55 protein-coding genes and 2 pseudogenes (2 of these 57 running past the window's edge) are annotated in these 55950 nt (G+C 58.6%); 29 read left to right on the forward strand and 28 right to left on the reverse strand.

The genetic code is table 11. The annotated features are described in order from the left end of the window. The 3 genes in view from AB3G88_RS23200 to AB3G88_RS23210 are tightly spaced (at most 15 nt apart) and all read left to right on the forward strand, a layout consistent with a single transcriptional unit that may run on beyond the window. Positions 1 to 1035, forward strand: the 3' portion of a protein-coding gene (locus AB3G88_RS23200; RefSeq protein WP_480451828.1) for an S-type pyocin domain-containing protein. The gene continues 129 nt to the left of window position 1, outside the view; 1035 of the gene's 1164 nt are visible here — the last part of the coding sequence; its start codon lies off the left edge, out of view; the stop codon is at positions 1033 to 1035. A gap of 15 nt (positions 1036 to 1050) precedes the next feature. Next, positions 1051 to 1338: a colicin E3-like toxin immunity protein gene (locus AB3G88_RS23205; protein WP_400530185.1), complete on the forward strand. Its 288-nt coding sequence runs from the start codon at positions 1051 to 1053 to the stop codon at positions 1336 to 1338. Then, positions 1335 to 1820, forward strand: a complete 486-nt coding sequence (locus AB3G88_RS23210) for a hypothetical protein (RefSeq protein ID WP_480451831.1) — start codon at positions 1335 to 1337, stop codon at positions 1818 to 1820. The genes AB3G88_RS23205 and AB3G88_RS23210 overlap by 4 nt, the downstream gene beginning before the upstream one ends. Positions 1821 to 1828: 8 nt before the next feature. Here the strand turns inward: AB3G88_RS23210 and AB3G88_RS23215 are convergent, their stop codons facing one another. The 3 genes from AB3G88_RS23215 to AB3G88_RS23225 all read right to left on the reverse strand — a co-directional run bounded on the left by AB3G88_RS23215 (position 1829) and on the right by AB3G88_RS23225 (position 3554). Further along, entirely contained in the window at positions 1829 to 2401 is a 573-nt protein-coding gene (locus AB3G88_RS23215; RefSeq protein WP_099587295.1) for a hypothetical protein, read from the reverse strand. Between the two features lie 200 nt (positions 2402 to 2601). Further along, positions 2602 to 2979 (reverse strand): c-type cytochrome, encoded by a 378-nt coding sequence (locus tag AB3G88_RS23220; RefSeq protein WP_099587294.1) that lies wholly within the window; start codon positions 2977 to 2979, stop codon positions 2602 to 2604. Positions 2980 to 3020: 41 nt separating this feature from the next. Then, on the reverse strand, positions 3021 to 3554 hold the full coding sequence (locus tag AB3G88_RS23225) for a demethoxyubiquinone hydroxylase family protein (RefSeq protein WP_480451834.1): 534 nt from the start codon (positions 3552 to 3554) through the stop codon (positions 3021 to 3023). Positions 3555 to 3726: 172 nt separating this feature from the next. On the opposite strand from AB3G88_RS23225, the gene AB3G88_RS23230 reads away from it, so the two are divergent. The 3 genes from AB3G88_RS23230 to AB3G88_RS23240 all read left to right on the forward strand — a co-directional run bounded on the left by AB3G88_RS23230 (position 3727) and on the right by AB3G88_RS23240 (position 7156). Further along, the gene (locus tag AB3G88_RS23230) at positions 3727 to 4107 is read left to right on the forward strand and encodes a response regulator (protein ID WP_099587293.1); all 381 of its coding nucleotides are present in this window, start codon (positions 3727 to 3729) and stop codon (positions 4105 to 4107) included. A gap of 194 nt (positions 4108 to 4301) precedes the next feature. Continuing rightward, positions 4302 to 4916: a biliverdin-producing heme oxygenase gene (locus tag AB3G88_RS23235; RefSeq protein WP_480451836.1), complete on the forward strand. Its 615-nt coding sequence runs from the start codon at positions 4302 to 4304 to the stop codon at positions 4914 to 4916. Then, entirely contained in the window at positions 4913 to 7156 is a 2244-nt protein-coding gene (locus tag AB3G88_RS23240) for an ATP-binding protein (RefSeq protein ID WP_480451838.1), read from the forward strand. Before AB3G88_RS23235 ends, AB3G88_RS23240 begins: the two co-directional genes overlap by 4 nt. Positions 7157 to 7183: 27 nt before the next feature. On the opposite strand, the pseudogene AB3G88_RS23245 reads toward AB3G88_RS23240, so the two are convergent. After that, positions 7184 to 7606 (reverse strand): annotated as a pseudogene (locus AB3G88_RS23245) (sensor histidine kinase); the annotation flags it as partial. Between the two features lie 191 nt (positions 7607 to 7797). Between AB3G88_RS23245 and AB3G88_RS23250 the strand changes: the two are divergent. The 4 genes from AB3G88_RS23250 (at position 7798) to AB3G88_RS23265 (ending at position 12058) form a co-directional block, all read left to right on the forward strand. Beyond that, positions 7798 to 8556 (forward strand): MlaA family lipoprotein, encoded by a 759-nt coding sequence (locus tag AB3G88_RS23250; RefSeq protein ID WP_480454474.1) that lies wholly within the window; start codon positions 7798 to 7800, stop codon positions 8554 to 8556. Between the two features lie 129 nt (positions 8557 to 8685). Beyond that, the gene (locus tag AB3G88_RS23255; RefSeq protein WP_480451840.1) at positions 8686 to 8889 is read left to right on the forward strand and encodes a hypothetical protein; all 204 of its coding nucleotides are present in this window, start codon (positions 8686 to 8688) and stop codon (positions 8887 to 8889) included. 120 nt (positions 8890 to 9009) lie between these two features. Continuing rightward, positions 9010 to 10908, forward strand: coding sequence for an alkaline phosphatase D family protein (locus tag AB3G88_RS23260; RefSeq protein ID WP_480451842.1), 1899 nt, complete (start codon positions 9010 to 9012; stop codon positions 10906 to 10908). Between the two features lie 136 nt (positions 10909 to 11044). Further along, on the forward strand, positions 11045 to 12058 hold the full coding sequence (locus AB3G88_RS23265; RefSeq protein WP_480451844.1) for a sensor domain-containing diguanylate cyclase: 1014 nt from the start codon (positions 11045 to 11047) through the stop codon (positions 12056 to 12058). 5 nt (positions 12059 to 12063) lie between these two features. Here the strand turns inward: AB3G88_RS23265 and AB3G88_RS23270 are convergent, their stop codons facing one another. Then, entirely contained in the window at positions 12064 to 13092 is a 1029-nt protein-coding gene (locus AB3G88_RS23270) for an amino acid ABC transporter substrate-binding protein (RefSeq protein WP_400530203.1), read from the reverse strand. 223 nt (positions 13093 to 13315) lie between these two features. On the opposite strand from AB3G88_RS23270, the gene AB3G88_RS23275 reads away from it, so the two are divergent. Next, positions 13316 to 14566, forward strand: coding sequence for a 2-aminoadipate transaminase (locus AB3G88_RS23275; protein ID WP_191948307.1), 1251 nt, complete (start codon positions 13316 to 13318; stop codon positions 14564 to 14566). A gap of 225 nt (positions 14567 to 14791) precedes the next feature. Next, on the forward strand, positions 14792 to 15508 hold the full coding sequence (locus AB3G88_RS23280) for a hypothetical protein (protein ID WP_099587284.1): 717 nt from the start codon (positions 14792 to 14794) through the stop codon (positions 15506 to 15508). Positions 15509 to 15565: 57 nt separating this feature from the next. On the opposite strand, the gene ptaA is transcribed toward AB3G88_RS23280, so the two are convergent. Together ptaA and AB3G88_RS23290 are read right to left on the reverse strand one after the other, a co-directional pair. After that, positions 15566 to 16648, reverse strand: coding sequence for a pyoverdine biosynthesis transaminase PtaA (gene ptaA / locus AB3G88_RS23285; RefSeq protein WP_400530209.1), 1083 nt, complete (start codon positions 16646 to 16648; stop codon positions 15566 to 15568). A 144-nt stretch (positions 16649 to 16792) separates the two neighbouring features. Continuing rightward, positions 16793 to 18148, reverse strand: coding sequence for a serine hydroxymethyltransferase (locus AB3G88_RS23290; RefSeq protein WP_480451847.1), 1356 nt, complete (start codon positions 18146 to 18148; stop codon positions 16793 to 16795). Between the two features lie 306 nt (positions 18149 to 18454). Between AB3G88_RS23290 and AB3G88_RS23295 the strand changes: the two genes are divergently transcribed. Together AB3G88_RS23295 and AB3G88_RS23300 are read left to right on the forward strand one after the other, a co-directional pair. Then, a complete protein-coding gene (locus AB3G88_RS23295; protein WP_099587280.1) occupies positions 18455 to 19057 on the forward strand; it encodes a helix-turn-helix transcriptional regulator in 603 nt (200 codons plus the stop codon). Further along, positions 19044 to 19922 (forward strand): queuosine precursor transporter, encoded by an 879-nt coding sequence (locus AB3G88_RS23300; protein ID WP_480451849.1) that lies wholly within the window; start codon positions 19044 to 19046, stop codon positions 19920 to 19922. The genes AB3G88_RS23295 and AB3G88_RS23300 overlap by 14 nt, the downstream gene beginning before the upstream one ends. Positions 19923 to 20010: 88 nt before the next feature. Here AB3G88_RS23300 and queC read toward each other — a convergent pair whose 3' ends face one another. From queC to hmpA, 8 genes are all read right to left on the reverse strand, one after another. Beyond that, positions 20011 to 20709, reverse strand: a complete 699-nt coding sequence (gene queC / locus AB3G88_RS23305) for a 7-cyano-7-deazaguanine synthase QueC (protein WP_480451851.1) — start codon at positions 20707 to 20709, stop codon at positions 20011 to 20013. A gap of 104 nt (positions 20710 to 20813) precedes the next feature. Beyond that, a complete protein-coding gene (gene cyoE / locus AB3G88_RS23310; protein ID WP_019817484.1) occupies positions 20814 to 21701 on the reverse strand; it encodes a heme o synthase in 888 nt (295 codons plus the stop codon). Between the two features lie 11 nt (positions 21702 to 21712). Next, positions 21713 to 22054, reverse strand: a complete 342-nt coding sequence (gene cyoD / locus AB3G88_RS23315; RefSeq protein ID WP_010206434.1) for a cytochrome o ubiquinol oxidase subunit IV — start codon at positions 22052 to 22054, stop codon at positions 21713 to 21715. Continuing rightward, positions 22054 to 22680 carry a cytochrome o ubiquinol oxidase subunit III gene (locus AB3G88_RS23320; RefSeq protein ID WP_017734786.1) on the reverse strand — a complete coding sequence of 209 codons (627 nt, stop codon included), beginning with the start codon at positions 22678 to 22680 and terminating at the stop codon, positions 22054 to 22056. Before AB3G88_RS23320 ends, cyoD begins: the two co-directional genes overlap by 1 nt. 3 nt (positions 22681 to 22683) lie before the next feature. Beyond that, positions 22684 to 24702, reverse strand: a complete 2019-nt coding sequence (gene cyoB / locus AB3G88_RS23325; protein WP_033896216.1) for a cytochrome o ubiquinol oxidase subunit I — start codon at positions 24700 to 24702, stop codon at positions 22684 to 22686. Between the two features lie 3 nt (positions 24703 to 24705). After that, positions 24706 to 25647, reverse strand: a complete 942-nt coding sequence (cyoA, locus tag AB3G88_RS23330; RefSeq protein WP_043205874.1) for a ubiquinol oxidase subunit II — start codon at positions 25645 to 25647, stop codon at positions 24706 to 24708. Between the two features lie 794 nt (positions 25648 to 26441). After that, positions 26442 to 26948: a disulfide bond formation protein B gene (locus AB3G88_RS23335; RefSeq protein ID WP_032885619.1), complete on the reverse strand. Its 507-nt coding sequence runs from the start codon at positions 26946 to 26948 to the stop codon at positions 26442 to 26444. A 165-nt stretch (positions 26949 to 27113) separates the two neighbouring features. Next, positions 27114 to 28295, reverse strand: coding sequence for an NO-inducible flavohemoprotein (gene hmpA, locus AB3G88_RS23340; protein WP_480451855.1), 1182 nt, complete (start codon positions 28293 to 28295; stop codon positions 27114 to 27116). 147 nt (positions 28296 to 28442) lie between these two features. On the opposite strand from hmpA, the gene norR reads away from it, so the two are divergent. After that, positions 28443 to 29987: a nitric oxide reductase transcriptional regulator NorR gene (norR, locus tag AB3G88_RS23345; protein ID WP_191948313.1), complete on the forward strand. Its 1545-nt coding sequence runs from the start codon at positions 28443 to 28445 to the stop codon at positions 29985 to 29987. Positions 29988 to 30050: 63 nt separating this feature from the next. Here norR and AB3G88_RS23350 read toward each other — a convergent pair whose 3' ends face one another. Continuing rightward, the gene (locus AB3G88_RS23350) at positions 30051 to 30953 is read right to left on the reverse strand and encodes a DMT family transporter (RefSeq protein WP_480451857.1); all 903 of its coding nucleotides are present in this window, start codon (positions 30951 to 30953) and stop codon (positions 30051 to 30053) included. A 138-nt stretch (positions 30954 to 31091) separates the two neighbouring features. Here AB3G88_RS23350 and AB3G88_RS23355 point away from each other — a divergent pair, with 138 nt between their 5' ends. After that, positions 31092 to 31964 (forward strand): AraC family transcriptional regulator, encoded by an 873-nt coding sequence (locus AB3G88_RS23355; protein WP_191960104.1) that lies wholly within the window; start codon positions 31092 to 31094, stop codon positions 31962 to 31964. Here the strand turns inward: AB3G88_RS23355 and AB3G88_RS23360 are convergent. From AB3G88_RS23360 to AB3G88_RS23390, 7 genes are all read right to left on the reverse strand, one after another. After that, complete coding sequence (locus AB3G88_RS23360) at positions 31961 to 34462, reverse strand: helix-turn-helix transcriptional regulator (protein WP_480451860.1); 2502 nt, start codon at positions 34460 to 34462, stop codon at positions 31961 to 31963. The two genes, AB3G88_RS23355 and AB3G88_RS23360, sit on opposite strands and share 4 nt — an antisense overlap. 222 nt (positions 34463 to 34684) lie before the next feature. Continuing rightward, positions 34685 to 36043, reverse strand: coding sequence for a DUF1329 domain-containing protein (locus AB3G88_RS23365; RefSeq protein ID WP_099587271.1), 1359 nt, complete (start codon positions 36041 to 36043; stop codon positions 34685 to 34687). Between the two features lie 26 nt (positions 36044 to 36069). Further along, positions 36070 to 37851 carry a DUF1302 domain-containing protein gene (locus AB3G88_RS23370; protein ID WP_099587270.1) on the reverse strand — a complete coding sequence of 594 codons (1782 nt, stop codon included), beginning with the start codon at positions 37849 to 37851 and terminating at the stop codon, positions 36070 to 36072. 483 nt (positions 37852 to 38334) lie between these two features. Then, positions 38335 to 39246, reverse strand: coding sequence for an SDR family oxidoreductase (locus AB3G88_RS23375; RefSeq protein WP_099587269.1), 912 nt, complete (start codon positions 39244 to 39246; stop codon positions 38335 to 38337). A 118-nt stretch (positions 39247 to 39364) separates the two neighbouring features. After that, on the reverse strand, positions 39365 to 40267 hold the full coding sequence (locus AB3G88_RS23380) for an alpha/beta fold hydrolase (RefSeq protein ID WP_099587268.1): 903 nt from the start codon (positions 40265 to 40267) through the stop codon (positions 39365 to 39367). Continuing rightward, positions 40267 to 41049: a class II aldolase/adducin family protein gene (locus AB3G88_RS23385; RefSeq protein WP_112196715.1), complete on the reverse strand. Its 783-nt coding sequence runs from the start codon at positions 41047 to 41049 to the stop codon at positions 40267 to 40269. The genes AB3G88_RS23380 and AB3G88_RS23385 overlap by 1 nt, the downstream gene beginning before the upstream one ends. A gap of 185 nt (positions 41050 to 41234) precedes the next feature. Then, on the reverse strand, positions 41235 to 41693 hold the full coding sequence (locus AB3G88_RS23390) for a flavodoxin (protein ID WP_480451863.1): 459 nt from the start codon (positions 41691 to 41693) through the stop codon (positions 41235 to 41237). Between the two features lie 128 nt (positions 41694 to 41821). On the opposite strand from AB3G88_RS23390, the gene AB3G88_RS23395 reads away from it, so the two are divergent. Next, on the forward strand, positions 41822 to 42289 hold the full coding sequence (locus AB3G88_RS23395) for a PAS domain-containing protein (protein ID WP_400529916.1): 468 nt from the start codon (positions 41822 to 41824) through the stop codon (positions 42287 to 42289). A gap of 60 nt (positions 42290 to 42349) precedes the next feature. Next, entirely contained in the window at positions 42350 to 42955 is a 606-nt protein-coding gene (locus tag AB3G88_RS23400; protein WP_099587264.1) for a hypothetical protein, read from the forward strand. 2 nt (positions 42956 to 42957) lie between these two features. On the opposite strand, the gene AB3G88_RS23405 is transcribed toward AB3G88_RS23400, so the two are convergent. Further along, on the reverse strand, positions 42958 to 43917 hold the full coding sequence (locus tag AB3G88_RS23405; RefSeq protein WP_480451865.1) for a MerR family transcriptional regulator: 960 nt from the start codon (positions 43915 to 43917) through the stop codon (positions 42958 to 42960). Between the two features lie 214 nt (positions 43918 to 44131). Between AB3G88_RS23405 and AB3G88_RS23410 the strand changes: the two genes are divergently transcribed. Genes AB3G88_RS23410 through AB3G88_RS23435 form a run of 6 tightly spaced genes read left to right on the forward strand, consistent with a single transcriptional unit; the run spans position 44132 to position 47062 of the window. Beyond that, the gene (locus tag AB3G88_RS23410) at positions 44132 to 44692 is read left to right on the forward strand and encodes a putative antibiotic biosynthesis monooxygenase (RefSeq protein WP_480451867.1); all 561 of its coding nucleotides are present in this window, start codon (positions 44132 to 44134) and stop codon (positions 44690 to 44692) included. A 57-nt stretch (positions 44693 to 44749) separates the two neighbouring features. Further along, positions 44750 to 45460: a dihydromonapterin reductase gene (gene folM, locus AB3G88_RS23415; protein ID WP_191948323.1), complete on the forward strand. Its 711-nt coding sequence runs from the start codon at positions 44750 to 44752 to the stop codon at positions 45458 to 45460. Between the two features lie 20 nt (positions 45461 to 45480). Then, positions 45481 to 46041: a GTP cyclohydrolase I FolE gene (gene folE / locus AB3G88_RS23420; protein ID WP_099587260.1), complete on the forward strand. Its 561-nt coding sequence runs from the start codon at positions 45481 to 45483 to the stop codon at positions 46039 to 46041. 2 nt (positions 46042 to 46043) lie between these two features. Then, complete coding sequence (folX, locus tag AB3G88_RS23425; protein WP_003194073.1) at positions 46044 to 46415, forward strand: dihydroneopterin triphosphate 2'-epimerase; 372 nt, start codon at positions 46044 to 46046, stop codon at positions 46413 to 46415. A gap of 16 nt (positions 46416 to 46431) precedes the next feature. Beyond that, positions 46432 to 46728: a DUF1244 domain-containing protein gene (locus AB3G88_RS23430; RefSeq protein WP_143522584.1), complete on the forward strand. Its 297-nt coding sequence runs from the start codon at positions 46432 to 46434 to the stop codon at positions 46726 to 46728. Next, a complete protein-coding gene (locus AB3G88_RS23435; RefSeq protein ID WP_178075430.1) occupies positions 46721 to 47062 on the forward strand; it encodes a HopJ type III effector protein in 342 nt (113 codons plus the stop codon). Before AB3G88_RS23430 ends, AB3G88_RS23435 begins: the two co-directional genes overlap by 8 nt. Positions 47063 to 47301: 239 nt before the next feature. Here the strand turns inward: AB3G88_RS23435 and trxB are convergent, their stop codons facing one another. Then, entirely contained in the window at positions 47302 to 48264 is a 963-nt protein-coding gene (trxB, locus tag AB3G88_RS23440) for a thioredoxin-disulfide reductase (protein ID WP_480451870.1), read from the reverse strand. 281 nt (positions 48265 to 48545) lie between these two features. On the opposite strand from trxB, the gene cysZ reads away from it, so the two are divergent. The 3 genes from cysZ to AB3G88_RS23455 all read left to right on the forward strand — a co-directional run bounded on the left by cysZ (position 48546) and on the right by AB3G88_RS23455 (position 52544). Then, positions 48546 to 49310, forward strand: a complete 765-nt coding sequence (gene cysZ, locus AB3G88_RS23445; RefSeq protein ID WP_480451872.1) for a sulfate transporter CysZ — start codon at positions 48546 to 48548, stop codon at positions 49308 to 49310. A 76-nt stretch (positions 49311 to 49386) separates the two neighbouring features. Continuing rightward, positions 49387 to 50778 (forward strand): site-specific integrase, encoded by a 1392-nt coding sequence (locus tag AB3G88_RS23450; RefSeq protein ID WP_158683648.1) that lies wholly within the window; start codon positions 49387 to 49389, stop codon positions 50776 to 50778. 260 nt (positions 50779 to 51038) lie between these two features. Next, positions 51039 to 52544, forward strand: coding sequence for a DEAD/DEAH box helicase (locus AB3G88_RS23455; protein WP_480451874.1), 1506 nt, complete (start codon positions 51039 to 51041; stop codon positions 52542 to 52544). A 521-nt stretch (positions 52545 to 53065) separates the two neighbouring features. On the opposite strand, the pseudogene AB3G88_RS23460 reads toward AB3G88_RS23455, so the two are convergent. Together AB3G88_RS23460 and AB3G88_RS23465 are read right to left on the reverse strand one after the other, a co-directional pair. Then, positions 53066 to 53356, reverse strand: a pseudogene (locus tag AB3G88_RS23460) (energy transducer TonB family protein); the annotation flags it as partial. Between the two features lie 919 nt (positions 53357 to 54275). Next, positions 54276 to 54500, reverse strand: a complete 225-nt coding sequence (locus tag AB3G88_RS23465) for a hypothetical protein (protein ID WP_158683650.1) — start codon at positions 54498 to 54500, stop codon at positions 54276 to 54278. 107 nt (positions 54501 to 54607) lie between these two features. Here AB3G88_RS23465 and AB3G88_RS23470 point away from each other — a divergent pair, with 107 nt between their 5' ends. Beyond that, positions 54608 to 54850, forward strand: a complete 243-nt coding sequence (locus AB3G88_RS23470; RefSeq protein ID WP_104994793.1) for a helix-turn-helix domain-containing protein — start codon at positions 54608 to 54610, stop codon at positions 54848 to 54850. A 378-nt stretch (positions 54851 to 55228) separates the two neighbouring features. On the opposite strand, the gene AB3G88_RS23475 is transcribed toward AB3G88_RS23470, so the two are convergent. Then, positions 55229 to 55636: a hypothetical protein gene (locus AB3G88_RS23475; protein WP_480451877.1), complete on the reverse strand. Its 408-nt coding sequence runs from the start codon at positions 55634 to 55636 to the stop codon at positions 55229 to 55231. A 273-nt stretch (positions 55637 to 55909) separates the two neighbouring features. Between AB3G88_RS23475 and AB3G88_RS23480 the strand changes: the two genes are divergently transcribed. Further along, positions 55910 to 55950 carry the 5' portion of a recombinase family protein gene (locus tag AB3G88_RS23480; RefSeq protein WP_104994796.1) on the forward strand. The gene runs 547 nt beyond the window's last position, so 41 of the gene's 588 nt are visible here — the first part of the coding sequence; its start codon is at positions 55910 to 55912; its stop codon lies off the right edge, out of view.

Consider the following 55950-nt stretch of genomic DNA (forward strand, 5'->3'; position numbering starts at 1 on the left):
GCACCCGCAAAAGCGCCTGGCTGTGTTTTCGTGAAGCCTTGCCAACTGCCCGACGGCCACACCCACTACTCAGATCCCACTGCCTACGTACCACTTGAGCTGATCACGGAGTACGGCCACTTCAGCCTGTTGGGCGGCCGTGAAGTTGACAGCCGGGGCGCTGTTGCCCTGCGCAAGAACAGCGGCAGCGCCTTGCCCGTTGGCTTGGGGCAGCTGGCGTTGCGTACGGCGGTGGTGGAGTCGGCCGCTGCCGCAATCGGTTCTGTGGCCGCGCCTCTGTTAGGCGGGTTGGTAGCGTTGGTGTGGCCCGGGGAGCTGGGCGATAGCGCGCTGTATAGCGAGGAGCAATTACGCTCGATGCAGCAGGCGCGCTCGCAGATGCGTTTGCATATCGAGCAGCGGGAAGACGGTACGCTCAAGGGCTATGGTTTTTACACCGGCGACAACCCCGCTTGGCAGATGATTGAAGTGGTGCAGTTCCAAACACGCAGCGATCAGTTCGTAGCAGATTTGGGTGAGGGTGTTGAGCTGATCTGGACGCCTGCCGTTGATCCAAGTGACACGCTGGGGATTCCGGCGTTGCAGGCTGCGCCGCAGGCGCCGGTGATCTGGATTTACCCGCCTACGGAGAAGGCGGCGCAGATTCTGGTGAACCCGATTTACCCGCCGCAGTATCGGGATTTTATTCTGGTGTTCCCCGTGGGGTCTGGGGCTCGCCCGCTGTATGTGGTGGTGAGTGAGCCGCAGAAAGGGCTGAAGAATCCGGATCATGATTACTTTCCAGCCCCCCGAACAGAAGACATAACGGGCTTTCCTGGCTTGATCCCCCAAAGGCCTGTCACACCAAGGAAAGGCGGGAGTGGCTTACGCGAGCGCTGGATAGATGCAAAAGGCCGGAAATTATTCGAATGGGATGCCAAGAAAGGCGAGCTGGAAGTTTATCGAAACAGTGACTTGGAACACCTCGGCGCATTTGACCCATATACGGCTGAACGCCGAGGACCTGCGAAACCAGAACGCCGAATTTACAGATGAACAGGAATTCAAATAATGGTTATGAAAATCCGATTGCGCTGGTACGAAAAGCATAGCAATGACTTGAAAGCGGATGAGTATTCAGCCGACGTCGATGATGCAGACAGTGTTTTTGAAGCGTTAGATCTAGCCGAAGAAACCGCGATATATGCCGACGTTTTCAATCTGCTGCCTAGCTGGATACCGATCATTCAGCCGCACTTTCAGCACGTGATTGAACCCTCCAATCTCGACTACCAAATCTCCTTCCGCTACCAAGGCGCCTGGCCACCACCTCCAAAACAACCCAAGGAAGCGTCATGAGAGCCACAGCGAAAAAGCCCCTCCTCTACCGCTCCGTCAACACCCGAACCCATGGCGTGCGCCACGGCAGTTGTGGCGCTTACCGGTACGAACGGAATACCAAGACCGAAAAAGACACGCTCGCCACCCGAGGTTCAATGCACAGCCATCAACGCCACGGTTTTGATTACACGCCGCTGTTCCGCTTCCTGTTGTCCAAGGTCGGTCAGCCATGGGACGCGGTTTTCAGCGAAGCCAACGCACGCCTGGATCGGCCGAATCCGGTGTTCTGGGTGGTTGCGCTACATGAAAGCGAGAAACAGGATTACGTGAGAACGGATGAAAACAGCTACTACAGCGGCCTATACGTCGACGACGCAGGTTTGCTGCAAAAGGTAGAACCACAACTGACACCCGAAAACATGAAACCTTATTGCGACTGCTGCACCCACACCTTCAACGGGGTGGTCGTCACGCAAGCGGTGGGCTATGCCCACCGCTGAATAACCGCTTAACCCGCCTTCGTCTCACCCCCCGCCCCACCAATCAACACCCGATTCGCTGGGTCCGTAATGTCAAACACCTGCTGCATGCACGCCGAACGACTCGGCGAGAACTGGAACTCCACCAGATACACCTTGGCCTTCTCCGGAACGAACGTGCTCACCGGCGGCACGCAGCTGTAAAAATCCCCATTGCCGATGCTGCCAGCGCTGCCGAATACGGTGAGTTTCTTACCCGGATCGGCCTGGGTTTCCAGCTGTGGAAAACGCCGGAACCCGGCGCTGGTTACTGTTTGGACAGTTTTGGCGATCCAGTTGAAGACTTGGCCTTCGCCGTTGTACACCACGGTGCCGAGGATTTCCGGGCGTTGGTCGGGGTCGCCTTCGCGGCTGATGGCGAATTTGACGGGGTTGTTGCCGCCCACGGCTTTCATGATGACTTTGGCGTGTTCGGCGTCGACGGTCACGGTTTTCTGGCGAAACTGGATGCCGTCTTTAAGCAGGGTCGGCGAGGAGTCGCGTTGGTTGGATTGGCAGGCGCACAGGGCAAGGGCGAGAGAGAGCAATGCGATTCGCTTCACGAGATGTCCTTATCGGTGTGAGGGGGTGTGATGACTGGACTAGGAATTGAAAGGAATGTTCCGCACTCTCCAAACCTTGAAGGCTGGCCACGATCTCTCTGGTGAGCGTTTTTTTGTGGAGAGCAGGCTTGCCGATGCCGACGTGATCGAGCATCGGTTGCGCGCGCTCCTGACTACGGCGCAACAATGTGCGCAAGTGATTATTTGGGCTGGAAGGTCTCAAGGTACGCCAGGATATTTTCAATCTTCTCCTGATCACTGATCCCCCAGAAGATCATCCGCGTACCACTCACCACCTTCTTCGGCGCCTCGATATAGGCGGCGAGTTTGTCCCGCGTCCAGACCACGCCGGAATTTTTCATCGCATCGGAATACTGATAGTCGGTGGTGGTGCCGGCAGGCCTGCCGATGATGCCATTGAGTTCCGGCCCAAACCCGCCGCGCGCGCCTTCGCCGACGCTGTGGCAACCGCCGCAGGTCTTGGTGAACAGCTTGCCGCCCGCCTCGGCATCGCCGGCCGCCAGGGCTGCATGGGTGTTGAAGATCAGGGCGAGGGTCATCACGGCACGGTACTTCATAGGGACTCCACATCGGCTGGTGCGACGATTATGCCTGTTTGTCAGGAGCGCATGCCCATCCAGATCACCGCTTCGGTCCATGCAGTGACCACGGGCGTCAGCATTTTGAACCAGGGATCATTCACATCGATCTGCGCCGCCGACTGGTCGTGATGGTGCTGTTCCTCATCCACAATCGAAGCAATGGCCGCCACCGCCAGCGGGTCGATGTTGCGCAGGGCGTGCAGCTGATGGGCCAGATGTCTAAGCACCACGCTTTCGACCGCCACGGTGGTGGTCATGATGGCTTTGCGACCACAGAGACCTGTGAGCAAACCCAACGCCAGCCCACCGAGCCCGCACAGCCAGTAGCCTCGGCAACGCGGATATCCTCGGCGCTGCAACTCGGCGTTGAACACGGCACGGTGGCGGCGCTCGTCGCCTAGGAACTCGGTGAGTTCCGCGACCAGGCTCGGGTTGAACAGCCGGGCTATAAACAGTTGGCCGCTGTAGATGCAAATCGCGCCATGCTCACCGGCGTGGTCGACTTTAAGCATGCGATTGCCGAGGTCATGGTCGATCAAGTGAGCGTTCACGGTTGATAGCCTTTTGCGTGGGTTACAAAGCACAGCCATCGTGCCGCACCTCCCGCCAAATACGCAAACTAGACACTCTGAATGACCACCCATCGTTTAGGACATATCCAATCGAACCTATCCCGCCGCGTTCGACTCCACCTTACTAACCCCTGATGGTGGAGTAAGGATCATGGCTCAGCCATCGATTTTAGTGCTGGAAGACGACGAGATCATTCGCTCGTTAATGGTGGATGTACTGGAGGAATTCGGGGCGCATGTCACCTCGTTTCCTTCGGCGGATGAAGGGATGATTTTTCTGGAGCGTGATGATGAACAGGTCGACCTGATTGTCAGTGATGTTCAGATGCCTGGTTTGCTCAACGGCTACGACTTGAGTCGGGTGGTGGCTCATAGATGGCCGGAAGTGCAGGTGGTGCTGACATCCGGCAACACGAAGATCGCGGCGCAACTGGGGGGGTCGGTGCGGTTCCTGCCAAAACCGTGGAGCGCCGAACACCTGCTTGAGTGTGTGCAAACGGCGCTGACGCAACAAGGCTCGCGCCTGCATTGATGGCGTCGCGACATCACTTAAACCGAACTTTGGGACAAGCGCTGCTGTCATTAATGAGCAAGGAGCGATTTTTCTGATCCGCTGGTCAGGCTCTTCGCCTTGTGCATACAGCCAATGGCCATGAGATGTGTAGAATCGTCGCCCACTTCTATGCGTCATTTACGGCCGGCAGGCCCACAGTTCGAGCTTACTGAATGCATTCACAGGTCCCTGACGTTGCTGCGCCCTCATTGCTGGAAGCGTTGCGCACAGGCACGGCCCTACTGCATGTCGCGCTGGAAAAGCGCCTGCCGTTTTTCAGCGAACAACTGGATGCCGACTGGTATCGACGCTTGCTCCAAGCGTATTACGGTTTTTATGGACCAATGGAAGCAGCGCTGTATGACTGTGAGTTGATCCCCGAAGGATTCGACCCTGTACTGCGTGTGAAAACCCCGACGCTGTTGAACGATCTTCATGCCCTTGGCCTGAATAACGACGCCATCAACGCGCTGCCCCGCTGCCCCCACCTCCCGCGACTCGACTCTCCCGCCGCCTGCCTCGGCGCTTTGTACGTGCTGGAAGGCGCCACCTTGGGCGGCCAGGTGTTGCGCCGGGAAATGGCTAAGCGCCTGGACCTGGATGCCGACAACGGCGGTGCATTTCTCAATGTGTATGGCGCCGAGACCGGTCGGCGCTGGAAAGACTTTCTCGACTATCTGGGCCGCCAGCCGCAGGACGCGTCAGCCAGACAGCGTGCAGTGGACGCGGCCCGTTCGACATTCAGCTGCTTTGAGCAATGGCTCGACAGCCAGGAGGTACTGCTATGAAACCCGATGATTTTGAGGAACTGCTTGCCAACTGTGCCGACGAGCCGATCCGCTTTCCCGGGGCGATCCAGCCCCATGGTGTGTTGCTGACGCTGTCCGACCCCGACCTGAAGATCATTCAGGTCAGTACCAACGTCGCCAGCCTGTTCAACCATGCGCCCGAAGCCCTGTTGGGCCAACCACTGCATACGCTACTGGGCGCCGAGCCTGCTGCCGCCGTGCAACACATGGTTGAGCACAACAACTTTATCGACGCGCCGCCGCTGCACGTGACCTTCAACGGTGCCAAGTTCGACGGCCTGCTGCATCGCCATCAGGGCGTGCTGGTGCTGGAGTTCGAACCCTTGCTGGAAAACTTCCGGCCACGGGCAGTGAAGGGTCGCACCAGTGATCTGGGCAAGATGCTGCAACGTTTGCAGGCGGCGAAAACCCTGCAAGCGCTGTACGAAATCAGCGTGAATGAAATCCAGGCCATGACCGGCTACGACCGTGTGCTGATCTACCGTTTCGAAGAGGAAGGCCATGGCCAGGTGATCGCCGAAGCGTCGGCGCCGTCCATGGAACTGTTCAACGGGCTGTTCTTCCCCGCGTCCGACATCCCCGAGCAGGCCCGCGAGCTGTATCGCACCAACTGGCTGCGCATTATTCCCAACGCGGCCTATGAGCCGGTGCCACTGCTGCCCAAGCTGCGCCCGGACAGCGGCGAGCCGTTGGACCTGAGCTTCGCCACCCTGCGCAGTGTGTCGCCGATTCATTGCCAGTACATGCAGAACATGGGCGTGCTGTCGTCCATGAGCATCTCGTTGATGAAGGGCGACAAACTCTGGGGCCTGATCAGTTGCGGCAACCGTGAACCACTGCTGGTACCCAACGAGTTGCGCACCGCCTGCCAGACCATCGGCCAGGTATTGTCATTGCAAATCAGCGCCATGGAAGCCCTGGACCTGAGCCGCCAGCGCGAGGAAAAAGTCGAGGCCCTGGCGCTGCTGAATCAGGCGATGAAAGCCTCAGCGGACAACGTGTTCGATGGCCTCGCCCAGCAAGGCCAAGTGCTGATGGACCTGACCCTGTCCGGCGGCATCGCGATCATCGAAGACAAACAACTGCACCGCTACGGCAACTGCCCGGAACCGGCGCAGATCCGCGCGTTGCACAAGTGGCTGCAAGGGAGCGGCGAGCCGGTGTTTTCCAGCCATAACCTGGCCTCGGTCTACCCGCCAGCCGCTGAGTTCCAGCAAGTGGCCAGCGGTGTCCTGGCCATGAGCCTGCCTAAACCGGTGGACAACGGGGTGCTGTGGTTCCGCCCGGAAGTGAAAGAGAACATCAACTGGAGCGGCGACCCGAACAAGCCGCTGGACCTGGAAAACTCCAACGCTGGCCTACGCCTTCGCCCACGTACCTCGTTTGAAATCTGGAAAGTCGAAATGGCCGGCATCTCCACCAAGTGGAGCCATGGCGACCTGTTCGCCGCCAACGATTTGCGTCGCTCCGCCCTGGAAAACGACCTGGCCCGCCAGGTGCTGCGCGAGCAACAAGCCGTGCGTGCGCGCGATGAACTGGTGGCGGTGGTGTCCCACGACTTGCGCAACCCGATGACGGTCATCTCGATGCTGTGCGGCATGATGCAAAAGGCCTTCAGCTCCGACGGCCCACACACTTCGCGGCGGATTTCCTCGGCCATTGACACCATGCAGCAAGCCGCCGGGCGCATGAATGTGCTGCTGGAAGACTTGCTCGACACCTCGAAAATCGAGGCCGGGCGCTATGTGGTCAAGCCGGTGGCGCTGGATGTGAGCCAGATGTTCGAAGAGGCCTACTCGTTGCTCGCACCGCTGGCGATGGAAAAAGGCATCGACCTGTCGTTCAACGCCGAGCCTGGTCTGTTGATCAACGGTGACCCGGAGCGGCTGTTCCAGGTGCTGTCGAACCTGATCGGCAACGCCATCAAGTTCACGCCACGCCAAGGCAATATCGGCATCAGCGCCATGAGCAACGGCGAAGAAATCGTGTTCTCGGTGCGCGACTCCGGCGAAGGCATTGCGCCAGAGCAGTTGCCCCATGTGTTCGACCGCTACTGGACCCAGACCGAAAACAACCCCACCGGCAGTGGCTTGGGGCTGTATATCACCCAAGGCATCGTCCAGGCCCATGGCGGCAAGATCGTGGCGGAGAGTGAGGTGGGCCGTGGCAGTGAGTTCCGGTTTACCGTGCCGAAGGTGATTGGAGACTCACACACCTGACACTCCCACCGTGATCTGGTGTTGTCATCACACCGGCAACACCACCACCTCCTCCAACCCACCGCCCGGGCGTTCTGCCAGGGTGAGAGTGCCGCCGTGCTCCAGCACAATAGCGCGGGCAGTAGACAGGCCAAGCCCAACACCGCCGGTGCTTTTATTGCGTGAATTTTCCAGGCGATAAAACGGCAGGAACACCTGTTCGCGGTGCTCGGCGGCAATCCCCGGCCCGCGATCCCGCACGCGGATCACCACTTGATGCGCCCCTTGTTGCAGTTCGATTTCCGGCGCGTGCCCATAGTGAATGGCGTTGTCCATCAGGTTGGTCATCACGCGCTTGAGGCCCAGGGGCCGGCCGAAGTACACCAGGCGTGGCGGGCCGCTAAAGGCCAGGTCGATAGCCTGGTCGCGGTAGTCGTCGATCAAGGTTTGCAACAGTTCCGACAGGTCCACCGGCAGGCATCACTTGGCTGGGTCAAGGCGTCATCTAAAACCATTCGACGCGGCCCGTCATATATTTCAATCGTGCAATAAAGCGTCAACGGCGCAATAAACCGGACATCTTTGCGCAAGGCACCAGCGCCAGAATCGGCGTCCCTTTTGCGGAGACTGTGCCCATGCGTGCGCTGACCTAACCCCACCACCTGGCTCGCCAGGCGGTACTGTTGCTGACTGTGTCCTACCTGGCGGGCTGTGCGAACCCGACGAAAGCGCCGTCCACCCGCTGCGCGCAGGTGAACTACCCGGTGCATGACCCGGCCGAACGGGTCAACCGTAGTGTGTTTGCATTCAACCGAGCGGTGGACAACTACGCGCTGGCGCCTGTTGCTCGCGGTTACCGCTACCTCCCGGAATTTTTCCAGCAGGGTGTGCATAACTTCGCGAGCAACTTCAGCGAGCCGAAGGTATTTATCAACGATCTACTGCAAGGCAACCCACGCCGTTCGGTCAACACCCTTGGCCGTTTTGCAGTGAATACCACGGTAGGTGTGGTGGGGTTGATTGATGTGTCGGACCGCCTGGGCATCCCGCGCCACTCCGCCGACTTTGGCCAAACGTTCGGCGTATGGGGCGTGGGTGCCGGGCCGATTGTCGAATTGCCATTGCTCGGCACCAGCAACAGCCGCGATGCGACAGGCAAGGTGTTGAGCTTCCTGGTTTCGCCGCTGGGAGACAGCGATACCGTGCAGACATTGGGCACCATCAGCCTGGTGGGCGGAACGGTCGACACCCGGGCGTCATTGTTGCCGCTCACCGATAGCCTGCAAAAACTGCCGGATTACTACAGCGCGTTACGTAATGTGGTGGCACAAAACCGCGCAGCCTTCGTGCTGGAAGGCAAGGAAGGCGCGACATCCCCTGCCACCGAAGGCTGCGCAAAGGGCGCCGCTGATGACTTTTGACTACGGTCGTCACGGCCGTCATATCTTGCAGTAAGGCGTTTATAGCTCGCCCTTCCTCGCCCTCTGTAAGTTTGGCGCCACTTCGCTCTAAAGGGCGAAGTCCCCCTAGACTGATAGAAGGATACTTCCATGCTCAGCCCTATCAACTGCGCAGTGCCCCCCCTTCAATACCCCGCAGCGCCGCAGGATGACGCCGCCCTTCAACGCAAGAAGCGCAGCATTGATGAGCGTCAATCGCAACTGGAGCCTCAGGAGTCCGACGGTTCAGCGCGCAACAGCCGACGCACGGGCAGCGGTGGCCTGGACAGCCTGGGCAAGGGTAACCTGCTCTAAATCGTCGCACGAAGGGCTGTGCACAGCCCTTCGTCTCCACAAGCCGCCACGCCTTAACAAAACACTGACATCCATTGCGCTAACCTTGCCGGTTCAACCCTGGCCGGAGCCTTTTACTGCATGCCACATCCCGACACCTTGCCCGCCGTGCTCGCCGGCCCTCTGCTGCGACGCCTCGAACCCCAGCGGCTGGTGCTGTGGCTGGTGGGAAGCCGAGCATTGCCACTGATGCTGAGGCTGCAATGTGCCGAGCAACGCCTGGATATCCCGCTAGGCCAGGACCAGTGCCAAGTCGTGCCGGTGGGACGCGAGGCGTTTGTCCACCTGATTGATGTACGACTGGAGGAAGCGCTGCCGCAGGATGTAGTGATCGACTATGACCTGCTCGTCGACGGCATTGGCATTGCCCAATGGGCACCCCACTTGCTGTACGCCAACGCCCAATATCCGAATTTCGTGCTGCACAGCCGCATCCATCAACTGGTACACGGTTCGTGCCGCAAACCTCACCACAGCGCCGACGAAGGCTTGCTCTGCGTCGATCGCCTGCTGGCCGATGCACAAACACCCGCCGACCGTCCGGCCTTGTTGATGATGAGCGGCGACCAGGTGTATGCCGACGATGTCGCAGGGCCGATGCTGCGGGCGATCCACGGGCTGATTGCGCGCCTGGGCCTGTTTGACGAATCTCTGGAAGGCGCCGTGGTCGACAACAGCGCCAGCCTCTACGCACATAGCGCCAGCTACTACAACCGCGCCGATCTGCTCCCGGCGCTGGACAGCAACGAGACCCTGCGCGAGCGGTTTTTCGGCGGCGTGAAAAAGCCGATTTTCACCAGCAGCACCGCCGACAATCACCTGGTGACCTTCGCCGAGGTCATGGCGATGTACCTGCTGGTATGGTCGCCCACGCCCTGGCGCCTGATCAACCCGCAGCCACCCCAACTGAGCGCCGATGAATCCTTGCGCTACGCTCGCGAGCAGGTGACGGTGGATAAATTTCGCGAGGGCTTGCCGGGTGCTGCGCGGGTTTTCGCCCATCTGTCCACACTGATGATCTTTGACGACCACGACATCACCGACGACTGGAACCTCAGCGCGCAATGGGAAGAAACCGCCTACGGTCATCCATTTTCCAAGCGCATCATCGGTAACGCCCTGCTCGCTTACCTGCTGTGCCAAGGCTGGGGGAATAACCCGGATGCCTTTGATGAGCTGGTGGGCCAAACCCAGGCACTGGCAACCCAGACGCAGAACAATCATCTGGATGCCCTCGCGCAGGACAATTTGCTGGCAACCCTGCTGAAATTCCAGCAGTGGCATTACGTCCTGCCCACCACGCCGGCCCTGGTGGTGCTCGATACCCGCACACGGCGCTGGCGCAGCGAATTCACCCTCAAGCAACCGTCCGGCCTGCTGGACTGGGAAGCCTTGAGCGAACTGCAGCAGGAACTGCTCGATCACCCCTCGGCCATCATCGTCTCGCCCGCGCCGATTTTTGGCGTCAAGCTGATCGAGACCGTGCAGAAAATCTTCAGTTGGTGCGGCCATCCATTACTGGTGGACGCCGAAAACTGGATGGCCCATCGCGGCGCGGCCCAGGTGATCCTGAACATCTTCCGTCACTCGCGCACGCCGGGTAACTACGTGATCCTCTCGGGCGACGTGCACTACTCGTTCGTCTATGAAGTACTGATCCGCCACCGCGACGCTGGCCCCAGGATCTGGCAGATCACCAGCAGCGGCATCAAGAACGAATTCCCACCGCGACTGCTGGAATGGTTCGACCGTCTCAACCGCTGGCTGTACTCGCCGCGCTCGCCTCTGAACTGGTTCACTCGCCGGCGCACCATGCAGGTGGTGCCACATATTCCGGAACATGCCGAAGCCGGTGAACGGTTGTGGAATTCAGCAGGGATCGGCCAGGTGTTTTTCAACGAGCGGGGGCAGCCTGAGGCGATTTACCAGCACAACGCCGATGGGAAACCTCGGACAAGAATGGCGGCGCCAAAGCAGTAGCCTACTGCCACCATCCAACAGCATCACACCCCCCTATTCAAAGCGTTCAATCCCCGTTGTACAGTAGCCCCAGCCACGGAGTATCGGCGTCAATATTGGTAGGCCTTGGTTGCCTGCCGCCGCAAGGAATGCGCAGATGAACGATACTTCCGGCAACAACCCGCTCAATCATGCTTTTTCTCACTTTAACGCCGACATGTTGCACACCGTGCTGGAGCTGGTCAGCGACGGCATTTGGGACTGGAACGCCAATACCGGGTTCGTCTACCGCAGCCCAGGCTGGTACGAAATGCTGGGCTACCCTAGCCACTCCCTGGAAAACAGTGTGTTCACCTGGGAGAGCGTCATCCACCCGGAGGATTACCCCCACGTGATGACGGTGTTCGATGATTACATCCACCGGCGCACGCCCCATTACCAGACCGAATACCGTTGCCGCAAAAAAGATGGCGGCTACCTGTGGATTGAAGACCGTGGTTACGTGATTGCACGCAATGAAGACGGTTCGGTTGCACGCATGGTGGGTGCCCATCGCGATATCCATCTGCGCAAGTCCTTGGTCGAGCAGTTGGAGCGACGCAATCAATCCCTTGAGGCACTGGTGGCCGAGCGTACGCGCGAGCTGTCGCGGGTCAATCAGCAGTTGCAATTACAACTGGACGAAAACCGCTCACTGGCCGAACGGGATGCCTTGACCCTCGTCGCCAACCGTTACCGCCTGGAAAAAGTGCTGCTGGAAGCCTGCGACCGCGCCCAGCGTTTTCGCCTGCCATTGGCACTGATCGCGATGGATATCGATGACTTCAAGCCGATCAATGACCGACACGGTCACGGCGTAGGCGACCAAACCCTGGTGCAGGTCGTGGAATGCCTGGAGAGCTGCATCCGCCCAGGCGACCTGCTGGCGCGCTGGGGTGGCGATGAGTTCATGGTGGTGCTGCCCAAAAGTTCGCTGGAAAACGCCACGGCCCTGGCCGAGAACATCTGCCGAACGATGCGCAACATGCCGATACGCGATGACCTCATCGTCACCCTGAGCCTCGGCGTGGCCGAGCGGCGCATGGATGAATCCCCCGCCGCCCTGATGGCACGTGCCGATCAGGCGCTGTATCGCGCCAAGGCGGCGGGGAAAGATGGCGTGTCGGCGTAGCCCTGTCAGCGCACCGGCGGCGCGTACTGGATGCCGCCGTTGTTCCACAGGGCATTGAGGCCGCGCTTGATCTTCAACACGCTGCCCTGGCCAATATTGCGCTCGAACACCTCACCGTAGTTGCCCACCTGCTTGACGATCTGCACCACCCAATCCTTGCGCAGTTTGAGGTCCCGTCCGTACTCGCCATCGGCGCCGAGCAGCCGCGCAACGTCCGGGTTCCTGGTGGTCTTGGCCTGCTCTTCGACATTCTGCGAGGTGATGCCCATTTCCTCGGCGTTGATCATCGCAAACAGGGTCCACTTGACGATGCTGAACCACTCGTCATCGCCCTTGCGCACCAGCGGGCCCAGCGGCTCCTTGGAGATCACTTCCGGCAACACGACGAATTCATCCGGATGGGCCATCTTGATGCGCTGTGCGTACAGCCCGGACTGATCGGTGGTCAGCACATCGCAACGCCCGGCTTCCAGGCCCTTGGCGCTTTCGTCGGCGGTGTCGAAGGTGATCGGCGTGAACTTCAGGCCGTGGGTGCGAAAGTAATCGGCAACGTTGAGCTCGGTGGTGGTGCCGGCCTGGATGCACACGGTTGCGCCGTCCAGTTGCTTGGCGGCCGTGACACCCAGTTTGTTGTTCACCAAAAAGCCGATGCCGTCGTAGTAGGTGACGCCGGTGAACACCAGGCCCATGCCCGAATCGCGGGAGCTGGTCCAAGTGGTGTTGCGTGAGATCAGGTCGATTTCGCCGGACTGCAGCGCGGTGAAACGCTCCTTGGCGGTCAACTGGGTGAACTTCACTTTGGACGCGTCACCAAACACGGCCGCCGCTACGGCGTGACACACATCCACGTCAATGCCGGTCATCTTGCCGTGGCTGTCGGGCACGCCAAAACCGGGCAACCCGTCGCTGACACCGCACTGGATAAAGCCTTTTTTCTGGATCGCGTCCAGGGTCGAACCGGCATGCGCGGTGCTGGCCAGCCCAAAGACGGCGGCGGCACTGATCATGGCCAAGGTGGTTTTAAATGGGTTCATGCGAGGCTCTCCCTGTCGTTCCTTATTATTCGGCACCGCACAGCCTGCGCCGGTTTCTGATGTTGCCTGGGCAGTATTGACGGGTTTGGCGCGCAGCCACAAACGACCTTTTGGCAACAGCTCCTTCCGATTTGGAATGACCCGGCGACTTTATTTCGTTTGCGACAAGGCCAGGCCCACGGCTTAGATAAAAAGACGCCCGCCACTGCCGAGTCCAGGATTCATGAGCCGCGAAACCATCAGCCAGTCGATTTCCATCGTTCATCCCATCAGCCTCAGCCACGGCAGGAATGCCGAGGTCTGGGACACCACGGGCAAGCGCTATATCGATTTTGTCGGCGGCATCGGTGTGCTCAACCTCGGCCATTGCCACCCCGGCGTGGTGCAGGCCATTCGTGAACAAGCAACGAAGTTGACCCACTATGCGTTCAACGCCGCGCCGCATATGCCCTACATCGAACTGATGGACCGCCTGACCGCGTTTATCCCGGTGGACTACCCCATCAGCGGCATGCTCACCAACAGCGGCGCCGAGGCCGCAGAAAATGCCTTGAAAATCGTACGCGGCGCCACCGGCCGTACGGCGGTGATTGCCTTTGACGGGGCTTTCCACGGCCGTACGCTGGCCACCCTCAACCTCAACGGCAAAGTGGCGCCCTACAAGCAAAAGGTCGGCGTCCTGCCCGGCCCGGTGTATCACCTGCCCTACCCCAGCGCCGACAATGGCGTGAGCTGCGCTGAGGCGCTGAAGGCCATGGACCGCCTGTTCAGTGTGGAAATCGACGTCAGCGACGTAGCCTGTTTCATCCTTGAACCGGTGCAAGGCGAGGCCGGATTCCTCGCCCTGGATATCGAGTTCGCCCAGGCCCTGCGGCGCTTCTGCGATGAACACGCGATCCTGCTGATTGCCGACGAAATCCAATCCGGTTTTGGCCGCACCGGCCAGCGTTTTGCCTTCTCGCGCCTGGGCATCGAACCGGACCTGATCCTGCTCGGCAAAAGCATCGCCGGCGGCGTGCCATTGGGGGCGGTGGTCGGGCGCAAGGCGTTGATGGACAACCTGCCCAAAGGCGGGCTGGGCGGCACTTACTCCGGTAACCCCATCGCCTGCGCGGCGGCACTGGCCACGCTGGACGCTATGACGGATGAGGCGTTACACGCCTGGGGAGCCCGGCAGGAGGCCGCTATTGTGAGCCGCTATGAAACCTGGCGTGCGCAGCACCTGACACCCTTTTTGGGCCGCCTGACCGGCGTCGGCGCCATGCGCGGCATCGAACTGGTGAATGCCGACGGCACACCTGCGCCCCAGCAACTGACCCGACTGCTGGGCCTGGCGCGGGATGCCGGGTTGCTGCTGATGCCCAGTGGCAAGTCGCGGCATATCATTCGGCTGCTGGCACCGTTGACGATTGAGCCCGAGGTGCTGGAGGAAGGGCTGGTTATTCTTGAACGGTGCCTCAAGCAGTTGGAGTAATCGCGTCAGCGCCATTACGCTGGACCAATGCGTGCAGGCTCGCCGATTATCCACGACACCTCTATACCGTAGGTTTGTTTTGTGGACGAGCGGTGCGCTTGCAGCGGGCGCTTACTGCCTTGCACCGCGATAAGGGCATTGTGCTGCCTTGACCTGATCCCCCTCCCCCCTGAAAATGCGCGACGCTTTTTTGTCTTCCCCGTTTACTGAAGTAGTGAAATTTCAATGTCCGATTCTTACACCGAACACTCCACCGAAGAATCCGTAGTCGCCCTGCACGCCAAAGCTGAATACGAAAACGCCATCAATCTTTCACAGCATGTGCCAGCCGCCAAGATCATCAGCGAGATGGTGCTGGACGCGTTTCACACCTCCAAGGAAAGCGACCAGATCCGCGAGTTGCGCCTTGCCATCCGCCAGGCCCACGACGCGTTCGATGACGATAAGGCCTACGACCTGATGGGCCAGCTCAAGCAGCTCAAGGACGCCGAAGCCGCCGACAACATCGCGCTGGAAGACCTGAGCAGCAAATTCTCCATCAGCCGCATCCTGTCCAGCTTCAAGGACGACCCCGAGTTCCAGGAGCTGGTCTACGGCCTGGCCCTCAAGGTGCTGAACCAGTCTCACCAGGCCATCAGCAACCCCAGCGCCGGCAAGAGCAAGGCTTCCCGTCCCAAGAAAGAAGCCGAGGTGTTTGTGATCAGCAAGGACGGCATCAGCGTCACCCTGCCACTGCGCACGCCACGCTCCAAGCTGAACATCGACCGCGAGGCGTTTGAGTTCCTGGGCTTCAGCTTTGTGGGTGAAGGCGATGAAGCCGAGCTGGAAGTCGAGAGCTTTGTGGATAACTCGGGGGCTGAACAGCCGCTGACCCGCAAGAGCGTGATCAGCGCACTGCAGCAGCAGAGCGCGTTTGATGGATACAGCATCGCGCAACAGTGACACCACTGAACTGAATGTGGGAGGAACTGCTCCCTCCCACATGAATTCAATACTGCGTTATACCGTTGCCGCAAATACCTCGCGAAACCGCGCCATTTCCCGCTTGTTCCCCACCGTCACTCGCACCCACTGCGGCCAGTTTTGCCACACGCGCCCGATCAGTACGCCATGGCCGGCAAGTGCGTCGATGACCTGCTCTGCCGGGCGCTTCACGTCGATCATGAAGCAGTTGGCCTGGGATGCCGTGCAGGTAAAACCACGGCCTTTGAGCCAAGAAATGGTGTCTTCGCGCAGTTGGGCATTGAGCGCCTTGCGTTGTGGCAGCAGCTTCACATCTTCCAGGCTGGCGAGGCCGCCGAGCAAGGACGAGCCGGCCGGGACGTTGTCGCCGCCAAACACCGCCAGGCGTTCCAGCAATGCTGGATGGCCGATTGCCAGGCCCAGGCGGGCGCCGGCCATGCCGTAGATTTTCGAGAAGGTGCGCAGCACCAGCAGGTCGTCGTGGTCCTTGACCCAACTCACCACGCTCGGGGCCTCGGCGAAGTCGATGTAGGCCTCGTCCACCACCAGCACACAGCCTTTGGGTTTGTTCGCCAGGGCCTGGCGGATGGCGTCGGTCGACGTCACGGTGCCCGTCGGGTTGTTGGGGTTGCACAGGTAGAGCATGCCGGCCTGGGGGTCAGCCGCCAGCATGGCCGGGATGTCGTGGGCATGCTCGCCGTCGAGGGCGACTTCTTTGACCGGCGCCTTGTTTGATTCGGCGGACTGGCGCGGCACTTCGTAGGACGGCGTAGCCATCACCAGGCCGCGGGTTTCGCTGGTAAATGCCAGCACCGCGTAGCGCAGGGCTGCCATGGAGCCGGAAAACACCGCCACCTTTTCTTCGGCAATCCCTTGTTGCTGGGCAAACAACTCAGCCAAGGCGTACATGTGTTTATAGGGATAACGCCCCGTGGTGGCGATGCCGCGCTGCATCGCTTCGCGGGCCGCCGACGAAGGCCCGTAGGGGCTTTCGTTGTAGTTGAGCAACACCTTGTCAGTCTTGGCCGACGGCGACGCGGCAACCGCCCAATCCAGGCGTCCGAGCAAAGGCAGGGCGGCGCCGAGGGCGAGAAGGGATCGACGACTGACGCTGACCATGGTGACTACTCCTTGTAGGCGGATGATGGATTCGCACTGCTCGTATAGATGAATATGACGAGACAAGGGTCGGCTGATTTAACCGAGCGCCCATGAAAAAGCCCCGTACGGCTTTCGACGACGGGGCTTTTTCATGGGCGGGTTTCAGTGCTCCCAGTAGTCTGCGATGGGGTATTGGGCGCACAAACGCTCAAGTTCAGCGCGAAATTGCAACTGCACAGCAGGCTCGACATGGTATTCGTGTTCGCCAAGCGGCGTGACCTGGCTAAGTACCCGGCACACCAGATCGACGACCTGCCGGCAGCCCTGCGCATCGACATTGCGTTGCGCCATGGAGCCGGTGCCGATACACAGGCCACTGGTAACGGCAGACGAACGGGTCTCGCCAGGTACACGACTTTTACTGACCACGATTCCGCAGCCTTCCAGCGCCGACTCGGCGATGGCACCGGTCATATCCCCGCGCAGACGGATCAGCACGGTATGGTTTTCACTGCGCCCGCCGACCACTTCATAGTCATGGGCCTGGAAGGCGTAGGCCGTTTCATCGGCCAGGGCGCGAACACGCCCCATGCAGACATCGAATTCCGCTGTCATCGCGTAGCCCAGCGCGGCGGCTTTGGCGGCGATCATATTGACCGCCGGCGCGCCCTGCATCCGCGGAAATACGGCTTGATCCAGCACACGGCTGAAGGACGCCCGTAAGCCCGGCACCTTGGTATGGGCGTCGCGGCCGGACAGGATCAGACCACCACGTGGGCCACCCAGCTGCTTGTGGGTGCAGGTGGTGGTGACATGCGCCGCGTTGATCGGGCTGGGGTGCCGACCGGTCACGACCAGCCCGGCAATATGGGAAATATCGGCCAGCAGGATCGCGCCCGCCTCGTCGGCAATAGCGCGAAACCGCTCGAAATCCAGCACACGTGAATACGCCGATGCACCGCAAATGATGATGCGTGGACGATGGGCCAGCGCCAGGGTGCGCACCTGCTCGTAATCGATCAGGCCTTCGGCAGTGGTGCCGTAACGAATTGCCTTGTAGTAGGCGCCGGTAAACACCGCAGGGCTGCCGTGGGTCAGGTGGCCACCGTGATCGTGGGCCATGCCCAGCAAGGTGTCCCCTGGTTCCAGCAGGGCGGACAGCACTTGGGCATTGGCATTGGAGCCCGAGTGCGACTGCACGCCGGCGTAGTGGGCGTCGAACAGTTCACGCGCCCTGCGGATCGCCAGTGACTCGACCAGATCGACGTTTTCACAGCCGGCGCGATGACGCTTGCCGGGCGCGCCCTCAGCGGTGACGTTGACCAGTGCAGACGCGGAGGCCACCAAAGTACGGGCCTTGACCGCACAGGAGGACGCGACCAATGAGAGTGTGCGGTGCTGGCGCGCCACTTCGGCGTCCAGCAGCATCGCCAACTCCAGGTCCTCGGCGCGCAGGTCCGCCATGCCTCGGCGCAACAGATCGGCCTGATCCTGCAGGTGTACGGTATTGACGGGCATCGGGGGGGTGTCCTTTCCTTGGTCGCTGCGTGTCAGTTCGTCCTGAACCGTGGCGTTCAATTAAACAGGAAATTAAACATTTTCCAAATTAAATGTTCGCTTTTGTCCCCCTTTACCGAGCGGATGGCCATTTGCCCTGCGCGCAGGCGCTGACGCGCATCCGGGACTTTATTGTTAGGCCGCACGCGTGCAACACTTGCGCCCGCCGCGATGCCTGGAACGCCCTGGATGGGCTTTTTTTGCTGAACAATCTGTACGGCATCTTCAACGCAACGGTTTTTACTAAAGGGAAGTGGTGAGCGCGTGATGCACAGACGAGAAAAAACCGAGCACTTGAAGAGCAACATCAAGTACTTGATCAAGAGCCGTGGTGAGACCCAGCTGTCGCTATGCAACGCCGCCGGCCTGACCCGCACCACGATCTACAACATCCTCGAAGGCAAGGTCGTCAACGTTCAACAGTCGACCCTGCGCAAGATTTCCGACTTTTTCGGTGTGTCCTACGAAGAAATCGAGACCATCGATTTTGAAGCCAAGGAAATCATCGAGAGCAGTGCCTCGCCCCAAGGCAACATGAACCCCGCAGCCGTGCCGGTGCTCAAGGAAAGCCAGGTCATGCAGCACCTGGATAAACGTATTGGCGAACTGGCGATCCTCTACCCGCTCACGTACTACTTCGGCACCTCCCATAACCTGATCGGCGTGCAACTGGAGCGCGCCATACCGGGCGTGAATGAGCCAGGCGACCTGTTGATCATCCAGAAGGGTTCGTCCAGCGACGATAAGGAAAAACTGGTGTTCGACCGGGCCACCCAAACGCTATTCATCAGCCGTGAAGCCTGCGCCAGCTCAGAACAACTGTGTGTCCTGGGGGATATCATTGAGGAGCGCTTCAATGACCACGTATGAAAGCGAGATCGAAAACAGTAAATACAAACTGCTTGGCTTCGAAAATGACAAGCGCCTGGCGGTGATCATGATCATCGCCACGGGCAAGATCATTAGGGTCAAGTTGAGCGAAGTCTTAAACAGCGAAATCATGGATAACCTGAACAAAATGGAAGTTAAAAACCTGTACAAGAAGTACTACTCCCAGGCCGGTACGATGACGGCGTACGACCTCAACGACCGCAATGAAAGTTCGTGGATGGTCTACATCGTCCTCAACCTGCTGCTCTTCACCTTTTACATCTTCACCAGCATTGCTGCGACTAAACCGATCTACATCGAGTCCCTCGACATCATCGTGACGCCGGGCACTTTCCTGTATCCGCTGACCTTCCTGATCGTGGACCTGCTCAACGAAAACTTCGGCCTCAGGCTCGCCAGAAAGGCCATCCTGTTTGCCTTTGCCAGCAACGCGATGATCATCGTTTTGCTCTACGGCTCGACCTTCCTGCCCGGCTTACCTGGATGGAAGCTCGACGGCCCCTACAACGATGTGATTGTGCAGGTGTCGTCGGTGTTGATCGCCTCTTCGATATCGTTCCTGGTGTCGGAAAACATCAACTCGTATTTGCTGTGCAAGATCAAAGAGCTGACCAACTCCAAGTACCTGTACCTGCGCATCTTCCTCAGTACGTTCTTCGCGGTGATTATCGACAGTTTCCTGTTCTGCTTTATCGCGTTCTACGGCGCCATGCAGACCAGCGATATCCTGAGCATGATCTATGTGCAGATCGCAATTAAGGTGGGCTTTGCGTTCTTCAATATCCTGCCGGCTTATGGCGCGCGTTCGCTGTTCAAGCGCTACCTGACCAACGCCAAGGCCTGATCCAGGCAAATCCCTCACCGGGCAACTGCACGTTTTGGGTCGTAGCAGCTGCCGAGGCCGGCCCGGCAAGACGGGATATACATGGGGATCAGTCGAGCTGCAGTTTTTGCTTGAGGTTCTGCATGACAGCCGTCTTGTTCCGCACGTAATCATTCAAGCCCCGTGCGCGCAGGTTGCACGCATCACACTCGCCGCAGCCAGTGCCAAGGACGCCGTTGTAGCAGGTCAGTGTCTGCTCGCGAACCAGGTCCAGTTGCTGGTGGTAGTCGGCCAAGGCCCAGGTCTCGGCCTTGTTCAGCCACATCAGTGGGGTTTCCAGGCGCACGTCGTATTCCATGCCCAGCTTGAGTGCCTGGTTCAGCGCCTTGACGAATTCATCGCGGCAGTCCGGGTAACCGGAGAAGTCGGTTTCGCACACGCCGGTGATGACCGTCTCGGCCTTCACCTGGTAGGCGTAGATCGCCGCCAGGGTCAGGAACAGAATATTGCGCCCCGGCACAAAGGTGCTGGGCAGGCTTTCACCTGAGCTGTTAACCGTCGGCACAGGAATGTTGTCGCGGGTCAGGCTGCTGATGGCCAGCTCATTGAGCAACGACACGTCCATCACTTTGTGAACGGTGGCCCCCAACTGCCCGGCGAGCTGCTGGGCGACTTCGACTTCTGCCACATGGCGCTGGCCATAATCGAAGGTAATGCAGTGCACTTCATCGTAGTGCGGCAGTGCGTGGATCAAACAGGTGGTGGAGTCTTGTCCGCCACTGAATACGATTACAGCTTTTTTAGTCATCGTTCTGCGTCCTGCATAGGTAGGATTTGGGCATAGTTTAAAGCTCACTCAATAAAAAACCCCGCGCTTCTTTCGAAGGCGGGGCCTTTTTACTGCTCAGGCACTCAGTGCGCGTAGGTCAGCAACAGCTCTTTCGGCACTTGGAAATCCAGGGACATCATCACGCTGAGCGCGGTGATGGTGAAGATCGAGAACACGAACAGCTTGCGCGCCCAGACGGTGTCGTCCACCGCCTTGTAGCCGGTCCAGGCCATGTACAACCAGTACATGCCCATGGCCGCGGCGACGGCAAGGTAGCTCATGCCGGCGTAGCCACTGAAGGTCAACATCAAGGTCGCCACGAGGAAGGCCAGGATGTAGAGCAGGATGTGTTTCTTGGCGACCTGGATGCCACGCTTGACCGGCAGGACCGGAATCGAAGCAGCCAGGTAGTCGTTGAAACGGAAGATCGCGATGGCGTAGGAATGCGGCATCTGCCACAGGCTGAACATCACCAGCAGCACCAGCGCAGCCATGTCGAAGCTATTGGTCACAGCCACATAACCAATCACCGGCGGCATCGCCCCCGACAGACTGCCCACCAGCGTGCCGTGAACCGACTTGCGCTTGAGGTACAGGCTGTAGAGGCCGACGTAGATGACAAAGCCGATCACGGCAAACAGCGCCGCCAACGGGTTGGCCACCTTGTACAACAGGGCCACACCGGCAACACCCAGGACGGTCGCGAAGATCAGTGCCAGCTTCAGGGAGATAAGGCCCTGGACCAGCACGCGATTCTTGGTGCGCTCCATCTTGATATCGATGTCACGGTCGATGCAGTTGTTGAAGACACAACCGGAAGCAACCACCAGGGACGTGCCGATCATCGCAGCCAGGAAGATGGCCAGATCGACATGTCCCTTGGAGGCCAGGAAGAAACCGCCCGCCACAGAAAGCACGTTACCGAAAATGATCCCCGGTTTGGTGATTTGGATAAAGTGCTTAAGCGACATCGGGTCTTACCTCACTTCGCCATCATGAACGTATGGATGCTGAACATGATCCATATCGACAGGCCAACCAGCAGCAGGATCACAAGACCTGCGAACACGAACGCAATCACGTTATCGCGCTGTTCCTTGGAACGATCCAGGTGCAGGAAGTACACCAGGTGAACCAGAACCTGAATCACCGCGAATGCCAGCACGATCATCAAGGTGATCGACTTGGGCAGGGTCGGGTACATCACCAGACCGAACGGGATGAGCGTCAGGATTACCGACAGGATGAAGCCGATGGCGTACGACTTAACGCTGCCGTGGCTCGCATCATGGCTGTCATGGTCATGGGAGTGTGCATTAGCCATTACAGAGTCCCCATCAGGTAAACAACGGTGAAGACGCAGATCCAGACCACGTCCAGGAAGTGCCAGAACAGGCTCAGGCAGCTCAGGCGGGTCTTGTTGGTGTTGGTCAGGCCGTGCTTATTGACCTGATACATCATCACCGCCATCCACAGCAGGCCGGCAGTTACGTGCAGACCGTGGGTGCCGACCAGCGTGAAGAACGCCGACAGGAAGCCGCTGCGGTGCGGGCCGTAGCCTTCGGAGATCAGCAGGTGGAACTCGTTGATCTCCATGCCGATGAAGCCCAGGCCGAACAGGAAGGTCAGGCCCAGCCAGCTCAGTACGCCTTTCTTGTTGCCCTTGTAGAAGGCCAACATGGCGAAGCCGTAGGTGATCGAACTGAACAACAGCAAGGCGGTTTCGCCGAGCACGTAAGGCAGTTCGAAGATGTCGTGGCCCGACGGGCCACCCGCTACGTTGTTTACCAGTACCGCGTACACCGCGAAGATCGACGCAAACAAGATGCAGTCGGTCATCAGGTAGAGCCAGAAACCGAAAACGGTCATCGGCCCCGAGTCGTGGTGATGGTCATCGTGCCCATGGTCATCGACATGGGCGTGTCCAGCATTGGTCACTAAGTTCGACATGGTTTAAGCCTGTTCCAACGAGGTTTCTACACGGTTGGCCGGGATCTTCTTCTCGGCTACCAGGCGAGCGTGTTGCTCGGCTTCGATGCGTTCGATCGTCTCGACCGGCACCATGTAGCCTTGATCGTCACGCGCGGCGTGAACGATGAAGTAACCGATAGTGCCAACCAGGCCCACGATTGCCAGCCACCAGATGTGCCAGATCATCGCGAAACCGAACACGGTCAACAGCGCACCCATCACCACGCCAGTGGCGGTGTTGTTTGGCATGTGGATCGGCTCGTAGTGCTTAGGACGCTGGTACGCAGTACCGTCTTCCTTGGCTTCGGTGAACGCATCAATGGTGTTCGCAGTAGGGATCACGGCGAAGTTGTAGAACGGAGGTGGCGACGAAGTCGACCATTCCAGGGTGTGGCCATTCCATGGGTCGCCGGAGTCGCAAGCGTTCTGCTTACGGTCACGGATACTCACGTACAGCTGGATCAGCTGGCAGGCGATACCCACGGCGATCATGATCGCACCGAACATGGCGACGTACAGGTACGGCACCCACTCAGGGTTGGTAGTAGCGTTCAGACGACGGGTCATGCCCATGAAGCCCAGAGCATAGAGCGGCATGAACGCGACGAAGAAGCCCGAGATCCAGAACCAGAACGCAGCCTTGCCCCAGCCTTCGTGCAGCTTGAAGCCGAACGCTTTCGGGAAGTAGAAGCTGAAACCAGCGATGTAACCGAATACCGCACCGCCGATGATCACGTTGTGGAAGTGAGCGATCACGAACAGGCTGTTGTGCAGGACGAAGTCAGCACCCGGGATGGCCAGCAGTACGCCGGTCATGCCGCCGATGGCGAAGGTCACCATGAAGCCCAGGGTCCACAGGACCTGGCTGGTCATGCGCAGACGACCGTGGTAGATGGTGAACAGCCAGTTGAATAGCTTCACCCCCGTCGGGATGGAAATCAGCATCGTCGCCAGGCCGAAGAAGGCGTTGACGCTGGCCCCCGAACCCATGGTGAAGAAGTGGTGCAGCCACACCATGAAGCCCAGTACCGAGATCGCACCCGATGCGTAGACCATCGAGTGGTGACCGAACAGGCGCTTGCCGGTAAAGGTCGAGATCACTTCGGAGAAGATACCGAACGCTGGCAGGATCAGGATGTACACCTCAGGGTGACCCCATGCCCAGAACAGGTTCACGTACATCATTGGATTGCCACCAAGTTCATTGGTGAAAATGTGGAAATCCAGGTAACGGTCAAGCGACAGCAGCGCCATGGTAGCGGCCAGGATCGGGAACGAAGCCACGATCAGGACGTTGGCCCAGGTGCAGGTCCAGGTGAAGATCGGCATGTCCATCAGTTTCATGCCAGGGGCGCGCATTTTCAGGACGGTGGCCAGGAAGTTGACCCCCGTCAATGTCGTCCCGAGCCCTGATAACTGTAGCGCCCAGATGTAGTAGTCCACACCCACGCCAGGGCTGTATTGCAGGCCCGACAATGGCGGATACGCGACCCAGCCGGTCTTGGCGAATTCGCCGACGCCCAGGGACAGGTTGATCAGCACAACGCCGGAAACCAGCAGCCAGAAGCTCAGGGAGTTCAGGAACGGGTAGGCAACGTCACGGGCACCAATCTGCAGCGGCAAGGCAAGGTTCATCAGGCCGGTGAAGAAAGGCATCGCCATGAAGATGATCATGATCACACCGTGAGCGGTGAAGATCTGGTCATAGTGTTCAGGCGGCAGATAGCCAGGCGAACCCTCGGTGGCCATGGCCAACTGGGTACGCATCATGATGGCGTCGGCAAAACCACGCAGCAGCATGACCATGGCAACGATGACGTACATGACACCGATTTTCTTGTGGTCGACAGACGTCAACCACTCGGTCCACAGGTAGGTCCATTTCTTGTAATACGTAATTGCTGCAAACAGTGCCAGACCACCCAGCGCGATCATGGCGATGGTCACCATTACGATCGGCTCGTGGAACGGGACCGCATCCCAACTTAATTTACCAAACATCGTTTACTCCTCTGCCCCAGCAGTTGAATGCGAGCCCGTGTCAGAACCTTCAACCGCGGCCACTTCTTTCTTCTCGTGCTTGACCGGCTTGCCTGGCTTCATACCTTCGTACTTGTCGACGATTTTCTGAAACAGGTTCGGCTCATACGTGGAGTACAGGGCGACTGGGTTGTTCTGGCTTGGTTTGGTCAGGGCGTCGTATTCAGCTTGATCAAGCTGTTTAGGTGCGGCCTTGACTTCGGCTACCCAGGCGTTGAAATCTTCCTGGCTCGTCGAGATCGCTTTGAATTTCATGCCGGTGAAGCCAGCGCCGCTGTAGTTCGCGGAGATGCCTTCCATTTCAGCTTTTTCGTTGGCGATCAGGTGCAGGCGGGTCTGCATGCCTGCCATCGCGTAGATCTGGCCACCCAGGGCTGGGATGAAGAACGAGTTCATCACGGCGTCGGAGGTGATCCGGAAGTTAAGCGGGGTGTTCTCCGGGAAGCGGATCTGGTTGACCGTGGCGATACCCAGGTCCGGGTAGATGAACAGCCACTTCCAGTCCAGCGCGACCACTTCGATGTTGATCGGCTTGACGTCGGACTCCAGCGGACGGTACGGGTCCAGCTCGTGGGTCGACTTATAGGTGATGTAACCCAAGGCGATGATGATGAGGATCGGGACCAGCCACACCGCGATTTCGATCTTGGTGGAGTGCGACCACTTGGGCGCGTAGGTCGCGTTGGTGTTCGACGCGCGGTATTTCCAGGCGAAGGCGAAGGTCATGATGATCACAGGCACCACGACCAACAGCATCAGCAGCGTGGCGGTGATGATCAGGTTTCGTTGATCCAGACCGATCTGTCCTTTCGGGTCCATCAAGGTCCACTTGCAGCCTCCCAGCATTAACATCATGCCAAGCAGCGGCAAAAAGCCTAGTAATCGGGGGTACCTGTTTTTACTCATCTCACGACCTCTAAAGCAGCTTGCGCAATGCAGTTGGGTTTTGATCGCCAACACTTCACCCTGCCAAGGGTTGGCATTTCTCTTCGATTGAATAAGAGCCTGCCCGGCACGCCATAACGGAGCGTTTCACGGACCTGCGGTGAGTTCTTATTCGATTTCGTGGTTAAAGGCCTTGTTACAGACCAATTCCATTTGGTGCGGATAGTTGAAAGGCTGCCGGAACCTTGGGGTCGCACAGAGCCATCCATCTGCCCCTCGACCGCTCCGGTGCTCAAATATTGAACAGCACCGGACATTCAGTGCGGGCGATTGTAGTTAGCTAGCGATGTATAAACCATGTCTTATAAAGAAATAATTTTTATCGATTACAGCAATAATCCTTCACCCATATTGCAAGGGTTCGCGATCTTATCGCGTTAGATTCCCAACAAAAACCACAAAAATTGCCGTGTTATTGGCGCAACCGCCGCAGCCCTTACATCGCGTAAGGGCATGCAAAACCTATCCAACCCCCCAGAAAACAAGGCATTCGGACATCACGCCAAGGCGTGTACGGCGTGAGGCGCATGGCCTCTCGCGAACCACGAACTGACAGCACATCTTGGGCGTTTTTTGCAAATTTAAGCGATGGTTTGGCGGGTCAGAAACGTCCGGCGGAGGCTTCCGTGTGACAACATGTCGCACGCTGCGCGCACCCCACCGTTGTCCGGCGTCACGCTCTGTTCACAAAAGCCTACAGGCAAAAACGCCCCGGCCCTCCTTAAAGAAGGACCGGGGCGTTTTCATGGAAGAGGTCAGGCCTTGCGTTGGCGATTGCGATAGATGCCCAGGGGCACCAGGATCACCGTTAGCACGAACGCCACCAAGGCCCACTGCGCCAGGGACAGGCCCAGCACCGGCGGATACGGCGTGCTGCAGAAGCCGTCGACCTGGAAGCCCAGCGGGAAGACCTTGGCCAGGGGCAGGTCATCGACGATAGGTTGCAGCACATCGATGCCACAGCTGACCTGCGGGAAGAACTGGGTGTACACGTGGTGTCCCGCCGCGGCCACCCCGCCGACGGCGCTGAGGATCACCAGGCCTTCGAAAAAGGTCAGGGCGCCCTTGGTGCGCATGGCTGCGCCGATGAAGGCGAAGATCGCAATCAACAACAAGGCATAGCGCTGCAGGATGCACAGCGGGCACGGCGCCTCGCCCAGCACCACCTGCATGTACAAGGCCCCACCGATCAGCGCCAGGCAGATGATGCCCAGCAACACCAGAAAGCGCCGCTCCCTGCCTAAACGCAATTCGTCACTCATCCCCGTATCCCTTTGTTTGGTTGTGCCAATGGCCGCAAGTTTACACACAGGGAGTGGTTTAAACAGAGGGGGGTTAACGGGGGATTAATCGGGCAGGACACGGATCAAAATGTGGGAGGGAGCTTGCCCCCTCCCACATTTGGAACAGTGGTATTTCTGAGAGGGCTATTCCAGGGCGGCTGCGGGGCCGAAGAATTCGTAGCGGGCCTGCTGCTCGGGTACGCCCAGGGCTTTCAGGTGGCGCTTGATGGCGGCCATGAAGCCTTTGGGGCCGAGGAAGTAGGCGTCCAGGTCGCGCTGTTCGGGCAACCAGGCGGCCAGTTGTTCCTGGTTCAGCAGACCTACCTTGTCGGCCGCCGGGCTGATGCCGTCGTCCTCGGTATAGCAGTAGAAGCGTTTGAGCTGCGGGTGCTGCGCCGCCAGGCCATCCACCCAATCGCGAAACGCATGCACCCCGCCGTTACGCGCACAGTGGATAAAGTGCACCGGGCGCTGCGTAGCCAAGGCCGCTTCGAGCATCGGCAAGGTCGGCGTGATGCCCACGCCGCCGCTGATCAGCACCAACGGTTTGTCGCTGGCCGCCAGGGTGAACTCGCCCGACGGCGGGAACAGGTCAATGGTTGCGCCGACGTGCAACTGGTCATGCAGGTAGTTGGACACCCGCCCACCGGCCTCGCGTTTGACGCTGATACGGTACAGGCCCGCATCGCTCAAGGCCGACAGGGAATAGTTGCGGCGCACTTCTTCGCCATCCAGCACCAGCTTCATGCCGATGTATTGGCCTGGGGCCGCTGCGAGAATCGCTCCGTTATCCACCGGGGCGAAGTAGAACGAAACGATCTCGTCGCTCTCTTCCACCCGCTTGACCAGCAGGAACGGCCGCGCACCGCGCCAGCCGCCGAGAGCCTGGGCTTTCTCGTCGTAGATGGCGGCTTCGGCGCCGATCAGGATGTCTGCCAACTGGCCGTAGGCGTTACCCCAGGCCGTCATCACTTCTGGCGTGGCAATCTCGCTGCCCAGCACTTCGGAAATCGCCCGCAGCAGGCAGGCGCCAACGATCGGGTAATGCTCCGGCAGAATCTGCAAGGCCACGTGCTTGTTGATGATCTTCGCCACCAGGTCGCCCAGTTGATCGAGCTGGTCGATATGCCGCGCGTACATCAACACCCCATTGGCCAGGGCGCGGGGCTGGTCGCCGCTGGCCTGGTGGGCCTGGTTGAACAGCGGACGGACTTCGGGATACTCCGAAAGCATCATGCGGTAGAAGTGGGTGATCAGCGCTTCACCGCCGCTTTCCAGCAGGGGCACGGTGGATTTGACGATGGCACGGTCTTGGGCACTAAGCATGGGAGCCTCCTGGGCTTCTTTACTGATTGCCCTTAGCTACTCAGTATTCGTGCCAACCTATAAACCTATATTTTTCAATGAGTTAAATAATACATAGTCAATATGACTTCCTACACTTTATAGTCATAAGGACTACAAGGAGTCATTATGACTGCGCAATCGCTGCTCACCACCCTGCTACCCCTGGTCGCCGACCTGTCCCGTGACCTGCCTGAAGGCGAGCGTTACCGTCGCCTGCTGCAAGCCATGCGCGCCCTGCTGCCGTGCGACGCCGCCGCGTTGCTGCGCCTGGACGGTGAATGGCTGGTGCCGCTGGCGGTCGATGGCCTGAGCGCCGACACCTTGGGCCGGCGCTTCAAGGTCAGCGAGCACCCGCGCTTCGCCGTGCTGCTCGGCAGCCCCGGCCCGACGCGCTTTGACAGCGACAGCGAATTGCCCGACCCCTACGACGGCCTGGTTGATGGCTTGCACGGACACCTGCAAGTGCACGACTGCATGGGCTGCCCGCTATTCATCGACGACCAGCCGTGGGGCCTGCTGACCCTGGATGCCCTCGACACCGAGCGCTTCGAACGGGTTGAGCTGGACGCCCTGCAAGCCTTCGCCAGCCTCGCCGCCGCCACCGTCAACGTGGCCGAACGCATCGAACGCCTGGCCCTGCGCGCCGAAGACGAGCACCAGCGCGCCGAGATCTACCGCCAGGCCAGCGGCCAGCAGCACAAGGAAATGATCGGCCAGAGCAAAAGCCACAAGCGCCTGATCGAAGAAATCAAACTGGTGGGCGGCAGCGACCTTACCGTGCTGATCACCGGCGAAACCGGGGTGGGCAAAGAGCTGGTGGCCCAGGCTATCCACGCGGCCTCCCATCGTGCGGACAAACCATTGATCAGCCTCAACTGCGCCGCCTTGCCGGAGACATTGGTGGAAAGCGAGTTGTTCGGCCACGTACGTGGCGCCTTTACCGGCGCGCTGAACGAGCGTCGCGGCAAGTTCGAACTGGCCAATGGCGGCACCTTGTTTCTGGATGAAGTGGGCGAGTTGTCGCTGGCCGTGCAGGCCAAGCTGCTGCGCGTGCTGCAAAGCGGCCAGTTGCAGCGCCTGGGCTCCGACAAGGAGCACCAGGTGGACGTACGCCTGATCGCCGCCACCAACCGCGACCTCGCGGACGAGGTGCGCAACGGCCGCTACCGCGCCGACTTCTATCACCGCCTGAGCGTATACCCGCTGCAAGTGCCGGCACTGCGCGAGCGCGGGCGTGATGTGTTGTTGCTGGCGGGCTTCTTTCTGGAGCAGAACCGCTCACGCATGGGCCTGGGCAGTCTTCGCCTGAGCAGCGATGCCCAGGCGGCGCTGTTGGCCTATAACTGGCCGGGTAATGTGCGCGAGCTGGAGCACTTGATCGGACGCAGCGCGCTGAAAGCACTGGGGAGCTGTCGTGAGCGGCCGAGGATTCTGAGCTTGAGTGCCCTGGATCTGGACTTGCCCGATGTCAGCGCACCGGTGATCGAAGCATCGGCAGAAACAGCCTTGGCCGTTACCGGCGATCTGCGCCAGGCCACAGAGGCCTACCAGCGCCAAGTGATCAGCGCCTGCCTGGAACGCCATCAGCACAACTGGGCCAGCGCCGCCCGCGAACTGGGCCTGGACCGTGCCAACCTGGGCCGCATGGCCAAGCGCCTTGGCCTCAAATAGCAAGGACAACTCGGCCAAATGTATGAAATGCAGGAAATGTGGGAGGGGCTTGCCCCTCCCACATTAGACGGTCTTCGCCTGGAAGACCGGGCTGGCAGACTTCGGCTTGCGAAACACCAACACATTCCCCAGCATCACCAGCACCAACCCCGCCAGCGCCGGCGCGGTCCATTGGTAGCCCTCGGCAAACGCCGACACATTCAGCGCCACCACCGGGAACAGCACCGTGCAATACGCCGCCCGCTCCGGCCCCATGCGCCCCACCAGGGTCAAGTAGGCCGTAAAGCCGATTACCGAACCCGGAATCACCAGGTACCACAGGGCGCCGACATACCGTGCGCTCCAGTCCATCTCAAACGGAATGCCGCGCACCAGGCAATAGGTCGCCAGCATCAAGGCGCCGTACAACATCCCCCAGGCGTTGGTGGTCAGCGGCCGCAGGCCGGCCTTCTGTTGCAGGCTCGACAGCATATTGCCGGCCGAGAAACACATCGTCCCCAATAACGCCAGGCCCAGACCAAGCAAGGTCTGCGGGCTGGCGGTGTGCCCTGCCAGTTCCGGCCAGAACAACAAGCCCAACCCCGCCAGACCAAGACCGCCACCCATCAACACGTTACGTGCCACCCGCTGGCCGAAAAACACCCGGGCGTTGAGTGCGTTCCACAACGTGGCGGTGGAAAACACCACCGCCACCAACCCGCTGGGAATCCACTGGCTGGCGGTGAGGAAGCACATGAAGTTGACGCAGAACAGGCACAGCCCCTGGGCCAGGCAGATCAAGTGCCCGCGCCGGTTCATCACCTGCAACTTGCGACTGAGCAGCAACAATGCAAACAACACCAGCGCCGCCAGGCCAAAGCGATAGACGATGGACACAGGAATCGCCACCACGCCCAATTGCCATTTGAGGGCGATCCAGGTGGTGCCCCAGATCAGCACGCTGAGTAAATACAGGGAAAGGTTCATAGCGGGCTCCATCGATTGAGCCACAGTGTCGCCTTCAACGTTCGTAACGTTCTTGCACATTCTTGCGCTTTTGTCGGGCGCTGGGCTCACAGCGCCAGCCGTGCGGAGTAGGATGCAAGGCGTCGGAGAACACACACCATGTCAGATCTGGAATCCCTGCAAGTCTTTCAAGCGCTTAACCGTTCGCCCAACGCACGCCTTGAAGCCTGCGCCGAGCTCGGTGACGGCTTGTCGGCGGCCTTGTGGAGCAATCATCACGATTCCCAGGACTACCAGGCGCCCAGCCACCACACGCTGTCCTGCTACATCGGCGGTGGCACCGGCACGTTTCGGCGTGACCAGCCGGGCACCAAGGGCGGCCCCGACAAGCTGTGCATCCTGCCCGCCGAGCATCAGTCGGCGTGGGTGATCAACGGTGAAATCCGCCTGGCCCACGTGTATTTCAGCCCCGAGCAATTCGCCTTGGGCTGCGTCACCCTGCTCGACCGCGAGCCGCGCGCCCTGGAGCTGCGCGAAAGCACCTTTCTGCAAGACGACAGCCAGGCCCGACGTTTCCACCAGTTGATCGCGCTCAATTGGCAGGAGCCCGCCGAACGCCTGCTGACCAGCAGCCTGGCCCATGAAATGCTCAGCCACACCCTGCTCAGCCAGGTAGGCGCCCGAGAAGGCCTGCGCTTGAAAGGGGGGTTGGCGGCATACCAGCGACGGTTGTTGGTGGACTACATCGACCAGCACCTGGAAGACCCCATCAGCCTGGGCCAATTAGCTGGCCTGTGCGCGCTGTCGGAATACCATTTTGCGCGGATGTTCCGCCAAAGCTTCGGTCTGCCGCCCCATCAATATCTATTGGCGCGTCGGCTGAGTCGTGCGCAAAGCCTGCTGCGCGGCGGTGCCCTGCCCCTGGGCGAGATAGCCTTGCTGTGCGGATTCTCCAGCGCCAGCCACTTCACCCATCGCTTCCGCCAGGCCATGGGCGCTACGCCCGGCGACTACCGTCTGGCGTTCATTTAGACCATCAAGCCCAACGTCTTGGCCTTGGCCACCGCCTGGGTGCGCCGCTCGACGCCCAGCTTGCTGTGGATGCGCCGCGCGTGGGTCTTGACGGTGTGCAGGGAGATAAACAGCCGGTCGGCGATTTCCAGGTTGGAGCTGCCCTGGGCGATCAGTTGCAACACTTCCAGTTCACGCTGGCTCAAAGGGTTTTCCAGCGTGCCGGGGGTTGATGCCTGAGGCTCCATGCCCAGCTCGCTCAACAGTCCCGGCGAGCGCAAGCGCAGCTCGCGAATCGCTTGTTGCACCTGGCAACGTGCGGCCAGGTCCAGGCCGGTTTGCAGCGAACGGCGCGCCAAGGCCGGGTCGCCCAGTTGCCACGCCACTTCACCCAGGACCAGGTGCAGCTCGGTTTCCAGGCAGAGCATGCCGCGCTGGTGGGTGGTTGCCAGCAACACGTTGAGCCGTTCTATGGGTTGCTCGGCGCAGCCCAGTTTTACCTCCGCCAGCACCAGCAGGTATTCCAGGCGCGGGATCAGTTCCAGGGTAGCCGGCGGCGCTTGTTTGCCCTGGGGCCCACGAAAGTGGCGCAGCACACGGCGCACTGCTTCCACGGTCAATTCGGCGCGGCCTTGCTGCAGCCAGAAATGCCCGCTGACCAACAACAGCACCGCACGGTACACAGTGTCCGGCACCTGGCGTTGCTGCATCAGCCGTTCGGCTTCGCGCAGTTGGATAAACGCCTGGGCGTAATCACCCCGGTTGGCAGCCAGCAGCGCCAGGCCGAGATATCCGTAGAGCACGCGCTTGTCCTGGCTGTGCAGGCACATCTTCAAGCCAGTCTCGAAACACTCGGCGGCCAGGCTGTCCTGGCCCTGGCGCAGCGCCAAATGCCCGCGCCGCAACGCAATGCGCCCCACCAAAGGCCCGGCCTTGAGTCGCTGCTTGAGCAACATCGCCTGCACCGTTTCCAGCAGGCTCTGCGCCCGATACGGCGCGCCGCGCTGTTCCAGCAATTGCGCGTGATCCAGTTCCAGCAAGGCCTCCAGTAGCAACGAACCATGGGCGCGCGCCAGGCACAGCGCTTCACGGTTCAGGCCTTGGGCGACGTCCAGCTCGCCGCGCAGCAAGGCTTGCTGAGTCAGGCCCGACAGGCACATCAAGCGGGACGTCCAGGCGCTGTCGGGCAACGCTTGCAGGGCCTCTAGAAAATGCAGACGAGAGCCCTCGGCATCGCCGCCCAGGTGCAGTAGCCAGCCCCACTGCGCCTGCCAGCGCGCCAGTAGATAACGCTGTTGCGCCGCCGAGGGTTGCGGGGCAAATCGGGCCAACTGATCGATGCACGCAGCCGCCTGTTCGAAGCGCCCGGCAAACAGCAACGCGGCGGTCACCAACCCCACCAATTGCGCCGAGCCGAGCATCAATTCATCGCCATGCTGCTCATGCAGGCGCAACAGCAACACGGCGTTCTGCTGGCGGAACAGATCCTCGAAGCTGAAGTGCTGCAACAAGCTCACGGCCATTTCATATTCTTCGGCCAGCAGCGCTTGTTCGAAAGCCGCCTGCCAGTCCTGTTCGGTGCAAAACCATTGGCAAGCGCGACGATGCCAGGAGCGTTTGGCCGGCCAGGGTTCGTCGTGCATCAGTTGCGCCAGCGGCGGGAAAACCTGCAGCCAGTCGGTGTCTTCCCACGGCTCGATAAATGCGCCGAGCGTCTGCAAATCCCGCAGGTACTGGCCACCGTCGCCCGCGCCGAACAAATGCTCGCACAGGCCCGCATTGAAGCGCGGCAGATGGGCCAGCACGCGCCAGGCCTCGGCCAGCTCCGGCGGCAGCGTGCTGAAGAGTTCATGTTGCAGGTAGTCGAGCAGGGTCTTGTCGGGATGACCGTCGCCCAGCAACGCGATGCGTACACCCGCGCACCAACCGGCGCTGAACTGCATCACGCTGTCGACGGACTGAGCCGGCGCATGGCCGAGCAGAGCCTGAATTTCCGAAGGGGTAAAGGCCAGTTCAGCGCCGCACTCAAGCAGCTCATCATCAAGCAGCAGCCGCGGCCAATTGCACGCCGGACGCCGTCGAGCGCCCAGCCACCAGGTCAGCGCCGGGCTGCTGGCGGTGAGCAGGCGGTCGAGCAAGGCGTCGGTGTCGGGAGCGGGCAAGCGGCAGAAATCATCGAGGAACAACCACGCCGGCGCCTGCCAACGACTGAGGTCCAGCAGCAAGGTAGTTTCGTCGGTAAACGTCAGGCCCAGGTTTTGCGCCAGTCGCTGGCACAGGTCGAGAGGGCTGAGGGACGCGCCATTGAGCGGCAACCAATAGACTTGGCAACCCGCAGGCGCCTGCAACGCGCACTCGGCGAGCAACGCGCTCTTGCCACTGCCGCCAGGGGCGCACAACAACTTGACGCGCGCCTGCGCCACCAGCAAAGGCTCGGCCAGGCGGGGGCGCAGCAGATGATGGGCGGACAGCCGGGGCATGAATCCAGGACGGTCCAGGCAGCGTGTCATGGCAGTCATTGCTGCATCCTGCGTTCTTATTGTTATGCAACGTGTTGCGTACCCTAGTCCTGTGGCGGGGGGTTGTTGAAGAAGTATTCAGCAGGGTGATTGAAGGCCATGCACAGAAGTGGGAGGGGGCTTGCCCCCGATGGCGGTGTATCAGTCAACCAATCCAGTGACTGATACTCCCTCATCGGGGGCAAGCCCCCTCTCACATGTTGACTGCGCTTCGATCCGGGATCAGCGTACGCCTTCAGCCCTCAACGCGGCCGGGGTGTAGTCCGCTGCCTTGGCGGCGAAGCCGAACACGAAGCTGCTTTTCTCCTCGTTTTTCATGCCCAGTGCGATGTAGCGACCGGCAATGATGTCGTACAGGGTTTCGACGGTGTAGGCCGGCACCTGGTGGTCGTAGTAGAACTGCGCATGGCCTTCAGCGACGCGCCACAGTTGGCCGCGACCGTCGTAGTGATCCACCAGCGCGACTTGCCAGCTGTCTTCGTCGATGTACATGTGGCGCTTGGCGTAGATGTGCCGCTCGCTCGGTTTGACCGTGCCGACCACTTCCCACACGCGGTGCAGTTCGTAGCGGGTCAGGTCCTGGTTGATGTGGCCGGCCTTGATGATGTCGTCGTACTTGAGGCTCGGCGAATCGAGTTTGTAGCTGTTGTAGGGGATGTACATCTCCTTCTTGCCCACCAGCTTCCAGTCGTAGCGGTCGGGGGCGCCGGAGAACATGTCGAAGTTGTCGGTGGTGCGCAGGCCATCGGACGCGGTACCCGGCCCGTCATAGGAGACTTGCGGCGCACGGCGCACGCGGCGTTGGCCAGCATTGTAGATCCAGGCCAGGCGCGGTTCTTTCACCTGGTCGAGGGTTTCGTGCACCAGCAACACGTTGCCCGCCAGGCGCGCCGGGGCGGTGACCGACTGCTTGAAATAGCTCAGCACGTTGGCCGCCTTGGCCGCGTCGATATCCGGGATCGCCTGAGGCACCGCCACCTCTTCTTCGAAGCGGATCGGCGTGTAGCTGCCGTTGGTCTGCGGGGTGGCCTGGGTGATGATGCGGCGCAGGTTGCCGCCGTGGTAACGGGTGATGTGGTTCCACAGCACTTCCACGCCATTCTTCGGAATCGGGAACGCGTAGTAACGGTTGCCGGTGAAGTTCTCCAGACCGTTGCCGTCGTTGATCGCCTTGACGTTGAGCGCGCTGCGCTTGATCGACTCGTAGATATCCGCCGGCAGGTTGACCGTGCGGTGGCTCGGGTACACCGGGATCTTGTAGGTCTCGGGGTAGCGCTTGAACATCGCCACCTGGCCGTCGGAGAGTTTGTCTTTGTACTTGTCGACGGTGGCGGCGGTGATCACGAACAGCGGTTTTTCACTGGCAAACGGGTCAGCCAGGAAGCCTTTGCTGTCCACCGCGCCGGCGTTTTTCGGGATGCCGCCGGTCCAGGCCGGGATCGAGCCGTCGGCATTGCCGGCTTTTTCGGCGCCGACTGGCGTGAGGGTGGTGCCCAGCTTGGCCGCTTCCTCCGGCGACACGGCTGCCATCACGTGGGCGGCCAACAGACTCAGGGCCAACACTGCAATTGTCTTACGCATAGGTTCTTGTCCTTCTTTAAGCCAAATCAGAAGTTCACGCCGAAGCTGAGGGCGAGGAAGTCGCGGTCGGTCAGGGTGTTGTAGTCGCCGCCGAAAAAGTCGGTGTAGCTGAGGCTGGCGGTGTAGGTGCTGCGGTAGTCCGCATCCACGCCGACGCTGATGGCCTTGGCGCCTTTGTTGAAGATCCCGTTGGGGCCGTAGCCAGCCACGTCATGGGACCAGGACAGGTTGGGCTTGAGGTTCACCCCGAAAATCGCGTTGTTGTAGTCGAGGATCGCCCGCGCGCGGTAGCCCCAGGAGGTGGAGGTGACAAAACCGTCGGTGTCACCCTGGAAACCGTAGGCGCCGTAGACCGAATCACGGCCATAACGCAGCTTGGATTTGTCCTCCAGGCCTGCCACGTGGACGACTGCCGCCTCGCCGACCAGGGTCAGGCGTTCGGCGCCGAGGACCTGGTCGAAGAACTGGGTCATGGTGCTTTGGATCTGAGTGATTTCCTTGCGGCGGTAGCCTTTGTTGTCGCTGCCGAAATTGCTGCGGATGGGTGAGGCCAGTTGGCCGGCGATAGGGTTGACCAGCGCCAGTGTCAGGTCAGTGGTGTTCAACTGCACCGGGGCGTTGGGCCGGTAGCTGATTTCCCCGGTCCACGCGGTGCCGGTGGGCAAGGTCGTGGAGAAACTCGCGCCGAACAGGCGGATGTCTTCCGGGTAGTCGAGATAGTACTGGCCACGGCCGAGCATGGTGCTCTGGGCCAGGGCTGAACCGAAACCTGCAGGAGCGGCGGCGGCGATGCCACCAATGGTCGCCAGGTTCGTATTGGCGGTAATCGTGCCGACAGTGGGCGTACGGCTGTGATAGTTCATGAAGTAGAGGCCGTACTCGGTGTCATCACCCAACCAGCGCAGGGCTGCACCGAATTGGCCGGAGTCCCGCGCGTCACGGTCGCCGGCACGCTGCACCACCACACCCTCGCGGGTCACCACAAAGCCTTGGCCGCGTGATGCGGCGATCGGTTGCAACGCTGCGATCCCCGGACTGCCTACGGTGTAATTACCCGTGCAACCATCCGCCGCTACGTCACCGCCAAAGAAGGTGCCGCAGTTATCCAGCACGGTCTGGTCCCACTCCAACTGATAAAACCCTTCCACAGTCAGTTGGTTGGTCAGGCTCTGGGACGCAAACAGCATGTTCACCGGGATCAAGCCTTCCTTGATCTCGGCACCGGGCCGGCGGAACGCCGACACGTCAATCGGGTTGATGCTGTTGATGGAGTTGCCGATGAAGGTACTTTCGCCCCAGCTGACCACCTGCTTACCGGCGCGCACGGTGCCCGGCAGGTCGCCCAGGGAGTAGTTGTGGTAGACGAACGCATCGAGGATCTGCGCACCGCTGGACTTGGCGCCTTCCTTGCGGTTGTGGTCGCTGATCTGCTTGAACTCGCGGTCTTCGTCCTTGAGTTCAAAGTCATACCAGTACTTGCCACGCACGAACACACCGGTGTCGCCGTACTTGAGTTCCAGGTCGTGCAGGCCCTTGAAGATTTTCGAGAAGGTCTCGCCCTTCTTGAAATTGAGCCGCCCGTCATCCCCCGTGGAAGCCTGGCCTGTGCCGCCATTGACGGTACCAACCAGGCTCTTGTCGGCATCGCGCATGCCCCAACTCGACCCCACCGACAACGACGAATCGAATTGCCCTTCGATCTCGCCAATATTGAACGAAACAGCCTGAGCCTGGGCGCAGCAACCCAAGGCAACCGCAGCGGCCAGCGCCTGTGGCGTGAAGATGGCGCGCATTGTTGTTTTTGTCATGCGTCTTCCCCGGTGAGTGACAGAAGGCCCCACCCTACTGCCGCGCATCAGGAGCGATAAGCGCACCAAGGAGGGATTCGTGTTGTCGCTCGAAAGGATTACCAGGCGCTCTGGCCTGGGTCTGGGCGGGGGCATCGACCGGGTGGATGGCGGGTTATCAGGGGCGTGGATGGCGAGCGCCGTAACTGTTGCAATTTTGACAACAGTGCATGTCGTGAATCGCTATTACTCATGCTGTTACAAACGACTATTCTTGCCGGGCTTTCAGGGCAAACAGTCCGCTTCCTGCCAACGGAAGAAAAGCCAGATTCAAATGGATTGATGTCTTTTTTCAATCTGTTACCGGTGTTCACTGACGTTGATTTGTCGCTCCTTGATCCAACGTCTTACTTCAGCCGCTGCGTTTGCAGTGGCTTTTTTTTGCCTGAAATAAAACGGGGCGCCATCAGCGCCCCGTAGGATTCAATCTTTTTCAAGCAACGATCAGAGGCTGTATTTCTGCAAGTTGGCCATCATCTCCTTCAAGGCCTCGATGTTGTCCTTGGGATGAGCCGCCCCTTCGAAGTCGCAGATCTGCTGCCAGTGCGCGGCCACATCATCCGGCGAAAAGCCGGCTTCGGGATCAAAGCCCACGCCCAGGCTGCGCTCCCAGCGGGTCTTGCCGATCCAGCCACCGCCCACTTCAAACAACCCCGAGGTTTCCTGGCAGGCTTCGCTGCCCAGGTACACCACCAGCGGGCTGACCAGTTCCGGCTTGAGACGCTCGAACACTTGCGGCGGGATCAGGCCTTCGGTCATGCGCGTGGCGCCCGTGGGGGCGATGGCGTTGACCAGGATGTTGTTCTTGCGCCCTTCCAGCGCCAGGGTGCGGGTCAAGCCATACAGGCCGAGCTTGGCCATGCCGTAGTTGGACTGACCGAAGTTGCCGTAGATACCCGAGGTGGACGCGGTGAAGATCACCCGGCCGTAACCTTGCTCACGCAGATGGGGCCAGGCGGCGCGGGTGACTTTGTAGGCGCCTTCGACATGCACGCGGTACACCAGGTCCCAGTCGGCGTCTTCCATTTTGTGGAAGGTTTTGTCGCGCAGGATGCCGGCATTGTTGACCACCACGTCGATGCGGCCAAAGGCGTCGAGGGCGTTCTGCACAATCTTGTCACCGTCGGTGACAGAGTCGTGGTTGGCTTCGGCGATCCCGCCCGCTTCGCGAATCTCGGCCACCACCCGGTCGGCCGCCGAGGCATTGGCGCCTTCGCCCTGGGTGGAACCGCCGAGATCGTTGACCAGCACCTTGGCCCCGTGTCTGGCGAACAACAGCGCATGGGCCCGGCCCAATCCGCCGCCGGCACCGGTGACGATCACGACCTTATCCTGGAACTGCACTGACTCACTCATACCGAACTCCAATGGCGACAATGGGAATGGGTCGAGTGTCGGGCACCCAGCCTCTGGTCACAATAAAGACGGCCAGGGCTGAATGGTGCTCGATAAGGCAGAGGGATGATCCTAGGGTCTAGGAATAAGCCAGGCGCGGCGCAGCCAGCCCAATTCGATCACGAAACGCCTGGTAGTGCTTGAGCACCAGCACCGGCGCCTCGATCTGCGGGTAGTGGCCGATATTGGCCAGCAGCACCGTGTCGGCGTTGGGCACCAACTGGCGGTAGCGCTCCACCATGTGGATACCCGAGATCGGGTCGATCTCGCCGTCGATCACCCGCAACGGCACGTCAGCGTGCTGCATCGCCGCCACCCAGCGATCACGCAGGCGCCGACGCTGGGGAATGTAGGCAATGAGTTTGTGCAGGATGCGCGTGCCATCGTTGCAGTCGATCAGGCTCCAGAAATCGTCAAGGGCGCTTTCGCTGGGGCGGGTGTTGGGGCCGAATATCTGGTTGAAGCTGTCGGCCAGGGCATTGCGCCCGAACGCGCGGCCGATCATCCAGCCCAGCGGGCTGAGCAAAAGCTTTTGCACCAGCGCCGGGCGATGGGTTTCCGGGAACAGCCCGCCGTTGAGAAACACACAACTGGCCATCTGGAAGCGGCCTTCATAGTGTCGGGCCAACAGTTCCTGGGCGACGCTGTCGCCATAGTCATGGGCCAACACATGCACCGGCTGATCCAGGCGCAGATGCTCAAGCAGCGCCTGTTGCAAGTCCGCCTGTTCGAGCAAGCAGTAGCCATGGTCCAGCGGCTTGTCCGAATCGCCAAAGCCGAGCATGTCGCAGGCGATGACCAGGTTGTGCTGGGCCAGAGGTTGCCACACGTAATGCCAGTCCCAACTGGCGGTGGGAAAGCCATGGATCAGCAGTAACGGTTCGCCCTGCCCCGCCGTCCAATAACGGATGGTGCGACCGCGAAAGTCGAAACTCTGGCTGCGTTTGCGCCAGGCTCTGAGCGGGATCTCGGCGAGTGGCATCAGCTTTTATACCCAGGATCTTGAGCATCCAATTTGCGCAGCAACGCCGGCCAGGCCAGCGCGCCCCCCATACCCTGGGCGCTCTTTGTGACAGCCGCGACCATGGCCTTGGCGCCCGCCAGAATCTGCGGGCCAATGGCGATCAATTCAGCGCCGCCGTTTTGCGCCAGCACCTGGATATCGCAGGCGCGCTGAAAGGTGAACATCATCAGGAAGGTGTCGGCGATGGTACTGCCACAGGTGAGCAGACCATGGTTGTGCAGCATCAGGAAATTGTTGTCGCCCAGGTCGGCCTGCAGGCGCGCCTTCTCTTCGTGGTTCAGCGCCACACCTTCGTAGGCATGATAGGCCAGGCTCGACAGCACGAAGATCGATTGCTGGCTGATCGGCAGCACGCCTTGTTTCTGCGCCGCCACCGCCACGCCGGCGGCCGTGTGGGTATGCAGCACGCAGGTGACATCGTGGCGCACTTCATGGATGGCGCTGTGGATGGTGTAGCCCGCGGGGTTGATCTCGTAGGGGCTGTCCATCAGCTTGTTGCCGGCCTGGTCGACCTTGACCAGGCTCGACGCGGTAATCTCGTGAAACATCAGCCCGTAAGGGTTGATCAGGAAATCATCGGTGCCCGGCACCTTGGCCGAGATGTGGGTAAAGATCAGGTCGTCCCAGCCATGCAGCGCCACCAGGCGATAGCAGGCGGCCAGGTCGACACGGGCTTGCCACTCGGCAGCACTGACCTGATCTTTGACAGTCTGTGGCGATACAACAGGGGCTAGGCTCACGGCAACGACCTCCTTGGCGCACTTCTTATTGTTTTTTTAATGACGGGCCAGTCTAGTCAGACGCCCTGGCAGACGGAGTTGCCTTCGCAGCCAGCTTGATGACCGTACGAGTCAGCTAGGAGAATAGTTTAAATCTGTGTAAACGGCGTCAAAGAGACGCCGTCAATAAAGCCACTGCGAACCGCTCAGTCAGCGCGCAGTAAGGCGACCAGCTCAGCCAGCCAGGGCTCGGCGTCGGTTTCCGGAGTGACGCTTTCGCTGGCGTCGAGGCGCAGCATCGGCAGAACTTCGCGCACGCCCAACTCGCCAAACAGTTCGCGCATTTGCTCACCGCCACCACAGAAGGTGTCGCCGTAGCTGGCGTCGCCCAGGCCGATCACCGCACCGGGCAGACCGCGCCAGGCGGCGGGCAACTGGTCGCGAATCGTCGAATACAACGGTTGCAGGTTGTCGGGCAGTTCACCCATGCCGGTGGTCGAGGTCACCGCCAGAAACGCCTCGGGGGCAAATGCCTGCAAATCCGCCAGGGTTGCGCGGGGGTTGTGCCAGGCTTCAAAACCGGCTTTTTTGAGGATGCCGACGGCGTGGCGGGCGACTTCTTCAGCCGTGCCGTAGACCGAGCCGGAAAGGATGGCGACTTTCATCAATCTGATCCTGTAGTTGAGCGAAAGCCTGGGATATTAACAGCGACGCAAATATTTCGGGGCACACCGTGCAAGATTCAGGACTTGCCATAAACTGCCCATTTCAACAACCAGCCATGGATCGCTCAATGATTAACGCCAAGCTGATGCAAATGGTGATCGACGCTTCCAACGACGGCATCGTGGTCGCCGAACGGGAAGGCAAAGACAAGCCGCTGATTTACGTAAACCCCGCATTCGAACGACTGACCGGCTACACCCTGGATGAAATCCTCTATCAGGACTGCCGCTTCCTGCAGTCGGGTGACCGTGACCAGCCAGCGCTGATAGCTATCCGGGACGCGCTGGAGAATGGTGGGACGTGCCGGGAAATCCTGCGTAATTACCGCAAGGACGGCAGCCATTTCTGGAACGAACTGTCACTTTCGACGGTGCATAACGCGGCCGATAAACAAACGTATTTTGTCGGCGTACAAAAAGACGTCACGCTCCAGGTCAAGGCCCAGCAGCGTGTAGCGCAATTGGAAGGCGAATTGGCCCAGGTCAAGGCCGAGCTCGCGGCGCTCAGGGCGACCAGCGGATTAAACAAAACTTAGAAAATGCGGCCATATGAGCAGATAATGGCACTTTAATGCCCTCCCTACTGAGCCCGTACGATGCAACGCGATGCGCTTCTGACCCAGGATGAGCTGGATTTCATTCAGAACATGCAACACAACCCGCAACTCAACTTGCGGGATGCGTCGTCGAGCCTGACCGTCAACGGCGGTGCGCAGATTCGCGACTTGCTCACCCGCCTGGCCGCCCACGACCATGTCACCATCCAGGCACAGTTCGACAACCAGCAACTGACCTTTCCCCTGCACTTGGTGGAGGATGAGTTCAATGCCGTGCATCTGCGTCTGGGGGTGCCGAGCATTTTCGAAGACGGCCCAGTGATCCGCGCCTGGCGGCTGGCGCTCGAAGCACCGGTGGCCCTGGAAAACATCAAGGGCACGGCGAGCGCGCTGTGGGTGCATGAAGTGTCATTCAAGGGCGTGCTGGTGGAGATTCGGGGCAGGATCAAGCCGCCAAAAACCTTTTCCCTGTGGTTCAGCCCTTCCGGCTATGAGCGCATCAGCCTGCGCGGCGCGTTCGAACGGGAAACGGCGCGGGGGTTGTTTGCCTATCGCCTCAGCCAAAGCGATACGGATGAAATCGAGCGCCTGCGCCAGTTCATCCTGCATCAGCACCGCCTGGTGCACCCGCAGATGCACGCCTGAGATCAGGTATCCAGGTTACCGCTGAGGAACTGCTGCAAGCGGCGTTGCATCTCGCGCCCTTCGCTGCCCAGGCAACCGATGGAGGAGCCTGCCAGCGCACTCTGCGCCAGGTCCGACGCGGCACCCGCCAGAAACAATGGGCAATCGAGGGTCAACGCCAAGCGATTGAGGCGCCCGGCCAACTCAAGGTTATGGGCATGATTGGAGAGGATGACCAGCGCCTGGGGCTGCATCTTTTCACACACCAGCGTCAGCTCATCAAAGGGCTGGCCCATGCCCAGCACCTTCACGGTCAAGTCATCACGACTCATCAACAGCGCCGCCACCAGCAACTCCAGTTTGCGGCATTCGCCGGGCATGGCGGTCAGCAGTACCCTGGGCGCCAGCGACCCACTCGCGACGTGCAGCCGCAGGAAGGTTTGTACACGCAGGAAGGCGTCGAAAAACAGCCATTCGCTGGCCTGGCCGAAACCTCCCTGGTGGCGCAACAGCTCGTTCCAGAGGGGCATCAGGATGTCCTGGAACGCCACACTGAGGGGATAAGTGGTAAAAATCTGGCCGTACACGCTCTCCAGCTGGCGGTCATCAAAGGCACTGATCGCGGTCATCAGGCGCGCCCGCCACTGCGGCCATTCGGCGTCTTCAAGGGTGTCACGCTCAGCACGAATCATTTCGGCCTGCTGATCGTCGCGGGCGAGAATCTTGCCGACCTTGCTCACGGCCACTCCCCGCTCGATCCAATCAAGAATGCGATTGACGGTATCAATGTCGGACCTGGAGTGGAGGCGATGCCCACTTTCGGTGCGCATGGGCTGGATCAGACCGTAACGGCGCTCCCAGGCACGCAGGGTGACCGGGTTGATGCCTGTCAATCTTGAGACTTCACGGATTGGAAACAGCTCAGAGACGTCAGTTGAATCCAGATGCGAAGTGCTATCAGTGGGAGCAGTAATCACGGGCATTTGAGACCAAAAAACCGTTTGTAGTCGGGTGCTCATTTAACGCCTTTAGACCTGTCTTTTTCAAGGTCTGGGCTTTTCGGACCAATGTCGCTGGTGTATTTCGGCAAAACAGGAATAATCCTTGCCTGCTTTTTACACGTCGCTGCAACACCCCGCAGCTTCGTCTGTGCGCCGCCTACCCGGTTCAGCGCACCCGTATATTTGGAGATACACAATGTCTACCTCTCCCGTCACCTTGATGGTTGCGCGCCGCGTCGCCAAAGGGCGCTACGAAGAACTGATGGCCTGGCTGCGCGAAGGCGAGCAATTGGCCACCGACTTCCCCGGTTACCTGGGTTCCGGCGTGCTGGCACCGCCGCCCAACGATGACGAATTCCAGATCATTTTCCGTTTCGCCGATGAAAAGACCCTGCACGCCTGGGAGTTTTCCGCCTCCCGCGGTGCGTGGCTGAGCCGTGGCAGCGAGTTGTTTGCCGACCCATCCGAGCACCGCGTAAGTGGCATCGACGGCTGGTTTGGTGCGGCCGGCGCGCGTCCGCCGCGCTGGAAACAGGCGGTGGCGATCTGGCTGGCGTTTTTCCCGGTGTCGCTGCTGTTCAATTTCGTCCTGGGGCCATTGCTCAATCAGCTCGACCTGGTGCCGCGCGTGCTGGTCAGCACGATGGCACTCACGCCGCTGATGGTTTACTGGTTCATTCCGCTGTCGACCCACCTGCTGGCGAACTGGCTGCATCCCGCGCCAACACCGCGCAAGGCCGCCGAAGCGGCGGCGTGAGTACAGGGGCGACCCGTCGCTGGTATGATTTGCGCCTGCCAGCGACGCGAGCCTCCCATGACTGCAACCCATGCACCGATCCTGATCACCGGCGCCGGCCAACGTGTCGGCCTGCATTGCGCCCAGCGCCTGCTGGACGAAGGCCAACCGGTGATTTTCAGCTATCGCAGCGAACGCCCCGGTGTGCAGGCCCTGCGCGAACGGGGTGCGGTCGGTGTGTTTGCCGACTTCTCCAACGAAGCTGGAATCCTGACGTTTATCGCTGACCTGCAGACCCATACTCAAAGCCTGCGCGCGATCATCCACAACGCCTCGGCCTGGGTCGCGGAAACCCCGGGCGACGAAAGCCGCGCCTTCAGCGACATGTTCAGCGTGCACATGCTTGCGCCGTACCTGATCAACCTGCATTGTTCACCCCTGCTGCAACGTTCTTCACCAGCCGACATCGTGCACATCAGCGATGACGTGGTGCGCAAGGGCAGCCGCCAGCACATTGCCTACTGCGCCACCAAGGCCGGGCTCGATAGCCTTACGCTGTCATTTGCCGCGCAGTTCGCGCCGCTGATCAAGGTCAACGGCATCGCCCCGGCGATGGTGATGTTCAACGAAGACGACGACGCGGCCTATCGCAGCAAGGTCTTGGCCAAGTCTGCCCTGGGCATCGAGCCCGGTCCCGAGGTGATCTACCAGAGCGTGCGCTACTTGCTGGACAACCCCTATGTCACCGGTACCACCCTGACCGTCAACGGCGGGCGGCATATCAAGTAAGCCGTATGTGAGGATGTTGTATGACCTTGTCCCTGCCCCAACACTACCGCGAGATTCTCAAAGGCCTCGGCGAAGACCCAGAGCGCGAAGGCTTGCTCGACACGCCCAAGCGCGCCGCCAAAGCCATGCAGTACCTGTGTCATGGCTATGAGCAGAACCTGGAAGAGATCGTCAACGGGGCGCTGTTCTCTTCCGATAACGACGAGATGGTGATCCTCAAGGACATCGAGTTGTACTCGCTGTGCGAACACCACCTGCTGCCCTTTATCGGCAAGGCCCATGTGGCCTATATTCCGACTGGCAAGGTGCTGGGCCTGTCGAAACTGGCGCGTATCGTCGACATGTTCGCCCGGCGCCTGCAGATCCAGGAAAACCTCACGCGGCAGATCGCCGACGCCATCCAGGACGTGACCCAGGCCGCCGGTGTGGCCGTGGTGATCGAAGCCAGGCACATGTGCATGATGATGCGCGGCGTGGAGAAACAGAATTCAACCATGAACACCTCGGTGATGCTCGGCGCTTTCCGCGAGTCGAACACCACGCGCATGGAGTTCCTGCAACTGATTGGACGGAGCAAGTAGCAATGCCACAACTTCAACCAGGCATGGCGCGCATCCGGGTCAAGGACCTGTGCCTGCGCACCTTTATCGGCATCAACGAGGACGAGATCCTCAACAAGCAGGATGTGTTGATCAACCTGACCATCCTGTACGCCGCCCAGGAGGCGGTGCGCGACAACGATATCGACCACGCGCTGAACTACCGCACCATCACCAAGGCGATCATCGCTCATGTGGAAGGCAACCGCTTTGCCCTGCTGGAGCGTCTGACCCAGGAACTGCTGGACCTGGTGATGAGCAATGAATCGGTGCTGTATGCCGAGGTCGAAGTGGACAAGCCCCATGCGCTGCGCTTTGCCGAGTCGGTTTCGATTACCCTGGCGGCCAGCCGCTGACATTCAAGTGAACCCTATGAACGATCAACAACGCCTCGAACTCGAAGCTGCCGCCTTCCGCCGGCTGGTGGCCCATCTGGACAGCCGCAAGGATGTGCAGAACATCGATCTGATGAACCTCTCCGGTTTCTGCCGTAACTGCCTGTCAAAGTGGTACAAGGCCGAGGCCGACGAGCGCCACATCGAGCTGAGCCTCGATGATGCCCGTGAAGTGGTGTACGGCATGCCGTACGCCGACTGGAAAGCCCAATACCAGAAAGAAGCCAACGCCGACCAACAGGCGGCGTTCGCCAAAGGAAAAACCCATGACTGATCTGAACACCCTGCGCGCCAGCCTCAACAGCGGTGACCATGCTTTTGCCGATACCCTGGCGTTTGTTGCCGCAGGGTATGACTACCAGCCACAAGCCTTCACCAACGGCGCGGTGGAAAACGCTGCCGGGCAGAATGAAGGGTCGTGCAAGACGCTGGGTCTGGCGGTGCTGGAAGGCTTGAGTGACCAGGAAGCGCTGCTGGCGTTTGGCGAGCATTACCGCTCGGTAATCGCTACGCCTGAGGGCAGCGACCACGGCAATATCCGCGCATTGATCGCCAATGGCCTGGCCGGTGTGAAATTCAGCGCGCAGCCCCTGACCCGCAAATCCTAAGTCAGACGCAGATCAAAATGTGGGAGGGGGCTTGCCCTAATGCCAGTCAGTTAAGGGCGAACACCGTACCTGTGGCGAGGGAGCTTGCTCCCGCTGGGGCGCGAAGCGGCCCCAAAAATGGGACTGCTGCGCAGTCCAACGGGAGCAAGCTCCCTCGCCACAGGTTACTTTTTGCCCTTTTATCTCTTAACTGACCGGCATTAGGGCTTGCCCCCTCCCACATTGTTTTACGGCGTTTGTTAGAACGAAGCGTCCTTCAGGCCGTCGAGGTAACGCTCGGCATCCAGTGCGGCCATGCAACCGGCGCCAGCCGAGGTAATGGCCTGACGGTACACATGGTCAGCCACGTCGCCGGCCGCGAAGATGCCTTCGATGTTGGTGGCAGTCGCATTGCCTTCACGGCCGCCCTGCACCACCAGGTAGCCGTCTTTGGCTTCCAGCACGCCTTCGAACAACGAGGTGTTCGGGGTGTGGCCGATGGCGATGAACACGCCGTCGACTGTCAGCTCGTCGAAGCTGCCGTCGTTGTTCTTCAGGCGGGCACCGGTCACGCCCATGTTGTCGCCCAGGACTTCATCCAGGGTGGCGTTGAGCTTGAGGATGATCTTGCCTTCAGCGACACGGGCGTGCAGCTTGTCGATCAGGATCTTCTCGGCGCGGAAGGTCTCGCGACGGTGAACCAGGGTCACGGTGCTGGCGATGTTGGCCAGGTACAGCGCCTCTTCCACAGCCGTGTTGCCGCCGCCGACGACCGCAACTGGCTTGTTGCGGTAGAAGAAACCGTCGCAGGTCGCGCAGGCAGAAACGCCTTTGCCCATGAACGCTTCTTCCGATGGCAGGCCCAGGTAACGAGCGCTTGCGCCAGTGGCGATGATCAGCGCGTCACAGGTGTAGACGCCACTGTCGCCGGTCAGGCTGTAAGGTTTTTGGGAGAAGTCGACCTGGTTGATGTGATCAAACACGATCTCGGTTTCAAAGCGCTCGGCGTGTTCTTTCATACGCTCCATCAGCACCGGGCCGGTCAAACCGTGGACGTCGCCCGGCCAGTTGTCGACTTCCGTGGTGGTGGTCAACTGACCGCCCGCCTGCATGCCGGTGATCAGCAGCGGCTTGAGGTTGGCCCGGGCAGCGTAGACCGCAGCGCTGTAACCGGCAGGGCCGGAACCGAGAATAATCACTCGCGAATGACGGGTATCAGACATGACTCACTCCTATCGACCGCCCGGACTACAAGGCGGCTGGAATAAAAAAGGACTGCGAAGCACTTGGGGAAGGCTTTAACTCGCAGATCCTGAAAATAATGGGTGCAGCGTATAGAGGGGGGCAAGATTAAGGAAATACGGTTTAACAATCCAGCTCATAGGCGGTCTCTATGCTGTCAGTTGGCCTGATCGACGCCTTTGTTAACTTTGATGTCGCGGCTTTCACCTTGAATGCAAAGCCGGTAAGGTCGGCGCGATCGTCATTTTGCTCGGAGTTCTCCATGCCCGCCCCTGTTCTTTCCGGCCCGCAATACCTGCGTGAAGGCCTCAAACTGGTATTGAGCCCCAGCCTGCGGCTGTTTGTGCTGCTGCCCCTGGCGATCAACCTGGTGCTGTTCGTCGGATTGATCTACTTCGCCGGTCATCAGTTCAGCCTGTGGGTCGACCACTTGATGCCGACGCTGCCGAGCTGGCTGAGTTTTCTTAACTACCTGTTATGGCCCTTGTTTGTGGTGTTGGTGGTGCTGATGGTGTTTTTCACCTTCACCATGCTCGCCAATATCATCGCGGCACCGTTCAATGGCTTTCTCTCGGAGAAAGTCGAAGTGGTGGTGCGCGGTACCGATGACTTCCCCGCGTTCAGTTGGGGCGAGCTGATCGCCATGGTGCCGCGCACCCTGGCTCGGGAAATGCGCAAGCTGGGCTACTTTCTCCCGCGGGCGATCGGTCTGTTTATCCTGTCGTTTATCCCCGTTGTGAACCTGATTGCGGCGCCGCTGTGGCTGCTGTTCGGCGTGTGGATGATGGCGATCCAGTACATCGACTACCCGGCGGATAACCACAAGCTGGGCTGGAACGAAATGCTCGCCTGGCTGCGCCAGAAACGCTGGCAGAGCATGAGCTTCGGCGGCATTGTTTACCTGGTGCTGCTGGTGCCGGTGGTCAACCTGCTGATGATGCCGGCAGCGGTGGCTGGCGCGACCTTGTTCTGGGTGCGTGAGCAAGGTGCCGAGACGATGGCACGGCAGACTGTAGCCAAGTCATAAATCCATCGAACAACCGCTTTCGACCGCTTGTCTGAACAGCCCTTTCCCAGCCCACTGATACACAAGGCTGGTACATATGGCACTGATAGCACAACCATTCCGGCACCCCGACTCTGGTATCTATTACCTAAGGCGCAGGGTGCCAGATGACATACGACCGGTGATTGGCAGAACTGAAATTCGCCGCTCGCTGAATACACGGAATCACCACGAAGCGAAGGCAGCCTTTGCGCTTGCATACGCTGAGTCAGAGCGCTTTTTCCATCAGGTACGCAACGACAATTCTGTCCCAGTCGGAATTCCGCTCTGTAACGCCTTCTCCATGACGAACTGCGCCCATACAAAACCTGAATACGAAACCGCCAGTTCAACCAAACCCAACGCCATCAGGCTCTCAGAAACATTTCTTCGGTATACGGAATCAATAGGACTAGCGAGCAAACCTGCTCACGTGATCCGACGCCACACTGTTGACTATAAAAGGGCGGTTGATAGGTTCATCGCCCTGGTGGCAGACCACAACATTGCTGAAATCGGGCCAAAGCACATCCAAGACTTTGCGGAGAAGCTAACTAAATCATTTGTAAAACACAGCAACACGCCGCTGGCAACATCATCGATTCGGCTCATTATTGCCCGACTTTCATCTGTCTTTTCTTATGCAGTTGATACAGGACTGATGGCGCATAATCCCGTAAGCACATCGCGCATCAACAAGCGACTAGGGTCATCGAAACCGAAGAGGATGCTCGACGATGACAAGGGTTATGAATGGAATGAGTTAATCAAAATTTTCAGTCAACCCGAGTTCAAAGCTCTACGACATACAACGGGCCGACCTGGTAATGCGCTGTTTTGGTTACCAATAATCGCAGCCTACACCGGTGCGAGGCGCGAAGAAATTAGCCAATTGTATGTATGTGACTTACGACAAGACACCAAAGGGCAATGGTTTATGCGGATCGATGATGACAAACCAGACAAATCCGTCAAGACCGAAGGAAGCCGACGCGATATTCCTCTGCATGATGACCTGCTTACCCTAGGTATACTGGAGCTGGTAGCCGGTAAGGACCGGGAATCCCGCTTATTTCCCCAATTGGTAAAGGTATCCGATGGCTTTGCGGGCATCGTTTCCAAAGCGTGGCGTCCAATGGTTATCCGTTGGGGTGTGTATCGAAAAGGTCGCCATCCCCTTCACGGTTTCCGGCATACATTCAAGACGCTTGCCCGAGAATACGGGATCGCGAAAGAAGTTTCTGACTGGATTACCGGCCACGCGTCTGGACACATTGGTGATAGCTATGGCATTAATCCATTGTCACGAATGTCCGAAGAAATCCGGAAACTACCGAGCATTGCGAAAGCAGCAGGTCTGTTACCCACCGCTGAAGAGATCACAAGCGAAAAGGGTAATTCAGATCAATTTCGTTTGACGAAGGACGTGCCAACTAATCACATAGAATAATTTTATAGAATAAGGCTTTGGACTTTCCCAAAGCCTTGCACACCATGACTTTGATGCAACTACAACTCACAAAACAAGGTCCCCACCGAGCAATACATCCAAACATTTGATGCAATTCACCCTCAACCTTACCTAAACACAAAGCCTTACAGATAAGTGCTAGTTATCAACCAATCAAAATTCATCCTAGCCAATGTTTATCAAGGCCCAAACTCGTGCAAAGATGGTGACAAGCAATCACGCTTTCATCTGAATTCAAAATGAACAAAACTATTCACATCGCTTTATCTCGACCCGGGACGGGTAAAACTCACAACGCGTGCCGAGTCGTTCCTCAGTGGCTGGCTACCGGCAAACAAGTGTTATTTGTGGTACCAACGATATCTCTCGCGGATGAAGTTTTCAAAAAACTATGCGCCCTCGGGCTTACACCATTGAAAATTGATAGCGGAGATGGAGTTGCTGCAATTGCAACATTAAACAAAAGCCTTGACCTTACCGAAGCTAACAATCTGATCGTATGTCAACAGGCAGCATTCCACCAGTGTAGAACCAATCACCTAAAGAACTGGATCGCGATTGTTGACGAGTTACCGACTCCAGTAAGGCCACAAGCTAACAAGGTAAAGAGTTCCCAGTTATCAGCATTACAATACCTTGACGTTGGCTTGTGCGGCCGCGTGACAATCAAATCAGGTTGCACAAAAAAAGTAGAAGATGAGCTGCGTGCATTTAATACAAACTCAAACGGTGCCGGACCGACATCATTGCTATCGAAGGATGCCCTCCAAATATACGAAGCAGCACTTGCTCGCCAAGAGATTTTCATTTCGAACGAAGATGATTCAAAGTATTCCCTAGTATACTTTGCTGATGAAGCTGGTTTTTTCGACAGATTCAAGCACTGCCGTGAAGTACATCTACTTACTGCTACATGGACTGGATCGCTTTTTGAGTGGTTCGCAAACGCACATGGCTTTAACTACCAAAAATCGAGCCTGACACCACACAAACCATCGAAACACAGAAAGAAAATCACAATTTACCCTATGCTGACATCAGATCAGTGTAGCAAGTCGGTTTTGAACTCCCCTTACAAACCAGAGAATGCAAACCAAGTAGTCGAAACAGGAACCCGCAACATTCAAGTTATTGCCGACTTAGTTTCCGAAATAGTTGATCCTGGTCGTCAATGCCTGGTATTCGTACAAGACTGGGCAAAACTTGACTACAAGAACAATTTAATTAAATGCAATATGGATAGCCGTGGGTTAAATCTTTGGTCGCACGTACACGATGCATTATGCATGTTTCACGGAAACCACGTCACCATTGCCACAAAGTGCTTGATGCAATTGGCTGAAAAATATAACCAGTCCTATGAATCACTGCGTAATGCATGGACGCAAACGTACCTGTTCGATGCAACGCTTCAAAACGTATACCGCTGCTCGTTACGAGACCAAACGTCCACCGCAGACGTGATTCTTTACGTACAAACCTACGAAGTGGCCGAATATTTGATCAACACGTACCTGGAAGGTGCAGTCATTGATATGAAATATGCACGTACATACAGAAAGCTTGAAGCCCCAGGGCCAAAGCCTGAACCGGGTAAATCCGAAGCAATGCGTTTGCTGGCAACTGGTTTGAAGCCTGCCGTCGTTGCAAAACGCACTGAAATTTCAGTAAACACAATATACAACTACAATAAAGAGCGAAAACAGACCAGCATGAAAATTAGTTCGGCACTCAGAATTAGTTAATTCTCTTATAATCTTTAAAGGGATCATACTAAAAATCAAAAACATCCATTCGCGCAGCGAATAATTCGGGCGCGTAGCGAACGAATTCGTTAACCGATTTTAGATTCTAAATGTATACTGCCTGATCCCTTGCAGGGCAAGGGATACTCCGCTTCGCGTCGTATGTTTGATTATACAATCAATACTTTCAACCATACTCCAGCAACGTTCTAGCAACGTTCTGCATCAACCAACCCTGTACAAGCCTCTAGATCAATTTAGGAGTTGATCTAGGTCAAACCGCCACGGGTTACCCCGAAATCGTTTTCGGCCTCCAAAACGCCGTATAATCGTTCATGGCGCATGCTCCGCATTGCACGCTCGTCACCTCGCATGCAGTTCCAGAATATCGATCATCTAATACAACATCCAAGTATCAATTCAGTGAACTTCCGTAAAAACCGATCCAATCCTTAGCAGTCACAAGCTAAACTTTGCAAGCTCGTAAATACATTCAAAACAGATCAGTTTTGGGTCTCCTTTCACAAAGCCAAATCTTCTGGCGTAAATGTCATTTGAAATGATCGGTACTTGAGTGTATCAATAGGTTTCATTTCCTGCATTTCAGTCAGTCGCCCAATGTTCTTGACTGCTGCTACTGCTGATTTATCAAATGCCAAGTCACCACTGGATTTCGCTACGTCAACTGATGTGACAGTACCATCTGGACTGATGCTGATTTGCAGTTCAACGACCATTTCCTGCCTTACAGATGGCGGCCGTGACCAGCCCTCGGAAGCTCTGGACTTAATAAGTTCGTCAAAGTGAGCAGCCAGATCAGGATATTGTTGTTTGATGGATATAGGTGTTGGTATAGGTGCGGTATTCGGCTGTCTGACTGGCTGTTTTACGATTTTCTTATTAGTAGTTAACCGTTCAATAACTAGCGTTCCGTACATATCTGTACCTACCACACGAACAAACTGCCCTTGTAGTTTTCGCCCATTGAAATCGCCTTCTTGCTGTTTGACCGCAACCCTCAAATTGTCACGCCCTCCCAATATGTAACAAAGGCCATCACCGCACGCAGTTATTGCGAACTCTTTATCCAGTTCGAATGCTTTGTTTTTGAACCAGTTTAATTCTTGGTTTTGGTTGCTTGCAAATGCCCTTGACAGCCCACCCCAGTACATCACGTTGTTGGCGTCTTCCAGTGCTTTCAAATTTGTTTCACTGTAACTCTGCCCAAGTGCAATCGCAGGCAAAAACATCAAGGCCGAAATAATTTTTCGCATAATACTTCCATTATTCTAATTATTGACAAGCCAGATAACACTATTAGCAAGAAGCGTTCCATGTGAAGCCCCCGCTAACGGGCATAAATATCTAGCGATGTGTGTTATTGAACAGGCGGTTTGTTTTGGTTAATAACTTGCTTCACAAACATCAGTTCTTGTACATCAACCATACTAACCCCATTACGATTCCGACCCAGACGGCGGCGATTGACGACCACTTCAATGCGGACAGAAAGCCCGCACCGCTTGCATTACCAAATCTGAAGCCAAGACCCCATCGCCACCACTTGTTCACTGCGTAAGCTACCGGTGGGGCTGCTAAGAGGAATGCCCATAGCAAATCATCAGATGTGCCCTTGCCAGTTTGGGTGGCTGATACAGCGCTGGATGCGGTTCCTGATGCCATTAAAAACCAGGCTTGTCGAAAAATTGTCATGCGATTCGTCCTTGAAAGTCAGTTGCTTGAATTGGTCTGGGGGCGCAGACGGCGTAAGGTCGCGGGCATCCCAGCCAAGAATAAGATCAGCGCAGCCACCAGCATGATGAAGGCCGTCAGTACGCCAACGCCCAATGCTTGTCTGATGTCCGAGACGTACCCAAATTCTAGTGAACAGATTCCGGCCACACTGGCTACGGGCATGCTGATCGCTGCGATAAAGATTGCGGTGTAGAGCTTCATACTGACCTCGGTTTCAGTGAATTTTATCTCAATATTCACAGTATACTGTGAGGACGTATCCACAGCCATCACCGACAGTTACCCGTCTTTAAGACCGGACTGTAAAAGTGGATATCGGCGTAGCTTTCGGTAAGGTCCTTCGCCAGAAGCGTAGGGACGCCGGACTGACCCAGGAACAGCTTGCCCATGAGGCTGATGTGCAGCGCAATTATGTCAGCTTGATCGAGCGAGGAATTCACCATCCCACAATTGCAGTTGTGTTCAAGCTTGCACATGCATTGCGATGCCCTCCATCCGTTCTCATATCGGATTTAGAGAAAGCAGTTAGCGATACCCCAGAGTCAAATTGATTGCTGCTTTGCCCCTACAATGGGATTTAGTCTGATGGTGTTGTGTGAGAATAGGCACAGGGTGAGCGCCCAACACAGAGAATATTTCCATGGTGCATTGCACAGCGATACCCCGGCTAAAAGATGCTACGGCCCTGCAACGATTGAAGTTTCAAATGTCACTTCGCAAACAAGGCTGGCAGCGAGCACCTGATTACTCAGTCTGGACTACCACCTACCAAGATGAATTGAACCGGGCTCCCATTGCCAAGAAAGTAGATCAAGCCCTGAGACAGGCCGCTCACCATGCCAGCCTGCCCACTATCGCTTACGTGGTGCAGATTGGTGACAGTCCGCTGATCCAAATCCGGTAGCTCATACAGCGTGAGTTGGGGTTGGTTATGCAGCCTTGGGGCGAAAGCCTCGGTATATCCACCTTGTGGTGGTAAACACGATGAAAATGACGAGGTTAGTGATGGCCCATATAACTAGAATGGCCCCAGCCCATTCCAGACGCCTAACAGGTACTCGCTCCACTTCATCGTTATACTCGATTGCCGTTTTTCTATAGGTCAGCACTACATCATCTTTTTTAAAGCCGAGGCAGAGTGATGGTGGCGTTTCTGGTGCTAGCTTGTGGCCTTGGTAGTAGAGGTTACAGTCACCCCAGAACGTTAAGCGTGCTTGATACCTGTCTTTGACCTCGGACTGACTGGGGTAGAAATCCATACCGCCTAGGGTGATGCCGACTAGTAGTATTACTGCCCCCACAATCCACAGCCGTTGCCACCCGCTCAGCCTAGTCATTCTTCAGTTCTCCTTGATCGTGAGCGGATTATCCATCCTAGCGATGTGTCGGCATAGAGACTCACACCAACGTCGTCGGCGCACTAGAGACGCTGTACACGACCAATGAAGGCATCGCCAGCATGATCCGGACACTCCGAAGGTAGTATCATCAAATGACCGTTTGGTGATGCGCGAAATTGGTCGCCTTAAACGTATCAACAAAATAACCTTGCACATATAACGATACCACCCTACAGTGATACCACGTTTAATGATACGTGAGTACATCCCATGTCCCGCACATTTCTATACTGCCGTGTTTCAACATCCAC

Source organism: Pseudomonas arvensis (assembly GCF_056688935.1).

What these genes read in the sequence shown, in the direction of transcription:
- AB3G88_RS23205 (WP_400530185.1), top strand. Translation starts at nt 1,051, where the DNA reads ATGGTTATGAAAATCCGATTGCGCTGGTACGAAAAGCATAGCAATGAC.
- AB3G88_RS23210 (WP_480451831.1), top strand. Translation starts at nt 1,335, where the DNA reads ATGAGAGCCACAGCGAAAAAGCCCCTCCTCTACCGCTCCGTCAACACC.
- AB3G88_RS23220 (WP_099587294.1), bottom strand. Translation starts at nt 2,979, where the DNA reads ATGAAGTACCGTGCCGTGATGACCCTCGCCCTGATCTTCAACACCCAT.
- AB3G88_RS23230 (WP_099587293.1), top strand. Translation starts at nt 3,727, where the DNA reads ATGGCTCAGCCATCGATTTTAGTGCTGGAAGACGACGAGATCATTCGC.
- AB3G88_RS23235 (WP_480451836.1), top strand. Translation starts at nt 4,302, where the DNA reads ATGCATTCACAGGTCCCTGACGTTGCTGCGCCCTCATTGCTGGAAGCG.
- AB3G88_RS23240 (WP_480451838.1), top strand. Translation starts at nt 4,913, where the DNA reads ATGAAACCCGATGATTTTGAGGAACTGCTTGCCAACTGTGCCGACGAG.
- AB3G88_RS23255 (WP_480451840.1), top strand. Translation starts at nt 8,686, where the DNA reads ATGCTCAGCCCTATCAACTGCGCAGTGCCCCCCCTTCAATACCCCGCA.
- AB3G88_RS23260 (WP_480451842.1), top strand. Translation starts at nt 9,010, where the DNA reads ATGCCACATCCCGACACCTTGCCCGCCGTGCTCGCCGGCCCTCTGCTG.
- AB3G88_RS23265 (WP_480451844.1), top strand. Translation starts at nt 11,045, where the DNA reads ATGAACGATACTTCCGGCAACAACCCGCTCAATCATGCTTTTTCTCAC.
- AB3G88_RS23270 (WP_400530203.1), bottom strand. Translation starts at nt 13,092, where the DNA reads ATGAACCCATTTAAAACCACCTTGGCCATGATCAGTGCCGCCGCCGTC.
- AB3G88_RS23275 (WP_191948307.1), top strand. Translation starts at nt 13,316, where the DNA reads ATGAGCCGCGAAACCATCAGCCAGTCGATTTCCATCGTTCATCCCATC.
- AB3G88_RS23280 (WP_099587284.1), top strand. Translation starts at nt 14,792, where the DNA reads ATGTCCGATTCTTACACCGAACACTCCACCGAAGAATCCGTAGTCGCC.
- ptaA (WP_400530209.1), bottom strand. Translation starts at nt 16,648, where the DNA reads ATGGTCAGCGTCAGTCGTCGATCCCTTCTCGCCCTCGGCGCCGCCCTG.
- AB3G88_RS23290 (WP_480451847.1), bottom strand. Translation starts at nt 18,148, where the DNA reads ATGCCCGTCAATACCGTACACCTGCAGGATCAGGCCGATCTGTTGCGC.
- AB3G88_RS23295 (WP_099587280.1), top strand. Translation starts at nt 18,455, where the DNA reads ATGCACAGACGAGAAAAAACCGAGCACTTGAAGAGCAACATCAAGTAC.
- AB3G88_RS23300 (WP_480451849.1), top strand. Translation starts at nt 19,044, where the DNA reads ATGACCACGTATGAAAGCGAGATCGAAAACAGTAAATACAAACTGCTT.
- queC (WP_480451851.1), bottom strand. Translation starts at nt 20,709, where the DNA reads ATGACTAAAAAAGCTGTAATCGTATTCAGTGGCGGACAAGACTCCACC.
- cyoE (WP_019817484.1), bottom strand. Translation starts at nt 21,701, where the DNA reads ATGTCGCTTAAGCACTTTATCCAAATCACCAAACCGGGGATCATTTTC.
- cyoD (WP_010206434.1), bottom strand. Translation starts at nt 22,054, where the DNA reads ATGGCTAATGCACACTCCCATGACCATGACAGCCATGATGCGAGCCAC.
- AB3G88_RS23320 (WP_017734786.1), bottom strand. Translation starts at nt 22,680, where the DNA reads ATGTCGAACTTAGTGACCAATGCTGGACACGCCCATGTCGATGACCAT.
- cyoB (WP_033896216.1), bottom strand. Translation starts at nt 24,702, where the DNA reads ATGTTTGGTAAATTAAGTTGGGATGCGGTCCCGTTCCACGAGCCGATC.
- cyoA (WP_043205874.1), bottom strand. Translation starts at nt 25,647, where the DNA reads ATGAGTAAAAACAGGTACCCCCGATTACTAGGCTTTTTGCCGCTGCTT.
- AB3G88_RS23335 (WP_032885619.1), bottom strand. Translation starts at nt 26,948, where the DNA reads ATGAGTGACGAATTGCGTTTAGGCAGGGAGCGGCGCTTTCTGGTGTTG.
- hmpA (WP_480451855.1), bottom strand. Translation starts at nt 28,295, where the DNA reads ATGCTTAGTGCCCAAGACCGTGCCATCGTCAAATCCACCGTGCCCCTG.
- norR (WP_191948313.1), top strand. Translation starts at nt 28,443, where the DNA reads ATGACTGCGCAATCGCTGCTCACCACCCTGCTACCCCTGGTCGCCGAC.
- AB3G88_RS23350 (WP_480451857.1), bottom strand. Translation starts at nt 30,953, where the DNA reads ATGAACCTTTCCCTGTATTTACTCAGCGTGCTGATCTGGGGCACCACC.
- AB3G88_RS23355 (WP_191960104.1), top strand. Translation starts at nt 31,092, where the DNA reads ATGTCAGATCTGGAATCCCTGCAAGTCTTTCAAGCGCTTAACCGTTCG.
- AB3G88_RS23360 (WP_480451860.1), bottom strand. Translation starts at nt 34,462, where the DNA reads ATGACTGCCATGACACGCTGCCTGGACCGTCCTGGATTCATGCCCCGG.
- AB3G88_RS23365 (WP_099587271.1), bottom strand. Translation starts at nt 36,043, where the DNA reads ATGCGTAAGACAATTGCAGTGTTGGCCCTGAGTCTGTTGGCCGCCCAC.
- AB3G88_RS23370 (WP_099587270.1), bottom strand. Translation starts at nt 37,851, where the DNA reads ATGACAAAAACAACAATGCGCGCCATCTTCACGCCACAGGCGCTGGCC.
- AB3G88_RS23375 (WP_099587269.1), bottom strand. Translation starts at nt 39,246, where the DNA reads ATGAGTGAGTCAGTGCAGTTCCAGGATAAGGTCGTGATCGTCACCGGT.
- AB3G88_RS23380 (WP_099587268.1), bottom strand. Translation starts at nt 40,267, where the DNA reads ATGCCACTCGCCGAGATCCCGCTCAGAGCCTGGCGCAAACGCAGCCAG.
- AB3G88_RS23390 (WP_480451863.1), bottom strand. Translation starts at nt 41,693, where the DNA reads ATGAAAGTCGCCATCCTTTCCGGCTCGGTCTACGGCACGGCTGAAGAA.
- AB3G88_RS23395 (WP_400529916.1), top strand. Translation starts at nt 41,822, where the DNA reads ATGATTAACGCCAAGCTGATGCAAATGGTGATCGACGCTTCCAACGAC.
- AB3G88_RS23400 (WP_099587264.1), top strand. Translation starts at nt 42,350, where the DNA reads ATGCAACGCGATGCGCTTCTGACCCAGGATGAGCTGGATTTCATTCAG.
- AB3G88_RS23405 (WP_480451865.1), bottom strand. Translation starts at nt 43,917, where the DNA reads ATGCCCGTGATTACTGCTCCCACTGATAGCACTTCGCATCTGGATTCA.
- AB3G88_RS23410 (WP_480451867.1), top strand. Translation starts at nt 44,132, where the DNA reads ATGTCTACCTCTCCCGTCACCTTGATGGTTGCGCGCCGCGTCGCCAAA.
- folM (WP_191948323.1), top strand. Translation starts at nt 44,750, where the DNA reads ATGACTGCAACCCATGCACCGATCCTGATCACCGGCGCCGGCCAACGT.
- folE (WP_099587260.1), top strand. Translation starts at nt 45,481, where the DNA reads ATGACCTTGTCCCTGCCCCAACACTACCGCGAGATTCTCAAAGGCCTC.
- folX (WP_003194073.1), top strand. Translation starts at nt 46,044, where the DNA reads ATGCCACAACTTCAACCAGGCATGGCGCGCATCCGGGTCAAGGACCTG.
- AB3G88_RS23430 (WP_143522584.1), top strand. Translation starts at nt 46,432, where the DNA reads ATGAACGATCAACAACGCCTCGAACTCGAAGCTGCCGCCTTCCGCCGG.
- AB3G88_RS23435 (WP_178075430.1), top strand. Translation starts at nt 46,721, where the DNA reads ATGACTGATCTGAACACCCTGCGCGCCAGCCTCAACAGCGGTGACCAT.
- trxB (WP_480451870.1), bottom strand. Translation starts at nt 48,264, where the DNA reads ATGTCTGATACCCGTCATTCGCGAGTGATTATTCTCGGTTCCGGCCCT.
- cysZ (WP_480451872.1), top strand. Translation starts at nt 48,546, where the DNA reads ATGCCCGCCCCTGTTCTTTCCGGCCCGCAATACCTGCGTGAAGGCCTC.
- AB3G88_RS23450 (WP_158683648.1), top strand. Translation starts at nt 49,387, where the DNA reads ATGGCACTGATAGCACAACCATTCCGGCACCCCGACTCTGGTATCTAT.
- AB3G88_RS23455 (WP_480451874.1), top strand. Translation starts at nt 51,039, where the DNA reads ATGAACAAAACTATTCACATCGCTTTATCTCGACCCGGGACGGGTAAA.
- AB3G88_RS23465 (WP_158683650.1), bottom strand. Translation starts at nt 54,500, where the DNA reads ATGAAGCTCTACACCGCAATCTTTATCGCAGCGATCAGCATGCCCGTA.
- AB3G88_RS23475 (WP_480451877.1), bottom strand. Translation starts at nt 55,636, where the DNA reads ATGACTAGGCTGAGCGGGTGGCAACGGCTGTGGATTGTGGGGGCAGTA.